The organism is Deinococcus multiflagellatus (genome assembly GCF_020166415.1).
Lineage (GTDB): Bacteria > Deinococcota > Deinococci > Deinococcales > Deinococcaceae > Deinococcus > Deinococcus multiflagellatus.
Genome location: NZ_JAIQXV010000007.1, coordinates 56,805 through 110,514, shown reverse-complemented (window position 1 = coordinate 110,514; position 53,710 = coordinate 56,805). Strand labels below are relative to the sequence as shown.

The 53,710-nt window shown below is 67.8% G+C and carries 56 protein-coding genes, 1 pseudogene and 1 riboswitch (1 of these 58 running past the window's edge); of the genes and pseudogenes, 30 read left to right on the top strand and 27 right to left on the bottom strand.

Annotation, left to right across the window (positions count from 1 at the left end):
• Nucleotides 1-4 precede the first annotated feature (4 nt).
• The 3 genes from K7W41_RS10650 to K7W41_RS10640 all read left to right on the top strand — a co-directional run bounded on the left by K7W41_RS10650 (nt 5) and on the right by K7W41_RS10640 (nt 3,275).
• A complete protein-coding gene (locus K7W41_RS10650; RefSeq protein WP_224607894.1) occupies nt 5-526 on the top strand; it encodes a hypothetical protein in 522 nt (173 codons plus the stop codon).
• Nucleotides 527-772: 246 nt separating this feature from the next.
• Nucleotides 773-2,323, top strand: coding sequence for a hypothetical protein (locus tag K7W41_RS10645; RefSeq protein ID WP_224607891.1), 1,551 nt, complete (start codon nt 773-775; stop codon nt 2,321-2,323).
• A gap of 31 nt (nt 2,324-2,354) precedes the next feature.
• On the top strand, nt 2,355-3,275 hold the full coding sequence (locus tag K7W41_RS10640) for a DNA adenine methylase (RefSeq protein ID WP_224607888.1): 921 nt from the start codon (nt 2,355-2,357) through the stop codon (nt 3,273-3,275).
• A 136-nt stretch (nt 3,276-3,411) separates the two neighbouring features.
• Here the strand turns inward: K7W41_RS10640 and K7W41_RS10635 are convergent, their stop codons facing one another.
• The 6 genes from K7W41_RS10635 to K7W41_RS10610 all read right to left on the bottom strand — a co-directional run bounded on the left by K7W41_RS10635 (nt 3,412) and on the right by K7W41_RS10610 (nt 6,128).
• The gene (locus K7W41_RS10635) at nt 3,412-3,867 is read right to left on the bottom strand and encodes a type II toxin-antitoxin system HicB family antitoxin (protein WP_224607886.1); all 456 of its coding nucleotides are present in this window, start codon (nt 3,865-3,867) and stop codon (nt 3,412-3,414) included.
• A gap of 35 nt (nt 3,868-3,902) precedes the next feature.
• Nucleotides 3,903-4,091, bottom strand: a complete 189-nt coding sequence (locus K7W41_RS23800) for a type II toxin-antitoxin system HicA family toxin (protein ID WP_224607883.1) — start codon at nt 4,089-4,091, stop codon at nt 3,903-3,905.
• A gap of 147 nt (nt 4,092-4,238) precedes the next feature.
• Nucleotides 4,239-5,099, bottom strand: coding sequence for a DUF3560 domain-containing protein (locus K7W41_RS10625; RefSeq protein ID WP_224607880.1), 861 nt, complete (start codon nt 5,097-5,099; stop codon nt 4,239-4,241).
• Complete coding sequence (locus K7W41_RS10620) at nt 5,096-5,473, bottom strand: hypothetical protein (RefSeq protein WP_224607877.1); 378 nt, start codon at nt 5,471-5,473, stop codon at nt 5,096-5,098. The genes K7W41_RS10625 and K7W41_RS10620 overlap by 4 nt, the downstream gene beginning before the upstream one ends.
• On the bottom strand, nt 5,470-5,715 hold the full coding sequence (locus tag K7W41_RS10615) for a hypothetical protein (protein ID WP_224607874.1): 246 nt from the start codon (nt 5,713-5,715) through the stop codon (nt 5,470-5,472). The genes K7W41_RS10620 and K7W41_RS10615 overlap by 4 nt, the downstream gene beginning before the upstream one ends.
• Nucleotides 5,712-6,128, bottom strand: a complete 417-nt coding sequence (locus K7W41_RS10610) for a hypothetical protein (RefSeq protein WP_224607871.1) — start codon at nt 6,126-6,128, stop codon at nt 5,712-5,714. Before K7W41_RS10610 ends, K7W41_RS10615 begins: the two co-directional genes overlap by 4 nt.
• Before the next feature lie 139 nt (nt 6,129-6,267).
• Here K7W41_RS10610 and K7W41_RS10605 point away from each other — a divergent pair, with 139 nt between their 5' ends.
• The 4 genes and pseudogenes from K7W41_RS10605 to K7W41_RS10590 all read left to right on the top strand — a co-directional run bounded on the left by K7W41_RS10605 (nt 6,268) and on the right by K7W41_RS10590 (nt 7,469).
• The gene (locus K7W41_RS10605; RefSeq protein ID WP_224607868.1) at nt 6,268-6,474 is read left to right on the top strand and encodes a helix-turn-helix domain-containing protein; all 207 of its coding nucleotides are present in this window, start codon (nt 6,268-6,270) and stop codon (nt 6,472-6,474) included.
• A 43-nt stretch (nt 6,475-6,517) separates the two neighbouring features.
• Nucleotides 6,518-6,808, top strand: a pseudogene (locus tag K7W41_RS23695) (excalibur calcium-binding domain-containing protein); the annotation flags it as partial.
• A 111-nt stretch (nt 6,809-6,919) separates the two neighbouring features.
• Nucleotides 6,920-7,234, top strand: a complete 315-nt coding sequence (locus K7W41_RS23690) for a stalk domain-containing protein (protein ID WP_224608133.1) — start codon at nt 6,920-6,922, stop codon at nt 7,232-7,234.
• 61 nt (nt 7,235-7,295) lie between these two features.
• Nucleotides 7,296-7,469 (top strand): hypothetical protein, encoded by a 174-nt coding sequence (locus K7W41_RS10590; protein ID WP_224607865.1) that lies wholly within the window; start codon nt 7,296-7,298, stop codon nt 7,467-7,469.
• Between the two features lie 385 nt (nt 7,470-7,854).
• On the opposite strand, the gene K7W41_RS10585 is transcribed toward K7W41_RS10590, so the two are convergent.
• Entirely contained in the window at nt 7,855-9,825 is a 1,971-nt protein-coding gene (locus tag K7W41_RS10585; protein ID WP_224607862.1) for an AfsR/SARP family transcriptional regulator, read from the bottom strand.
• Nucleotides 9,826-10,089: 264 nt separating this feature from the next.
• On the opposite strand from K7W41_RS10585, the gene K7W41_RS10580 reads away from it, so the two are divergent.
• The 3 genes from K7W41_RS10580 (at nt 10,090) to K7W41_RS10570 (ending at nt 14,051) form a co-directional block, all read left to right on the top strand.
• On the top strand, nt 10,090-10,557 hold the full coding sequence (locus K7W41_RS10580; RefSeq protein ID WP_224607859.1) for a hypothetical protein: 468 nt from the start codon (nt 10,090-10,092) through the stop codon (nt 10,555-10,557).
• 141 nt (nt 10,558-10,698) lie between these two features.
• On the top strand, nt 10,699-11,523 hold the full coding sequence (locus K7W41_RS10575) for a DUF916 domain-containing protein (protein WP_224607856.1): 825 nt from the start codon (nt 10,699-10,701) through the stop codon (nt 11,521-11,523).
• On the top strand, nt 11,520-14,051 hold the full coding sequence (locus K7W41_RS10570) for an NEW3 domain-containing protein (protein ID WP_224607853.1): 2,532 nt from the start codon (nt 11,520-11,522) through the stop codon (nt 14,049-14,051). The genes K7W41_RS10575 and K7W41_RS10570 overlap by 4 nt, the downstream gene beginning before the upstream one ends.
• A 347-nt stretch (nt 14,052-14,398) precedes the next feature.
• Here the strand turns inward: K7W41_RS10570 and yidD are convergent, their stop codons facing one another.
• Both yidD and K7W41_RS10560 read right to left on the bottom strand, forming a co-directional pair.
• Nucleotides 14,399-14,698 carry a membrane protein insertion efficiency factor YidD gene (yidD, locus tag K7W41_RS10565; RefSeq protein ID WP_224607850.1) on the bottom strand — a complete coding sequence of 100 codons (300 nt, stop codon included), beginning with the start codon at nt 14,696-14,698 and terminating at the stop codon, nt 14,399-14,401.
• A gap of 105 nt (nt 14,699-14,803) precedes the next feature.
• Nucleotides 14,804-15,058 carry a WGxxGxxG family protein gene (locus K7W41_RS10560; protein WP_224607847.1) on the bottom strand — a complete coding sequence of 85 codons (255 nt, stop codon included), beginning with the start codon at nt 15,056-15,058 and terminating at the stop codon, nt 14,804-14,806.
• A gap of 210 nt (nt 15,059-15,268) precedes the next feature.
• On the opposite strand from K7W41_RS10560, the gene K7W41_RS10555 reads away from it, so the two are divergent.
• Nucleotides 15,269-15,904: a DUF6766 family protein gene (locus K7W41_RS10555; RefSeq protein ID WP_224607845.1), complete on the top strand. Its 636-nt coding sequence runs from the start codon at nt 15,269-15,271 to the stop codon at nt 15,902-15,904.
• A gap of 2 nt (nt 15,905-15,906) precedes the next feature.
• The gene (locus K7W41_RS10550; RefSeq protein ID WP_224607842.1) at nt 15,907-16,794 is read left to right on the top strand and encodes an FRG domain-containing protein; all 888 of its coding nucleotides are present in this window, start codon (nt 15,907-15,909) and stop codon (nt 16,792-16,794) included.
• A 394-nt stretch (nt 16,795-17,188) separates the two neighbouring features.
• On the opposite strand, the gene K7W41_RS10545 is transcribed toward K7W41_RS10550, so the two are convergent.
• The 5 genes from K7W41_RS10545 to K7W41_RS10525 form a co-directional block, all read right to left on the bottom strand.
• A complete protein-coding gene (locus tag K7W41_RS10545; protein ID WP_224607839.1) occupies nt 17,189-17,587 on the bottom strand; it encodes a barstar family protein in 399 nt (132 codons plus the stop codon).
• Nucleotides 17,584-18,036, bottom strand: a complete 453-nt coding sequence (locus K7W41_RS10540; RefSeq protein ID WP_224607836.1) for a ribonuclease domain-containing protein — start codon at nt 18,034-18,036, stop codon at nt 17,584-17,586. The genes K7W41_RS10545 and K7W41_RS10540 overlap by 4 nt, the downstream gene beginning before the upstream one ends.
• On the bottom strand, nt 18,033-19,043 hold the full coding sequence (locus K7W41_RS10535; protein WP_224607833.1) for a heme-dependent oxidative N-demethylase subunit alpha family protein: 1,011 nt from the start codon (nt 19,041-19,043) through the stop codon (nt 18,033-18,035). The genes K7W41_RS10540 and K7W41_RS10535 overlap by 4 nt, the downstream gene beginning before the upstream one ends.
• Before the next feature lie 299 nt (nt 19,044-19,342).
• On the bottom strand, nt 19,343-19,807 hold the full coding sequence (locus K7W41_RS10530) for a hypothetical protein (RefSeq protein ID WP_224607830.1): 465 nt from the start codon (nt 19,805-19,807) through the stop codon (nt 19,343-19,345).
• 433 nt (nt 19,808-20,240) lie between these two features.
• Nucleotides 20,241-21,068, bottom strand: a complete 828-nt coding sequence (locus K7W41_RS10525) for an undecaprenyl-diphosphate phosphatase (RefSeq protein ID WP_224607827.1) — start codon at nt 21,066-21,068, stop codon at nt 20,241-20,243.
• 65 nt (nt 21,069-21,133) lie between these two features.
• On the opposite strand from K7W41_RS10525, the gene K7W41_RS10520 reads away from it, so the two are divergent.
• The 8 genes from K7W41_RS10520 to K7W41_RS10485 all read left to right on the top strand — a co-directional run bounded on the left by K7W41_RS10520 (nt 21,134) and on the right by K7W41_RS10485 (nt 28,742).
• Complete coding sequence (locus K7W41_RS10520) at nt 21,134-21,937, top strand: aminoglycoside phosphotransferase family protein (RefSeq protein WP_224607824.1); 804 nt, start codon at nt 21,134-21,136, stop codon at nt 21,935-21,937.
• A gap of 139 nt (nt 21,938-22,076) precedes the next feature.
• Nucleotides 22,077-22,826, top strand: coding sequence for a 30S ribosomal protein S2 (gene rpsB / locus K7W41_RS10515; RefSeq protein ID WP_224607821.1), 750 nt, complete (start codon nt 22,077-22,079; stop codon nt 22,824-22,826).
• Nucleotides 22,827-22,932: 106 nt separating this feature from the next.
• Nucleotides 22,933-23,727 carry a translation elongation factor Ts gene (gene tsf / locus K7W41_RS10510; protein WP_224607819.1) on the top strand — a complete coding sequence of 265 codons (795 nt, stop codon included), beginning with the start codon at nt 22,933-22,935 and terminating at the stop codon, nt 23,725-23,727.
• Between the two features lie 122 nt (nt 23,728-23,849).
• Nucleotides 23,850-24,557 (top strand): UMP kinase, encoded by a 708-nt coding sequence (gene pyrH, locus K7W41_RS10505; RefSeq protein WP_224607814.1) that lies wholly within the window; start codon nt 23,850-23,852, stop codon nt 24,555-24,557.
• A 151-nt stretch (nt 24,558-24,708) separates the two neighbouring features.
• A complete protein-coding gene (gene frr / locus K7W41_RS10500; RefSeq protein WP_221088358.1) occupies nt 24,709-25,260 on the top strand; it encodes a ribosome recycling factor in 552 nt (183 codons plus the stop codon).
• A 235-nt stretch (nt 25,261-25,495) separates the two neighbouring features.
• Entirely contained in the window at nt 25,496-26,326 is an 831-nt protein-coding gene (locus K7W41_RS10495; protein WP_221088357.1) for a phosphatidate cytidylyltransferase, read from the top strand.
• Between the two features lie 113 nt (nt 26,327-26,439).
• Entirely contained in the window at nt 26,440-27,627 is a 1,188-nt protein-coding gene (dxr, locus tag K7W41_RS10490; RefSeq protein WP_224607811.1) for a 1-deoxy-D-xylulose-5-phosphate reductoisomerase, read from the top strand.
• The gene (locus tag K7W41_RS10485) at nt 27,624-28,742 is read left to right on the top strand and encodes a M50 family metallopeptidase (RefSeq protein WP_224607808.1); all 1,119 of its coding nucleotides are present in this window, start codon (nt 27,624-27,626) and stop codon (nt 28,740-28,742) included. Before dxr ends, K7W41_RS10485 begins: the two co-directional genes overlap by 4 nt.
• Before the next feature lie 45 nt (nt 28,743-28,787).
• Here K7W41_RS10485 and alr read toward each other — a convergent pair whose 3' ends face one another.
• Nucleotides 28,788-29,888: an alanine racemase gene (alr, locus tag K7W41_RS10480; protein ID WP_224607805.1), complete on the bottom strand. Its 1,101-nt coding sequence runs from the start codon at nt 29,886-29,888 to the stop codon at nt 28,788-28,790.
• A 50-nt stretch (nt 29,889-29,938) separates the two neighbouring features.
• On the opposite strand from alr, the gene K7W41_RS10475 reads away from it, so the two are divergent.
• From K7W41_RS10475 to K7W41_RS10465, 3 genes are all read left to right on the top strand, one after another.
• Nucleotides 29,939-31,888 (top strand): hypothetical protein, encoded by a 1,950-nt coding sequence (locus tag K7W41_RS10475; protein ID WP_224607802.1) that lies wholly within the window; start codon nt 29,939-29,941, stop codon nt 31,886-31,888.
• Nucleotides 31,889-31,949: 61 nt separating this feature from the next.
• Nucleotides 31,950-32,369: a hypothetical protein gene (locus K7W41_RS10470; RefSeq protein ID WP_224607799.1), complete on the top strand. Its 420-nt coding sequence runs from the start codon at nt 31,950-31,952 to the stop codon at nt 32,367-32,369.
• A gap of 137 nt (nt 32,370-32,506) precedes the next feature.
• Nucleotides 32,507-32,818 carry a hypothetical protein gene (locus K7W41_RS10465; RefSeq protein ID WP_224607796.1) on the top strand — a complete coding sequence of 104 codons (312 nt, stop codon included), beginning with the start codon at nt 32,507-32,509 and terminating at the stop codon, nt 32,816-32,818.
• Nucleotides 32,819-32,820: 2 nt separating this feature from the next.
• On the opposite strand, the gene K7W41_RS10460 is transcribed toward K7W41_RS10465, so the two are convergent.
• Together K7W41_RS10460 and K7W41_RS10455 are read right to left on the bottom strand one after the other, a co-directional pair.
• The gene (locus K7W41_RS10460) at nt 32,821-33,513 is read right to left on the bottom strand and encodes an ABC transporter ATP-binding protein (RefSeq protein ID WP_224607793.1); all 693 of its coding nucleotides are present in this window, start codon (nt 33,511-33,513) and stop codon (nt 32,821-32,823) included.
• A gap of 16 nt (nt 33,514-33,529) precedes the next feature.
• Complete coding sequence (locus K7W41_RS10455) at nt 33,530-34,693, bottom strand: ABC transporter permease (RefSeq protein WP_224607790.1); 1,164 nt, start codon at nt 34,691-34,693, stop codon at nt 33,530-33,532.
• A 293-nt stretch (nt 34,694-34,986) separates the two neighbouring features.
• Here K7W41_RS10455 and K7W41_RS10450 point away from each other — a divergent pair, with 293 nt between their 5' ends.
• The gene (locus K7W41_RS10450; protein WP_224607787.1) at nt 34,987-36,246 is read left to right on the top strand and encodes a DUF4127 family protein; all 1,260 of its coding nucleotides are present in this window, start codon (nt 34,987-34,989) and stop codon (nt 36,244-36,246) included.
• A 257-nt stretch (nt 36,247-36,503) separates the two neighbouring features.
• On the opposite strand, the gene K7W41_RS10445 is transcribed toward K7W41_RS10450, so the two are convergent.
• The 3 genes from K7W41_RS10445 to proB are packed head-to-tail and all read right to left on the bottom strand — an operon-like array spanning nt 36,504 to nt 39,233.
• Nucleotides 36,504-37,382 carry a DMT family transporter gene (locus tag K7W41_RS10445; RefSeq protein WP_224607784.1) on the bottom strand — a complete coding sequence of 293 codons (879 nt, stop codon included), beginning with the start codon at nt 37,380-37,382 and terminating at the stop codon, nt 36,504-36,506.
• Entirely contained in the window at nt 37,379-38,122 is a 744-nt protein-coding gene (locus K7W41_RS10440; protein ID WP_224607781.1) for a glucodextranase DOMON-like domain-containing protein, read from the bottom strand. Before K7W41_RS10440 ends, K7W41_RS10445 begins: the two co-directional genes overlap by 4 nt.
• A gap of 19 nt (nt 38,123-38,141) precedes the next feature.
• Complete coding sequence (proB, locus tag K7W41_RS10435) at nt 38,142-39,233, bottom strand: glutamate 5-kinase (RefSeq protein ID WP_224607778.1); 1,092 nt, start codon at nt 39,231-39,233, stop codon at nt 38,142-38,144.
• A 102-nt stretch (nt 39,234-39,335) separates the two neighbouring features.
• On the opposite strand from proB, the gene K7W41_RS10430 reads away from it, so the two are divergent.
• Complete coding sequence (locus tag K7W41_RS10430) at nt 39,336-40,049, top strand: hypothetical protein (protein ID WP_224607775.1); 714 nt, start codon at nt 39,336-39,338, stop codon at nt 40,047-40,049.
• A gap of 106 nt (nt 40,050-40,155) precedes the next feature.
• Here the strand turns inward: K7W41_RS10430 and K7W41_RS10425 are convergent, their stop codons facing one another.
• Nucleotides 40,156-40,821, bottom strand: a complete 666-nt coding sequence (locus K7W41_RS10425; protein ID WP_224607772.1) for a TetR/AcrR family transcriptional regulator — start codon at nt 40,819-40,821, stop codon at nt 40,156-40,158.
• A 120-nt stretch (nt 40,822-40,941) separates the two neighbouring features.
• On the opposite strand from K7W41_RS10425, the gene K7W41_RS10420 reads away from it, so the two are divergent.
• Nucleotides 40,942-41,823, top strand: a complete 882-nt coding sequence (locus K7W41_RS10420; RefSeq protein ID WP_224607769.1) for a bifunctional 5,10-methylenetetrahydrofolate dehydrogenase/5,10-methenyltetrahydrofolate cyclohydrolase — start codon at nt 40,942-40,944, stop codon at nt 41,821-41,823.
• 544 nt (nt 41,824-42,367) lie between these two features.
• Here the strand turns inward: K7W41_RS10420 and K7W41_RS10415 are convergent.
• The 3 genes from K7W41_RS10415 to K7W41_RS10405 form a co-directional block, all read right to left on the bottom strand.
• A complete protein-coding gene (locus K7W41_RS10415; protein ID WP_224608130.1) occupies nt 42,368-43,690 on the bottom strand; it encodes a glycosyltransferase family 2 protein in 1,323 nt (440 codons plus the stop codon).
• Between the two features lie 165 nt (nt 43,691-43,855).
• Nucleotides 43,856-44,902 carry an alpha/beta fold hydrolase gene (locus tag K7W41_RS10410; protein ID WP_224607766.1) on the bottom strand — a complete coding sequence of 349 codons (1,047 nt, stop codon included), beginning with the start codon at nt 44,900-44,902 and terminating at the stop codon, nt 43,856-43,858.
• A complete protein-coding gene (locus tag K7W41_RS10405; RefSeq protein WP_224607763.1) occupies nt 44,899-46,245 on the bottom strand; it encodes an O-acetylhomoserine aminocarboxypropyltransferase/cysteine synthase family protein in 1,347 nt (448 codons plus the stop codon). The genes K7W41_RS10410 and K7W41_RS10405 overlap by 4 nt, the downstream gene beginning before the upstream one ends.
• 149 nt (nt 46,246-46,394) lie before the next feature.
• Nucleotides 46,395-46,488: riboswitch (SAM riboswitch) on the bottom strand.
• Nucleotides 46,489-46,800: 312 nt separating this feature from the next.
• Here K7W41_RS10405 and K7W41_RS10400 point away from each other — a divergent pair.
• Nucleotides 46,801-48,852, top strand: coding sequence for a zinc metalloprotease (locus K7W41_RS10400; protein WP_224607760.1), 2,052 nt, complete (start codon nt 46,801-46,803; stop codon nt 48,850-48,852).
• Nucleotides 48,853-49,105: 253 nt separating this feature from the next.
• A complete protein-coding gene (locus tag K7W41_RS10395) occupies nt 49,106-49,696 on the top strand; it encodes a hypothetical protein (RefSeq protein ID WP_224607757.1) in 591 nt (196 codons plus the stop codon).
• Nucleotides 49,697-49,991: 295 nt separating this feature from the next.
• Here K7W41_RS10395 and K7W41_RS10390 read toward each other — a convergent pair whose 3' ends face one another.
• The 3 genes from K7W41_RS10390 to K7W41_RS10380 all read right to left on the bottom strand — a co-directional run bounded on the left by K7W41_RS10390 (nt 49,992) and on the right by K7W41_RS10380 (nt 52,251).
• Complete coding sequence (locus K7W41_RS10390; protein WP_224607754.1) at nt 49,992-50,390, bottom strand: Fur family transcriptional regulator; 399 nt, start codon at nt 50,388-50,390, stop codon at nt 49,992-49,994.
• Between the two features lie 371 nt (nt 50,391-50,761).
• Nucleotides 50,762-51,406 (bottom strand): hypothetical protein, encoded by a 645-nt coding sequence (locus tag K7W41_RS10385; protein ID WP_224607752.1) that lies wholly within the window; start codon nt 51,404-51,406, stop codon nt 50,762-50,764.
• Nucleotides 51,406-52,251: a phage holin family protein gene (locus tag K7W41_RS10380; protein ID WP_224607749.1), complete on the bottom strand. Its 846-nt coding sequence runs from the start codon at nt 52,249-52,251 to the stop codon at nt 51,406-51,408. Before K7W41_RS10380 ends, K7W41_RS10385 begins: the two co-directional genes overlap by 1 nt.
• Nucleotides 52,252-52,304: 53 nt before the next feature.
• On the opposite strand from K7W41_RS10380, the gene K7W41_RS10375 reads away from it, so the two are divergent.
• Nucleotides 52,305-53,000: a class I SAM-dependent methyltransferase gene (locus K7W41_RS10375; RefSeq protein WP_224607747.1), complete on the top strand. Its 696-nt coding sequence runs from the start codon at nt 52,305-52,307 to the stop codon at nt 52,998-53,000.
• 118 nt (nt 53,001-53,118) lie between these two features.
• Nucleotides 53,119-53,710: the 5' portion of a phytoene/squalene synthase family protein gene (locus tag K7W41_RS10370; protein ID WP_224607744.1), read on the top strand. Its footprint extends 242 nt past the window's final position; 592 of the gene's 834 nt are visible here — the first part of the coding sequence; the start codon lies at nt 53,119-53,121; its stop codon lies beyond the right edge, outside the window.

Sequence of the window (53,710 nt, the reverse complement as noted above, 5' to 3'; positions counted from 1 at the left end):
GGACATGACCCAGAAACATGCCACCCGTGCCGACATTGAAGCCATTCTGAAGGCCCGCCGTGACGCGGCGGTCGAGGTGCAGGCCATTCCTGCCCTGCCGCCGCAGAAGGCCAGCGTGAAGGCGCAGAGTGAGCCCGCAGCGCCGCCCCTGACGCAGCCCGCCGCCGTCCCCAGCGTGACTGTGGCGCCCACGCCCACGGTCAGCGATGCGGACCTGGAGACCTTTCTGGGCAAGCACCTGCCCGCACTGATCGCGGCGGGGCAGGAGCTGGCGCGGCCGCCGTTCACCTGGAATGAGGTGATCACGCTGGGTCAGGGCGTGAGTGCCGCGGTTGCTGAAGGCCTGCCACAGGTGGGCGGCCTGGAGGCGCGCGTGCTGGTCGTGGTGATTACCCGGCACGTGTGGCGCACGTATGCCACGCCGCTGCTGCCAGCCGCTGTGAAGCCGTTTACAAGCCTGCTGGAGACCTTGATCGTGACGAGCATTGAAGCGGCGTACAAGCTAGCGGTGAAGCCTCGAAAGTAACGGACAACTTGCGCCGTTTCCCCCTGTCCGCGCTTCGGCAAGGGCGGGGGGGTCCTTATGGCTTTGAACGAATCATGTACTTTGGCGTGACAGAACTTTCATCCTTAAAATCTGCTAGGTACATACCTCAGCAGAACGAATCGCGAATGAGTTTGTCTAGACAATAGGCCGAGACACAGCTGACTTCATGTCCATTGAACCCATTTTCGCTTATGACAGGAAGAAATCTGGCGTAACCTGTGCTAAATGGCCTCGCTCCCCACACCTCTAGACCTTTCCGACATCTTGTTAGATCAGAAAAATCCACGGCTTGATGACACCAGCCAGCGAATGGGGCAGGCGGAAGTAATACGCGACATTATGTCAGACGAAATATTGGGACAACAGGTGTATAAGTTGGCCCAGGACATAGTCCAATATGGCATGGATCCCACTGCTTTATTGGCAGTAACAAAGAGCGCAGACGAAGCAGAAAAATATATTGCATTAGAGGGTAATAGAAGAATTGTCGCGCTCAAAATACTAACAAATCCCGACTTGATTGTTGGAGTGGGCAAAAAATCACTAGAAAAGAGATTTAGAGACCTCAGCAAAAGATTTATCGATGAGCCTATTACAGAGGTGAGATGCATCATCTTTGAAGATGAAGAAGAGGCAGATCACTGGATTAAGATGCGCCACACCGGACAGAATGATGGCGCCGGACTAGTAGAATGGAACGCGTTGTCTCAGGGACGATACACGGCAAGAAAGGGCAGTGCACCTCCAGAGGTTCAAGTACTCGATTTTGTTAGGGATCATGGCACGTTAAGCGCTGAGGCAAAAGAGAATCTATCCAATTTCAAAATTACGAACCTCCAGCGCCTTCTTATTACCAAAGATGTTCGTGATGTTATTGGTTTGATACAGAAAGAAAGAGTGCTTTACACACGATTTCCGGAAGAAGAGATTATTAAACCGCTTCAAAAAATTATAGAAGACTTGTCTGGCAAAATTAAGGTTAGTCAATTGATGAGCAAGCAGCAGCGTCTTGACTACATTGCTGGTCTTGCCCCCGAGTTTATGCCGGACCACTCCAAAGCTAGCGAGGAAGAGGTGCGCCTTGGTGACGTTCAACCCTCACCAACTGCGCCACCTACCGGTCCAGAGCCAACAGAGGGCCAAGCGCAGGCTGGAGGCTCAACTACGAGCAATGCTTCTAAGAGCGGAGAGGCAAACTCAAATTCCACTCCGAACAACACTCCAACGCCCGGAAGTAATGCCACGCAGACAACACCCACTACAAACGCTAACAACACTCCTACCCCCGCGAGCGGCACTCCACCCTCAACCGGGAATTTAACGGCAAAAGAGTTAGCGGGTATAAGAGAACGTAACTCCATTATCCCTGCTCGTTATACGAGGACCATAACGGTTTCAAGAATAAACGAGCTTTTCAAGGAATTAAAGAAACTAAACGTTACTCAGTTTCCCAATGCCGGGGCCGTAATGCTACGTGTTTTCTTAGAGCTGAGTGTCGACGAATACATGAAAAGGCATAATTTGGTAATCACAGTAAGAAATGATAAAAATCTGAATGGTAAAATTCAGAAGTGTCTTGACCATATTATTGGCAATGGTCAGGCTGAACATAAAGAGATGCAGCCCGTGAAGAATTTTACGACAGATACTAGTTCGCTTGGATCAACTGTGACACTTAACGCCTATGTACATAATCCGCTAATGCATCCAGAGGCCACAAGCCTGAAGATAACTTGGCATAATCTTCTGCCGCTCATCGAAAGGATCTGGCCATGAATTTTAACACTCAACATAAGGAGCATCTTCAATGGAGTCATCTTCAATGAATCGCTCTACTCCTTTACGTTATCCAGGTGGAAAATCTAAAATTACAAATTACGTCAAAGTCCTATTAAAGCAGAACTCTCTGCTAGACATTCACTACGCGGAACCATATGCTGGTGGCGCCGGAGTAGCCTTATCGCTCTTGTTTGATGAGTACGCCCAACATATTCATATTAATGACTTAGACCCGGCCATTTACTCCTTCTGGCATTCCGTGATCAATCATCCAGAAGAAATGTGTCGCATGATTGACAGCATAGATGTTTCAATGGATGAATGGCATAAGCAAAAAGCCGTGCAGACCAATCAAGAGAATCACTCAATGTTGGAGATAGGATTTTCCACCTTCTTTCTCAATCGAACAAATCGATCAGGCATTATTCTAGCTGGTGTTATTGGAGGCAAAAACCAGAGCGGCAAGTGGAAGCTGGATGCTCGATTTAACAAAGAGGATTTAAAAGCTAGGATTCGGCGTATTGCTCTATATAGGAAAAGGATCAGTTTGTACAATATGGACGCTCAGCAGCTGATAGAAGGACAGTTCAGGTCGCTGGGCCCGAAATCTTTGATATATCTTGACCCACCCTATTATGTTAAAGGGCAAGACCTCTACAAAAATTATTACTGCCACCAGAATCATGTTGATATTGCTGAAGCAATCAACTCCATTGAAACGCCTTGGATTGTGTCATATGACAATGCCTCCGAAATATCCGAAATTTACAAGGGTAAAAACTCCATTGAGTATTGCCTCAGCTATAGTGCGGCACAGAGATATCAAGGTACAGAAATCATGTTTTTCAGTCCCGGTCTTAAGGTTCCACCCATCAAAGAGCCCACTTCTGTTTCTCCTCAAATGGCCAATAGGTATCAAAGCTTTCTCCCATTTGAGGATATGATTTAGGCTGTAGCTTTGATTGAGTCAGGACTATTGAAGCGGCATATAGGCTGGCGGTGAAGCCCCGGAAGTAACGGACCACTCGCGCCAAGAGACCCCCCGCTCGCGCTTCGGCGCTGGGCGGGGGGCCTTTTTTTGTTGGTCAGGACGCGCGGCCGGTGAGCTGCACCTGCAGATCCGCATTCAGGGCGGCCGCCACGCGGCGCAGCAAGTCAAGGCTGTGCCCCCAGTAGAAGGGGTTTACCAGCCGGTTGACGCCTGCCGGGCTGGAGCCGATGCGGCGGGCCAGTTCCGCTTGCGAGACGCCGGCCCGTTCCAGGGCGCGCTCGATCTCCGCGCTCACGGGGTTCATGGGTGCAGGCTCCAGCAGCAGCAGCTCCGCGTCAGCGGGGACGTCGGCGCGCACGTCGGGCGCCAGGTCGTCGAGTGAGGCCGCCTGAGGTGGGCGGGGGCCATCCTCCAAGGCAACGGCGATGCTTTCACGGGCCAGCTCGATCAGGCGCTCGCGGCTCTTGGCGTTGGCGATGCAGGTCAGGTCCGGCACGAGCGCGTGCCACGCCTGGGGGCCGCTGCTGGTCACGATGGTCAGGTACTTCACGGGGTTCCTCCTTGAGGGGGGTGTCCCCCCCTCGCTTACTGTTCGGCTTCTATGGCGTTCTGGACGGCTTTCTCTTGATACTTCTGGGCGTCGTCTCCAAGTCCGCCGCTGATGGTGATGGGTGTCCGTCCCTTCCTGTATTGCCGGTGGTCCCCCCGTGTCCGTTTGAGCTCGAATCCTGCGCGTTCCAAATCCCTGATCAGCTCCCGAATCTTCCTAGGCATCGTCTTTCATGCCCATATATTACCAGATTTGGTAATGCAGTGCAAGTCTACTGATTAAAATATAGGCTCGGGCGGTACAGCAAAAATTCAGTCTGAGGCGCCCCTCAGAATGTTCTGAGGGGCGCCTTGTTCAGTACCGAAGCACACTCACGGTGTGGGCTCCGGGGTCTCCACCCAGGGCTGCACCTCGTAGGGCGGTGAGAACCACACCCACCCTTTGGTGGGCCCCTCCAGCTGGGCCAGCTTCAGGTTGACCTTGCCCACGCTGAGCACTTCACACTTCCCCCAGCGCTTGTGGCGCACCACGTCACTCTTCCTGTAGCTGGTCACCTCAGCGAAGGGCGCGGGCGCCAGGGCGGCGAGGCGGCCCTGCTCGAAGGCGATGCGCAGCTCCAGGTGTTCCTGCCAGCGCTCGGCCCACTCGCGGCTTGCAGCGCTCAGGCCCTCCCTGGCCAGGGTGCGCTGCTGCTGCCGCAGCTCGGCCTCCAGCTTGGCGATGCGGCGACGCACCACGTCCGGGTTGCTGCGCTGGGCGGCGCGGCGTTCCGTGCCGGCCGCCCGGTCCTTCCAGTACTGGGCTTTGCTGGATTCCTCGACAGCCTTGCGCATGTTCTGGTCGCTGCGCGCAATGGCGCGGCGGTGGCGGCCCTCCGAGTGGTGTCCAATCTTAATGGGCTCGCCGCCGGGTGGCAGGCCCTGGAAGGCCGCCGTCACCCGGGCGTCGGCGCGGCCAGCGGCGGCCGCTGCGCGCTGCGCGAAGCGCAGGGAACGTGAGGCGGGGTCATCGGTCTCGACCTCATGCGTGATGTATTCCACGCGCGCCAGCAGGTGGTCCTCGCGCGCGGGCGTCCACTTCGCCACAAAGGCCTTGCTGCCGCCCCACCACTTGAAGCCCAGGCCCTTGGCCAGCGCGTACTCATTGGCGTCGAGACGCGCCTCCGGGCACCAGCGGAGGGTGTCATCGTCCAAGTTGTACGTGGCCGTCCCGTTCGTGACCAGCGCGGTCACCGGGGCACCGCCGTGGCGCGCAGCAGGATCTGCCCCTCGCGGTCAATCACGACGTCCACCCGGTGGCCCAGCACGGCCTGCAGCTGCACAGCCTCATAGACCAGGGCGGCGTCGACCTCGTGCACGTACAGCTCCAGCGTCTCGCCCGCAGGGGTGATCACCGTGAGCTGGTGGGGTTCGGTCCACGTGGCGGGGGCCTGCAGCGTGACGTTTTCCAGCGTCTCAGCGTCGGCGGGGTGGCTGCCCGGCAGATCGCGCCTGCGCACGATCACCAGTCCTTTGGCGTCGAGCAGGGACAGCACCTCGTCGGCATCTGGGCCCAGGGCGTCCACGGCCAGCTCACGGGCGGCCCGGAGGTTCAGGCTGAGTTTCATACGGCCTCCCGGGCTTCGAGCTCGGCGGCCACAATGGCCAGCGCCTGCGTGCCATCGCTGCACCGTGCCAGTGGGTAGCGCTCGCCGTCCGTGGCCGTGATGGATGAGTCGCCCACATGGATCTCGGCGATCAGGGCGCGGAATGTGCGCGTGCCCTGGCGGGGTTCGTAGGTGACCCCCAGCACCTCCCAGGTGTCACCGGGCAGGCGCCGCAGCTCCCAGAACTGCACGAGGAGGGTCATGCGGCCACCTGCGGGTGGGTGTCGAGCAGAAAGCTAAACACGATCTCAGCTTCAGGCTCGGTCAGGGCGGCGAAGGAGGACACGGGGCGCTCCAGGGCGGCGCTGGCCAGCGCATAGTGCTCGCCCTTGCGCAGGCCGACGCGGCCCATGAGGCGGTGCAGGTGGGCGGCGTAGGTGCGGCGGATGGTGGGGGGCGCCAGGACCTCGCTGGTCATCTTCAGCTCGGTGGCGCCGCGCAAGATGTTCAGGGCGCGTTCAAGCGCGCAGGCCTCGCCGTTCACGGTGGCTTCAATGCCGGCAGGTGTGCGGGTGAGGGTCACGGTGTACGTGATGCGCTCGGTGACCACGCCGCACTCCTGATAGGTGACGGTGGCGTTCCAGGTGCGGCTGTCAGCGCGGGTGCTATGGTTCATGGTGGTCCTCTGTCTGCGGGGGATTTCAGGTTGGGGGCGCTCTTTCTTGGTCGGACGAACGCCCCCTTCTCTGATGCATGAATGATAGCTTGTTGGCTAACTATTGTCAATAGCCGCGCGGCTAACATATGATGCGCATATGACCTGGCCAGAGCTGGAAACAATTCTCAGGGGCCACGCGGCGCAGCAGCCACGTGGGTTTGCTGCTCAGCTGGCACGAAAACTGGAAATCAAGCCCCCTACTGTGGCGCAGGTGCTCGCAGGCGAGAAGCGGATCCCACCAGATTGGCTGGGACCGATGCTTGAGCTGATGGGGTTAGAACTTGTAGTACAGCCCAAGTCTTGAACTTGTGTGATTTTCGTTAGCAGGGGCGTGGCACGCTCAGCCCATGCCATTTTCAGGACGAACACTCTGCACCCGTCTTCTTACTTTCCTGACTGTCGGAGCTACCCTGGCCGCCACCGCTGAGGCGACAACGCGGGTCAGTGGGTACGTCCGCAAGGACGGCACGTATGTCCGCCCATACACGCGCAGCGGGGGAAGTAGCGGCGGATACAGCACCTATACACTGCCGTCCCTCACGTTCGGGAGCTGCGATGAAGCGCGCAGCTCGGGGTTCTCAAACATTCCGCTTGGGAGCGCCGGCTACAGCTCTGGTCTTGACCGGGATGGAGACGGGGTCGCATGCGAATCTGGAGAGGGTGGCTCGTCCGCCACATCGAGTGGCACAGGATCTTTCGGCGGCCCTGCACCCCGCCCCAATACGTCGTCGCCCCGTCCAGCGCAGGCCGTGGCCGGAATCGCTTATTTCGCAGCCCGTGATTTGAAGACCAGTGGGGCCGCCCTCTCCGCCGTAGGCAAGCAATATATCCTGCAGTTGAATCAGCAGACCCTGCAGCTGGAGCTTGGCAGCAAAACCATACGGGTTAATCAGCGGCCAGACACACTCAGTGCGCCCCCCCTGCTGTTCAACGGCAAACTTTATGTCCCCGTGCGGCTCATTGAAAAACTCGGATGCACCATTACCGATATTGGCAGCAATTACTTCGGGGGGGAGTGCAAAAACCATCTCATCGTCGCCTCGGACGATGTGCTGGTCTGGTAAAGTCACGCTTCTTCAACATGTGCGGCAGCAGGACCGAGGATGACATGACAGGCTGCGGGGCATGAACGCACACGATCAGGCCAATGCCCAGCAGATCGCGCTGCTGCGCGCGGCGCTGGGCTTCCTGGCTCCACCCCACGCCACCCCAAACGCACCCCAGTACACTTCGGCGAGCCTAGGCCCAAGCAGGAATTCTCAGGAAGAAAAAAGCTGTGTGGAGCACCAAAAATCGTAAGAAGGCAGAACAAGACAGGAAAGGCCAGGAATGCCCAGAAATCGGCAGAAATGCCGTCCAGACGCATCTTTTAATCAGCGGGTTGTAGGTTCAAGTCCTACACGTCCCACCAGAAAAACCCCGTCACTGACGGGGTTTCTTTGTTTTGCATGCTGTGGCACTGGTCTGCCCCGTGCCGCTTGGGCACCTTCCAGGCACTCTGGAACGAGCGGGCGCAGGGCCAGGCTTCCCGCCAGCACCGCCCCATATGGCTTCCGGACCAGCCGTGATCACCCCTGCGCTTCGGTGCGTCCACGCCTCTCTGTCCCCGGCTTTCCTTACTCTGCGGCGCCGCCCCTCCGGTCTGGTTCAGCCGCTTTCCATCACGGCTGAGCCGGACCCCTTGTCACAACCGCGACGGCGCCGCACTGAACATCTGCCCCGGACGTGGCAGCGCCATCTCCGCTGGTGAGCAGGGCGCCACCGAGAGCACCAGGTCTGAGGCGCGGATGGACAGCAGGCCCGGCAGCGCCGTCTGGGGCAGGACCCAGTGGCTCAGCGGGGGGCAACCGCGAGCTGTGGCCGGCGCGCCAGGGGCTGGGCGCCATTCCAGGCAGGTGTGGGCCGAACTGTGCAGCAGGCGGTAGGCCAGAAGGCCCGGCGGCAGGTGCAGGTGCAGCCAGGGCAGGCGCTCGGGGTCTGGCTGGGCCGACTGCCCCAGGCGCAGGATATGCCAGCCGCCCTGCTCCTGCACCACGTGGTAGCCACACGGGGTCCACACCGAGGTGGCGGGTTCGCCCAGAGGCTCGCCGAGCCCCAGGAGCGGTCGCCAGCGGGGCGCAGGCACCGGGTCTTCAGGCACGTGGGTCCCGGCCCCCACGGCCAAACGCGCCTGCAGGCGCAGGGTGCCCGGCAGGGTACTGGCCAACGCGGCGCGCTGCAGCTCGCTGGAAAACATCAGGGGCCCGTCACGGTCTGGCGCCTGCCACGTGGCCAACTGGGTCAGGTCGAGGTGCAGGTCTCCGGGAGCGGTGCGCAGCACCCCAGCTTCCAGCGCGTCCCACACGAGCGGCATCTGGACAGTCCCCAGCGCCTGCTGGGCTTCGGCCATGCTGAAAGGCGCGGGCAACGCCGCCAGCCGGGCCAGGGGGGCACGGGCGTGGGGCAGCGCGGCGTCCAGGTCCGCCAGCAGCAGGTGGCGCTCACGGCTGGGCAGTTGCGCGCGCGGGCGGATCTGTGCCGTCTGGGCGCGCAGGGCCAGGGCCGCCGCCTGCCAGCCTTCAGACTGCTGCAGCAAGTACAGGGCGCGCCCGGGCTCCTCCGGCGCCTGCAGGCCGCGCAGCACCGAAACCAGGCCCGACAGCGTCAGGCGCGGCACTTCCGCCAAGTGCAGGCGTTCCGGGGGCAGGTGGGCCGTCAGATGTTCCAGGCACCGCTGGGTCTGCGACGGATGCACCGTGAAAATCACCAGCAGCGGCAGGGGCCACTGCGCCAGGTAGGCCAGGTGGGGCAGCAGGGTTTCGGGCAGACGCTCGGCCCCGCTAACCACCAGCGCCACCGGCCGCCCCAGACGCAGCAGGGCCTGGGTCAAGCCCGCCACCGCTTCGTCGGGTGAAGTGGCCGGGTGGGGCAGCGGCGCGCCGGCCGCCTGCTGCACCATCACGCGCGCCGCCGAGAACAACATGGCCGCGCTGGGCAGCGCCGGCACCGAAATCACCACCCAGCGTTTGTCCAGGCTCTCGGTGATCAACTGGTGGCGGCCGCTGCCGGTGGCGCCGGCCAGCACCAGCACCTGCGGCTGGCGCTGGGCCAGCCGCGCGGCCTGCCACACCGCTTCCATGGGTGGCGGCTTGGGCGCAGGCGACGGCAATTCCAGCCCCAGCAGGTCCAGCTGACGCGCCAGCCGCTCCCGGCGCCGGGGCTCGGCGCTCATCCAGGCCGCCTGCAGGGCCAGCTCAATTTCGTCGAGCAGCCGCTGGCGGGTGCGGTCCACCCAGGCGGTCAGCGCGGGGCTGTTCAGGTCGTCCAGGCCCGACAGTGGCAGGCCGCGCAGCAGGCCCAGCCAGGTGTCCAGATCGGCGGCGGGCGTCTGGCGCCACCGGGCCAGATCGGTGGGCAAGCGGGCCGCCAGCAGCGCCGAGCGCGGCGCCCCAAGCGCGAGGCCCGCAGCCCGCAGCTTGGTGAGTTCAACCCGCAAACTCGCCAGCGCCCGGGGCGAATCCCAGAGCAGCGACGCGGCGGTGTCGCGGTGATGTGGCTGGCCTTCCAGGGTCAGGAAGGTCAGCAGCGCCAAACCTTTGGCCGAGAGGTGAATGGTGGTCCCGCCCCGGGACATATAGGTGGGACCCAGCACATGCAGGGTCACAGGAAGCGACATGGCACCTCCTTTACCCGGGCCACTCAGACACTCTTAAGTGCAGGCCAAGTTGCCCCCACGTTAATCAGAAAATTAGCTCAGAGGCAAGGGGGCCCGTCACCTCCCCATGGCCGCTCGGAACGCGCTGGGCGCCGCTTTAACGTTCCTTTTAACTTCACGGAAATGCCGCGTCTTTTACCGTGCGGCCGTTTGGTCCTGGACGCGCAGGAGGGAGCACTGGGGGAATCGGGCGCGGGCTGGGCAACCAGGCAGGGAGGAACAAGGATGAAAAATCTACTTTGGCTCGCCGCTTTCCTGAGTGGGACCTCGCTGGCCGCCACGGCCACCGGCACCGGCTCGGCCTCCACGGCCACCATTGACACCGTGACCATTTCTGGGGTGCCCACCTTCGCCTTTGTGGCGGCGGACTTTCCCGGGCTGACCACCATCGCCTTTAAGCAGGCGCAGACGGTGCTGAACACCAAGACCAACGTGTCCAACACCCTGCAGGCCAAGGTGACGGGCAACATGGCCGGCAGCGGCCTGTACTACGTGAGCATCACCGACGGCGCCTACGACTGCACCACCGCCAACCACATCGGCCTGATGAACACCCTGGCCGGGCGCCAGCTCACGTGGAGCATCACCCAGGGCACCGACTCCAAGACCATGTTCTGGTGCGCCGGTGCGTCCCTGCTGATTCCCACCGACGGGCTGTCCCACGTCATTACGGTGAACGCCACGACGTTCTAACCCCCCCACCCGGCGTGCCAAGCCCGGCGGCCTTCCCCCAGGGGCCTCCCGGCTTGGCTTCGCTGGTGGTGTCCCCCCGGTGCGGGTGCGGGGCCCGCCGCGCGCCCTTCTGCTTTTCCATCTCCCCACGAGGTGCCTCCCATGCGACTGTGGTTTCTGGCCCTGCTGTGCTGCCTGCTGGGGTCGTTTGCCCGCGCCGACCTGAGTGTGACCACGCCCCTGGTGCGCCTGCTGCCGCTGCGGGCCGGGATGCAGCACGAAGGCCGCATTACCTTTCAGAACACCTCCGCGCTGCCGCTCACCGTCCGGGTGGCGCAGGCGGATTTTCACCTGTCGGTGGACCAGGGCGCTCAGCTCTCGGCGCCGGGCAGCACGCCGCAGTCCAACGCGCCCTGGGTCACGGTGGATAACCGCCCCTACACGCTGGCGGCGGGCGAAAGCGTGACGGTACCGTTCCGGGTGCAGGTGCCCGCTGACGCGCCCAACGGCAGCCGCTGGAGCGCCATTCTGGTCGAAGCGAACCTGCCCACGGTGCCGGTCAACACCCCCGACGGCGCCAAGACCAACGTCTCGGTGCAGGTGGTGCGCACCTACGTGACCTCGGTGGTGACGGTGCTGGGCGAGACCGGCGCGGGCGCCGTGCTGCTGGATTTTGCCCGCCCCACCCTGGCCCTGGACACCCGCACCGTGGAGGGCAAGCCGCAGCCGGCCCACACGCTGAACGTGGAGTTCCTGAATGCGGGCGTGCAGGCCACCACGGCGCTGCTGACCGCCCAGGTGTTCAGCGGCGGCAAACCCGTGGCGCAGGCGGAACTGGACCAGATGCTGGCCCTGCCCGGCGAGGGCCGCGTGACCAAATTCAGCCTGCCGCTGCTGCCCCCCGGCGACTACGAGGTGGTGCTGCTGGCCGACGCCGGGGGCGACGATGTGTTCGGCGCCCGCTTTGCCCTGACCGTCCGGCCATGAAACGCGCGGCCCTGCTGACCTGCCTGTGGCTGGGCACCCTAAGCGGGCTGGGGGCCCAGGCCGCCGTGCGCCTGAGCGGCGAGGTCAGCGGTGAAACCGGGCGCGGCGCCCTGACCCTGCGCCTGGAGGTGCGCCATGACAGTGGCCCCGCCGAGGAGGTGCGACCCACGGTCACCCTGCCGCCGGGCTGGCGCCTGCTGCTGCCCCCGCCGGCCGTGACTGTGGCCCCCGGCGAGGTGCGCGCCGTGACCCTGACCATCCTGCCCCCCACCGGCACGCCCGCCGGCCGCTACCCGGTGCGCGTGCAGGCCGGCGAGGCCGAGACCACCATTCAGGTGGAGGTGGCCGCCCTGGCCCGCGCCAGCATCCAGCCGCTGAATATCCCCGGCTTGGCGGTGGGCGACCGCTACGAGGCCACCTTTGTGGTCACCAACACGGGCAACGTGACCCTGCGCAGCCCGGTGGTGGCCAGCAGCGCGCTGGGCTACCGGGTGCGCGCTTCGCCGGCCCAGGTGGAGTTGGCCCCCGGCGCGCAGGTCACGGTGACGGTCACGGTGACGGTGCCCCGGCTGGCGGTGCCCTCGCAGCGGCACCTGTTAGAGCTGGACCTGCCCGGCTACACCCGCGCGGCGGCGCGCGCCGTGACGGAACTGGTGTCGGAAACCCTGGCGCTGTCGGCCACGCACGTGACCCTGCCGCTGACCCTGCGCGCCGAGGCCGAGGGCGCGCCGGGCAGCGCGCGCGTGGTGCTGGGCGCCCAGGGCACCGCCCAGCTGGAAAACGGCGCGGAACTGGAGGTGGACCTGAACACCCGTACGCCGCGCCTCAGCTACCGCCAGCGCCGCTGGAGTGCCGAGGCCGGGTACGTGCCGTTTGGACTGCGCTTCGAGCCGTTGCAGGGCCTTCGCCTGGGCACCACCGACGGCCCCCTGACCGTGGCGGCTGGCCTTTACCGGCAGGCGGCGCCGCTGGGCTGGCTGAGCTGGCCGGCCACGCCCGGAAGCGCGCCGGGGCCGTGGAACGCCGGCCTGGAAGTGCTGTACCTCACCCCGGAGCGGCGCGCATGGGCCGAGGTGCTGCTGGGCGGCAGCGGGTGGCGCGTGGGCAGCACCCTGAACCTGACCCTGGCCCCGGGCTGGCGCCTGCGCGCCGGGGGCGACGCCCGCTCCGACGGCACGTGGCAGGGTGAGGTGGGCCTGAATCAGGCGTCGCCTGGCCAGACCTTCAGCGCCAGCTTGGCGGCCCGGCGGGTGGCCGGCGAGCGGCAGTGGCGCGCCGCCGCCAGCGCCAACTGGCCCAACCTGCGCGGCTTTGACCTGGGCCTTTCAGGGGCGTGGAACGGGGGCGGCAGCGTCACAGCGCCCGGCTACGGCCCGGAGGGGGCCGAAGCCCAGCTCAGCCTGGGGCGCGCGCTGGGCTGGGGCCGCTGGTCGGCGCGCTACGCCTACCAGCAGACCGCCACCGCGCAGCACGCCAACCACGAACTCAGCGTGTCGCTCGCCACCGACGCGGCGCGCACGCTGCAAACCGTGCTGGTGGGCTACGGGCCGGTGTGGCGCTGGACCTACAGTGGCCGCGCCAGCCTCTCCGGGGCGGGGGGCACCTGGACCCCCAGCCTGGACCTCGCGCAGGTGGCGGGCTCGCCGCTGCAACTGGGGGCGGCTGTGGCCTGGAGCCTGCCGCTGCAAGAGGGGCTGGGCCTGACCCTCAGCGGCGGCACCCGCGACGCCCTGGCGGGGCAATGGTTTGTGGGGGCCGAAGGCAAATACGCGTGGGCCGACGGCGCCGAGGTGGCGGGGCAGCTGAATTACACGCGTGGGGCGAGCAGCGGGCTGTCGTGGCGCCTGAGCGTGCGCGTGCCCGCCGAACTGCCCCTGGCCCAGCGGCAGAACGTGGGCCGCCTGGAAGGCACAGTGCAGGATGCCAGCGGGCAGCCTCTGGCTGGCGTGCTGGTGCGCGCCGGGGCCGCGACCACCCGCACCGACGCCGCCGGGCACTACCTGTTCAGCGCCCTGCCGGGTGGCCCCACGGCCCTGACTGTGGGGACCGGGCCCGACCAGGTGGTGCGCCCGGCGGTGCCGCTGGCCGTGACCGTGACCCCCGCACGCACCCTCACCCAGAACCTGCGGGTGCTGCCCGGGATTCAGGTGGTGGGGGCCCTGCGCCTGGAACTGCCGGACCCCGCCCGGCTGAGCGCCGAGTCGCAGGTGGTCAGCGTGCCGCCCTCGGCGCTGGCGGGCGTACCGGTGGGGCTGCAGGCCGAAGACGGCACCATTACCGAGGCCATCAGCAGCGAAACCGGCGGGCTGATCTTTGCCGCGCTCCCCCCGGGCCGCTACGTGGTGGTGCCGCCGCCCGAGGGGCACCCACTGCGCACCCTGGCCACCCTGAGCCTGGAACCCACCACGCTGGACCTTGCGCCCGGCACGCCCGCCACCCTGCAGGTGCGGGTGCAGCCGCGCGTGCGGACCGTGCGGGTGCGCAGCGGCGGCACGGTGGAGCAGTTGCCGCCCCCCACCAACCGCTGATGACCCGCCCTGGCCCCACGGCCCACAACCCACCCAGCGGTGGCCCGCCCGCACGAACCCTCAACGTATTTCGGGGCTCTGCGGCCTAAGCGGGCCAGGGCTTTTGCCGGGAAGAGGTCCAGCGGCCAAGCCACAAGCGCCGTTTTATGTCCTGGCGCGGCACGGTGGAGGGGCCTTGGACGGTTGCCGTTCAACCCATGACCGCACCGGCACACCGCCGCTTGCCTGCCGCTTGTCCTGGCGACTGTTTTTTCTCTTCCACTCTGCTCAGGTTGAACTGTTTTTGTCACTGTTCAACGGGTACCTCTCTCAGCCAATAAGCGGGGCTGTGGCTGCCCTGCCGTCCCCTACCCGCAGCGGAAGGGAATGGGCACTGGGCCGCAGCAGCACACCCCACGCACCGAGCCGCCAGTGACCTGGGCCGCGCCAGCAAGGTGACTGTACGCCTGGGCGCAGGTCTGAAAACGGGCGGCGATGTCGGGGCGGGCGGCCAGGGCGCCGCGCTCGGCCACCAGCCGGCGCACGGCGGCCGAACACGAGTCGCCGCCGTAAAAGGCTGCGTGGGCACAGCGGAAGCCCTTGAGGGGTGAGAGCCAGCGCTGGTAGAGGTCAATGGACGAAAGCACGGCGGTGTTCAGGAAGGGCATGGCAGGGCCTCCAAGAAGGGCGCAGGCAGGGGCGCAGCGGCACAAACGATGAAGCGGGCCACCCCGAAAGGCCGCCCGCCTGATCGCCAACCCCCTCTGTTCCGGTCAGCGCGGGGTGTGGTTGGTGGTGGTCGTGGTGTGCACCGCCGTGTGCTTGGGGCGCGACAGACCAGCCAGACCGGCCAGGCCCAGCAGGCCCAGCCAGCCCCAGTCCATGCCGTCGCGGTCACGGGTTTCGGTGGTCGTGGTGGTCGTCTGGGTGGTGGTGTCGGTGCTCGCCGTATCGTTCGTGTCCTGCGCCAGGGCAGGCATGGGGGCAGCGGCCAGAGCCAGAACCAGCAGGGTCTTTTTCACGTTCATAAAGCCTCCTCCTATGCACTGTGTGCGTAGCTACGAAAAAAGATCGCACGCAAGCTGGCCCGCTGCCGCACAGGAAGTCTTGCGCTCCCCTTGGGCTTTTCTTCAGTGTGCGCGCGGCCGCGCTTGCGTTGGCGGCACCCACGCGTCTCTAAATGCCTGCCCAAGTCAAACCGCAGATTGTGGCCCCGGCTCTTGTCTATAACCTCAAGCATGAGGCACTTCTGGGCGAACAACGCACTGTCCATCGTCCTGGTTCTGCTGTTTGCGGCGTTCTGGGTGGGGCAGGCCCTCACCGGCTGGGCGGTGCACAACGAAGAACTGCAGACCCTGAACCAGCACACCCTCGGTTGGGGGCAGTACCTGACTTCCGCGCACTTCTGGTCGTCCACCGCCGAGAACTGGGAGAGCGAGTTTCTGCAGATGGCGGCCTTTGTGACCCTCACCATCTACCTGCGCCAGCGCGGCTCGGCCGAGTCCAATCCCTTTCCCGACGAGCAAACCGCCGAAGAGCGCCAGAAGGACGCCGACGACGCCGCCACGCCCGGCTTCTGGCGGCGCAACAGCCTCTCGGTGGTGCTGGGGGGGCTGTTCCTGGGCTCGCTGGGGCTGCACCTCGTGAGTTCGTGGCAGGATTACAACCTGCAGGAGCAGGCCCGGGGCCAGGACGCCCTGAGCCTGGGGGCGTTTCTGGGCCAGCCGGAATTCTGGTTCGAGTCCTTCCAGAACTGGCAAAGCGAATTCCTGGCGGTGGTGGCGATTGTGGTGCTCACGATTTTCCTGCGGCAGGTGGGCTCGTCGCAGTCCAAGGCGCTGTCGGACCCCAACGACAAGACCGGGGACGCCTGACCGTGGCCGACATTCGCCCCGAATCGTGGTCGGCGCTGCTGGACGCCCTGCAGCACAACACCTGGAATCCGCAGCTGCGCCGCTTTCGCTCGCCCTACGTGTTCCGGGGGCAGGGCACGCCGGCGCCGCTGACCACCTCGCTGCAGCGGCTCTCGGAGGCCCCGCGCGACATTGAGCGGCATCTGGTGCGCGCTTTTCGCAAGTACGCCCTGGCCACTGTGCCGCCGCAGGATGACCTGTGGACGTGGCTGACCATCGGGCAGCACCACGGCCTGCCCACCCGGCTGCTGGACTGGAGCTATTCGCCGCTGGTGGCCCTGCACTTCGCCACCAGTGACGAGCGCCACGACGACGAGGACGGCGTGGTGTGGCTGCTGGACGCCCCGGCCAGCGCGGCGGGGTTGCCCCCCGACCTGCGCGAGTTGCTGGCGCGCGAGGGCGGCAACGTGTTCACCACCGAGATGCTCAGCACCTTTGGCCGCGTCGCCCCGGAGATGCCCCTCCCCTACGACGCCGAAATTGGCTGGCTGGACCGCCTGGAAGCGCAGCACGGCGAGCCCTTTTTGCTGCTGCTGGAGCCCCCCTCCATTGACCAGCGCATCGTGCAGCAGTCGGCGCTGTTTGCCCTGCTGTCCAGCCCTGACGTGCGGCCCGAAGACTGGCTGCGCCGCCAGCCGGACCTGGCGCGGCGGGTGGTGGTGGCGCGCGAGCTGAAGTGGGAAATCCGCGACCGCCTGGACCAGTTCAACATCAACGAGCGCACCCTGTTTCCTGACCTGAGCGGCTTAAGCCAGTGGCTGCGGCGCTACTACCGCCAGCGCCGCGAGCCCCCGGACCCGGACGCCCCCGAAGCCCGCACGCCTGAAGACGAGCGCGATCAGGCCCGCTGAGACGGATGCCGGATCATCCGTTCCAGCCCCTGCACGTCGCTTCGGTGCGTCCAGGCCTCTCCGTCACCGTTGTTCCTTCTCTGCGACGCCGCTCTGCGAGCCCCTCCGGGCGGGTTCATCCGTGAGGGAGGAACGGATGAACCGGAATCCTTATGAGACGGCGCTCAGAGAGCCGGGGGCGAGGGGTGAGCGGACGCGCACCGCTCCACCGCAGAACGCACCCGGGGACAGATGAGACTCCGGCGCTGGAACAGCGGAGTTGCGCTCTGCCCAGGAGGCCTTGGCATCAGCGTCGGCCCGTAGGCGGGGTCTTCCCGGGCCTGAAGGAAAGCGCGGGCCGCCGTCAGCACCATTCTTCCTGTCGTCTTCCTGGCGCACGCCGCCTCGCGGCGCACTACCACGCTTTGGGGTCACTGTCCGGTTCTTCCAGCAGCAGCCACAGATCCCGCCCCTGCTCGGCGGCGCTCCGCTGGGCGTCCAGCAGCGTGGCTTCCAGTTCCTGGCTGAGGTGGGGATGGCGGCGGCGGAAATCGGCGTAGTCGCACAGCAGCAGGGCCAGCCGGGGCGGCGTGCGGTCGGGGTCGGTCAGCACGTCGTACAGCGCGTCCCAGTTGCGGCCAAAGGCGCCGGGCAGGGCCAGCCCCGCGCCCAGGGCCAGCATCAGGCCGTCTTTGTCGTGGACTTCCCCGAACTTGATCTCGCGCACCCCGATCTGGTGGCCGGCCGCCAGAATGCGGGGCTCGTGGGGGGCAACCTGCAGGCCCTGGGGCGGCTCATTGAACACCTGAATCATGGCGCAATCCTCCGGAAACTGGCGTAGTGGTCGGCGGTGTAATAGCACTCGGCGGTGCGGGTCACGGGCGCCCCGCCACACACGATGCGCCGCGCGCCCCGGTCGGTTTCGCCGGGGGTGGGCACGGTGTATTCGCGGTAATAGCCGCTCGGCTGCCGGGGAAGCAGCCGCTCGCGGTTGCCGAACGCCGCGCCGTCCTTGCGGTACGGAAAAGGACCGCCCTGGGCAATGCGCCCCAGCACCTGCCGGCCTTCGGGGGGCAGGGCCGCCCGCGTAACCCACGGCAGGCCACTGACCGGATCGCGGGCCGCCGCTGTTTCAGCGCGCTGCGTGCTCTGCGGGGGCGGGGCAGCCTGCGTGGTCTGGGCCGGCGCCGGGTCGCAGGCCACCAGCCACCCGGCGAGCATCAGGGGGACCAGCAGCAGGGGAAAGGGGCGGACAGACCTCATAGGCTGCAGTCTAGAAGGCGCCCGTCCAGCCACGTCAGCAGTCCGGGCAGCACCTGGGTTAATCCTTTGTAGACCACCTGTTCAGGGGTCATGCTGCGCAGCGCCGTTGCCAGCGCGCGGGCCTGGGCAGGGGTTTCCACCGCCTCCTGCAGCGGGTACGTGAAGGGCCGGATGGTAAACAGCGCGCCGTGGGCAGCCGGAAAGCCGGCGAGGGTCTGGCGCTCCACACGCAGAAAGGCGGCGTCCGGGTCAAAGGTGGTGTCCGGGGCGCGGTCAGCGTCGGCGGGGGCGGCGGGGTGGTGGTCCAGGCGGCCCGTCATGCTGATGCCCCAGGCAAAGCGCACGAAGGGTCCGCGCGCAATCACCGCGTCCACCAGCTTTGGGGCCGTGGCATTCATAGGGCCGCTGCCCGCCACCGGGGTATGCACCGCCACAAAGTCGCGCCCCAGCTTGTCGCGCGGGTCCCAGTGCTGCGGGCTCAGGACATGGGTGGCCGCCAGCCAGTCGCGCCCGCTGGCGGGGTCGCGGGCGATCAGGGCAAGGTCCTCGGGGGCATTCAGGCCCAGAAAGTCCAGGGCATGCAGGGGCGTCAGATCGTGGACCAGCGCGGCGTCGGGGGCGTCAAAGCGCTGCAGGTCTTCTACCGCGTTCCAGCGCAGGTTCAGCGTGGCCTGCCAGCCCAGGGCCCTGTTGCGCAGGGTCCGGCCGTCCCAGGTCACCCGGCCGCCGCTGTCGGCCGCCAGGGTGCGGGCGATGTGGGTCAGCGCCGCTTCGCGCAGGTCTGGGCCCAGGGCCGCCTCGCCCATGTATTCCCAGGCTGCCCGGCGATGGGCCGCCGCCTTGCTGGCGATAAACGGCGCGTAAGTGTCATCGAAGGCGAAGGTGTGGTGCTCGGGCGCGGGGGGGTCCAGCCAGGGAATGGCCTGCGCCCCCAGGCGATACAGCCCCGCCGAGACAGCGTAAACACCACTCAGGAAGGGGCGGTAAATCAGGGGGTGCTTCACCATGGATCAATATTCAGGGTGAATTGCCCGTCTGGTTGCAGGACCACCCGGACATGGGCCTGCCACAACAACTCGTGCAAGGGCAGTGACAGCGTCGCCCACAGTAATTCCGCTGCGCTGTGGGTGCTCACTGGGAACACCGTGACCGGAGGCACGACGATGGCCGTCTCCATCGTCGTGCCACTCCACCACCTCAATGCTCGCCCGTTTGGCGTAGGCGGTAATGGCCTCTTTCTGCACCGTGGGCCCGAACTGCTGCATCTGGGGCAGGGTGCTGACCCGGAAATAAGCGGCAGCGCGCGTCATGGGTTGGCTGTGGCGTAGTCGGCCGCCAGCTGGTCAATGGTGCTGCCTACGTCATCTGCAAAATCATTAGTCAGGGCTGTTCCAGTACGACCTGTTACCCCAAAAGAGCCCGCATTCCAAATACTGACAACTCCCGGGAAGGTCAATTGGTCATAAATATCAACGGCGAAGCTGTATGCCAACACCCCTAACGAGGTTTTGAAAGCGTCTATTTGCACGTAAACCCTCGTGCGGGACAGATCGCAATTGGTGGTAAAGGGAACACGATAAGCCCTGAGCTTTGTAGAAACCTTCTGAAAGACTGCTTCACTGATCGCGGCAGCTTCCACACCTACGCTTTGGCCCACTTGGACGCTTGCCTTATCAAAACAGGTGTTCAGGTTCTTGAGGTTTGCTGGATCGCGGTTGGCCGCCTGAGCAGTTGACACGACAAGCATTCCCAACAGAATCCGTTTCCGCATGACCCATTGTGCCACTGGATTAGTACCCGCTGGCATAAAAATGCCCGCGCAGGGTGGGCTGAGAGGATTATCTACGCCGTTGTGCTTGGAGAAGGGGCTCTTGCTCAACCTCTCCAACCGCCCGGTCTGATTTGACCTGAAGAGGGACAACTGGGGAAATAGGGGGGTCCGTTTAGACCAGCCCCTCAGACGTCCCAGCTGCGTCAGGTGTACCATTGCGAAGAACGCCCTTGCTGAGCTGAGTGTCTAAAGAGAAGCGGCGCGCGGGATCAGCTAGACCCGTGCGCCGCTGGGCAAGTCGGTTCAGCTTAAGTTGTGATTGGAGGCGGTGGCGCCCGGGGCACTCTCAGAGCAGTGGGAACTTGCCGACGTCAAACCCTCGCCCCTGTCTCTATCAGCACCCTCCCTGCCCCGAACGTCGCCCGGTCCTCACTCAGGCCAGATTGCCGTTGGTCATCACGCCGGTGGCAATCAGCACCAGAATCAGCACGCCCACCACCACGCGGTAAACCGCAAAGCCCTTGAAGGTGTTGGTGGAGACGAACCTCAGCAGCCAGCCAATGGCCAGGTAGGCGGTTACGAAGCTCACGCCAGCGCCCAGCAGCACGTTGGTCAGGCCAATTTCGCGGAAGATCAGTTCGCGCTCCTGAATCAGGTTCAGCAGGGCGGCGCCGCCCAGGGTAGGCACGCCCAGGTAAAAGCTGAACTTGGTGGCCGTGGCGCGGTCCAGGCCCAGCACCATGCCGCCCAGAATGGAACTGGCGCTGCGCGAGAATCCCGGCCACAGGAGCGCGAGGCACTGCAGCGCGCCGATGAGGAACGAGCGCTTCACGCCAATCTTTTCAATGGTGTCCACGTTCGGCGTCACCTTTCGGCTCTCGATCAGCCACATCAGCACGCCGCCCACGATCAGCGCCCAGGCCACCACGCTGGGGCGGAATAGGAACGCCTTGATGGCGTCGCCAAACAGCAGGCCCAGAATCACCGCCGGAATGCAGGCCACCAGCACGCCCAGCCACAGGGTGCGCTGGGTCTGGTCGCTCCCCACATGCCGGAGCTTCAGAAAGTCCCGCCAGTAGTACACCAGCACGCTGAGGATGGCGCCGCCCTGAATCACCACTTCAAAGGCGTCCTTGACCTCCTTGGTCCAGGGCACGCCCATCAGGTTGCCGGTCAGGATCAGGTGCCCGGTGGAACTGATGGGCAGGAATTCGGTGATGCCCTCGACGACTCCATACACAATGGCGTACAACCAGTCCATAGCTGCGAAGTGTACGCCCTGGGCGCCGCGCCGTGGCGTCCGCCGGAAGATGCACACTGGGCACAATGACCCTGCACCCCCACCTGCGCCGCTGGACCCTGGAACCCGACGGCGAGCCCTTTTCCACCCACAGCAGTGACCTGTGGCCGGTGCGCTGGCAGGGCCGCCCGGCCATGTTGAAAGTGGCGCGCGGGGCTGAAGAAGAGCGCGGGCATGGCCTGATGGTGTGGCTGGCCGGCATGGGCGCCGCGCAGGTGTACCGCCACGAGGGAGCGGCCCTGCTGCTGGAGCGCATTGAGGGCGAACATGCCCTGAGCGCGGTGGTCCAGGCCGGCCACGACGATGAGGCCAGTCGGCTGCTGTGCGCTGTGGCCGGGCAGGTCCATGCCCCCCGCGCGGCCCCCTGGCCGGACCTGCTGCCCCTGCCCCAGTGGTTCCGCGCGCTGGCGCTGGCCCAGGACCACGGCGAGCTTTTTGCCCACTGCTGGGCGGTGGCCCAGGCCCTGCTGGCCACGCCCCAGGATGTACGCCCCCTGCACGGCGACCTGCACCACGGCAACGTGCTGCACAGCGCGGCGCGCGGCTGGCTGGTGATTGATCCCAAGGGCCTGCTGGGGGAACGGGGCTTTGATTTCGCCAACCTGCTGTGCAACCCCTCGCTGGACATCGCACGGCAACCCGGGCGGTTGGAGAGACAGGCGGGCGTGATTGCGGCAGCGGCCGGGCTGGACCGCGCCCGCCTGCTGGCCTGGGTGGCGGCCTACGCGGGGCTCTCGGCGGCGTGGCACAGCGAAGATGGGCAGACCGAAGAAGCCCGGCACACGCTGGAGATCGCGCAGCAGGCCCTGGCCCTCTCCTCAGAGACCTGACATTGGTCTATACTCTTCGTTTGGGTGCCCCCGTGACCCTGCCTGTGCGCGCTCGAGCGTCGCGCCTGGGCCTGGCCCCCTTTGGCGGGGCTGGCACGCGGACGGCAAACTTTTTCCCACTCAACGCTCAGGAGTTTTCATGTCGTACATCTCCATGAAGCAGCTGCTGGAAGCGGGCGTGCACTTCGGGCACGAAACCAAGCGCTGGAACCCCAAGTTCAAGCGGTTTATCTTCGCCGAGCGCAACGGCATTTTCATCATTGACCTGCAAAAGACCCTGAAGCAGGTGGACCGCTCCTTCGACTTCATCAAGGACCTCGCCGAGCGCGGCGGCGTCATCCTGTTCGTGGGCACCAAGAAGCAGGCCCAGGAAATCGTGGAACTCGAAGCCCGCCGCACCGGCATGCCCTTTGTCACCAGCCGCTGGCTGGGCGGCATGCTCACCAACTTCAAGACCATGCGCACCCGCATTGATCGCCTGAACGAACTCGACGATATGTTCGAGTCCGGCCGTATCAATGACCGCCTGAAGGCCGAGCGCATCAAGCTGGCCGCCGAGCGCGAGCGCCTGCAGCGCTTCGTGGGCGGCATCCGCAAGATGAGCCGCCTCCCCGACGCGATCTTCGTGGTGGACCCCACCAAGGAAGTCATCGCCGTGCAGGAAGCCAACCGTCTGGGCATCCCCGTCATCGCCCTGGCCGACACCGACTCTGACCCGGATGTCATTGACTACATCGTGCCCGGCAACGACGACGCCATCCGCTCCATTCAGCTGATCACCCACCGCATCGGCGACCTGCTGGTCGAAGCGCGCGGCGGCGGCGAGGATGTGGGCGCGGCCGAGGGCGGCGCCGAGCAGACCGAAGACACCGAGAGCATCGAAGCCTAACCAGAGGCCGGAAGGGGGCTGCGTCCGGCGAAGGTGCTTTGCCCGGACCGCCCCTTTTTCCAGCCGCACCGAAGCCGCTTCACTTTCTTTCCCAGGAGGGATACCCATGCTGGAATCGATCAAGAAACTCCGTGAACTGACGGGCGCAGGCATGATGGACGTGAAAAAGGCCCTGGCCGACGCCGGTAACGACGAAGACAAGGCCATTGCCCTGCTGCGCGAGCGCGGCATCGCCAAGGCCGTGAAGAAGGGTGACCGCGAAGCCAAGGAAGGCATCGTGCGCTTCAAGGTGGACGGCAACCGCGCCGCCATCGTGGAAGTGAACAGCGAAACCGACTTCGTGGCCCGCAACAGCGACTTCCAGGCCGTGGTGGAGCAGTTGGCCCAGGCCGCGCTGGACGCCAAGACCAGCGACCTCGAAGAGTTCAAGAACTTCAGCGTGAACGGCGAAACCGTCGCCACCCTGGTCGCCGCCACCGCCGGCAAGATCGGTGAGAACATTGTGCTGAACCGCGTGGCCTACCTGGAAGGCAGCACCGTGGCCGGCTACGTGCACAGCAACGGCAAGATTGGCGTGCTGGTGGACGTGGAAGGCGGCGACGATGCCAAGGCCAAGGACGTGGCCCTGCATGTGGCCGCCGAGCGCCCCCAGTTCCTGACCCGCGACGAAGTGAACAGCTCCGACATCGAGAAAGAGCGCGAAATCCTGACGAACAAGGCGCTGAACGAGGGCAAGCCCCAGCAGATCGTCGAGAAGATCGTCGAGGGCCAGATCGGCAAGTTCTACTCCGAGAAGGTGCTGCCCGAGCAGGCCTTCGTGAAGGACAACAGCCTGACGGTCGCCAAGTACCTGGGCGACGCCAAGGTCAAGCGCTTCGTGCGCTTCGAGATCGGCGCGTAAATCCTGCGAAGAGGGCCCCTGCAACAGGGGCCTTTTTCCTGCACGCGGCCTTTTTTTCTTCGCTCCTCCGGCAGCCGCGCACCTGGGCTGCCGGCTCTTTCTTGACGCCCAGCGAGGTTCACATGTTCAAGCGCGTCCTACTCAAGCTGTCCGGCGAATTTCTGGCCGGCGAATCCGGCTTTGGGATCAGCCCCGACACCACGGCGGCGCTGGCCCGGCGCATTACGGCGGCGCTGGACGGCACAGGGGTGGAACTGGCCATCGTGATTGGCGGCGGCAATTTCTGGCGCGGCGAGCGCAATGGCAAGGGCATGGACCCCGCCACCGCCGATTACATTGGCATGCTGGGCACGGTGATGAACGCCATGGCCCTGCAAGACGCCATGGAAACCGCCGGGCGCCCCACCCGCGTCATGAGCGCCATTCAGATGGCGGCGGTGGCCGAGCCGTACATTCGCCGCCGCGCCATCCGCCACCTGGAAAAAGAGCGCGTGGTCATTTTCGGCGGCGGCAACGGCGCGCCCTTTTTCACCACCGACACCACCAGCACCCTGCGCGCCCTGGAAATTGGGGCCGAGGTGGTGCTGATGGCGAAAAACAAGGTGGACGGCGTGTACGACAGCGACCCGCGCAAGAACCCGGATGCCAAGTTCATTGCCCAGGCCACGCACCTGGAAGTGGTGGAGCAGCGCCTGGAAGTGATGGACGCCACCGCCCTGACCCTGTGCATGGACCGGGGCCTGCCCATCGTGGTGTTCGACTTGTTCCAGGAAGGCAACCTGCGCCGCCTGCTGCAGGGCGAGCGCGTGGGCACGCTGATTCAAAGTTAGGCAGCGGGGTGCGGGGAGCGGTGCGCGGGACGGCAGGGCGACTGGCTGTCACGGCCCACCCGCAAGCCAGCCACCATGCCTTTCACCGCGCCCTGCCTCCTGCCTCCCCATCCTTTACACTGACCCCACTTCCCCGTAAGGAGACTTCCCCATGGCTGACATGAAATCCATCCAGGCCGACGCCCGCGAGAAGATGGGCAAGGCGATTGAAGCGCTGGAAAACAACCTCTCGGTGCTGCGCACAGGCCGCGCCAACCCCGGCATTCTGAAAAAGGTGCTGGTGGACTACTACGGCTCCACCATGCCGATTGATCAGGTCGCCAGCATCACCACGCCCGACGCCCGCACGCTGGTCATCACGCCCTGGGACCGGGGCGCGCTGAACCCCATCGAAAAGGCGATCCGCGACAGCGACCTGGGCCTGAACCCCAACAACAAGGGCGACACCATCTTTATCTCGCTGCCCATGCTGACCGAGGAGCGCCGCAAGGACCTGGTCAAGAACGCCAAGAACTACGCCGAGGATGCCCGCATCGCCATTCGCAACATCCGCAAGCACGCGCTGGATGAAGTGAAGAAGGTCGAGGGCATGGGCGACGACGACATCAAGCGCGGCGAGGGCGAGGTGCAGAAACTCACCGACGAGTTCGTGGCCAAGGTGGACACCACCTTCCAGAAGAAGGAGCAGGAAATCCTCGGGTGAAGGCGCTGCGCGCCGGTCGTGGAGGGTGGGGTGTGGGGGGTGGGGCCGTGCCTACCACCGACAACCCACAGCCCACAGCCTTTCTGATACGACTTCCGAAAAATTCCGTAATACGTTACGGAATTTTTCCGACCGGAGGGAGAGGGAAAGGGTACGGATTTCCGGGAATTGGAGGAACATCCAGTTCTTTTCTGGATGTTACGGAAATGGACGGAATCCGTATGGGAGGGCCGCCATGGAGTCGCTGAGCAGCCGCATCCTCACCAGCGTGGTGGGGTTTGTCATTCTCAGCGTGGTCGTGTGGATCGGCTGGGGGGCGCTGCTGCCCGCCTTGATCGTGGTGGCGGTCATGGCGCTGCGCGAGTACATCCGCATGCTGGACCGCAACGACATTGACGTGCGGCGCATGAGCCTGGGGGTCTTTGCCGCCGCGCTGCTGGTGGCCAGCCTGCCCATGTGGCCCGGAACGCCCTGGCCCGGGGGCTCGTGGCGCGAGGCGGTGCTGACGGTGGCGATTGGCTACTTTCTGGTGGTGGAGGTGATCCGCCCCGGCGAGCGGCCCCTGGAGCGCATTGTGTACTCCATTTTCGGGCTGCTGTACATCCCGTGGCTGCTGGGCTATTTCCTGCTGCTGCGCTACAGCCCGGATGGGCATGACGGCCTGCTGTACTTTGCCCTGCCGCTGCTGGCGACCTTTGCGGCGGATATCGGCGGGTACTTTGTGGGACACTTTTTCGGGCGGCGCAAACTGGCCCCGGAAGTCAGCCCCGGCAAAACGGTGGAAGGCTCGATTGGGGGCCTGCTGTTCAGCTTCCTGATGGTGCTGGGCCTGACCACCCTCACCCACATCTGGACGCCGTTCGAGGCGCTGCTCTATTCCATTCTGGTGGCCAGCGCCAGCCAGCTAGGCGACCTCGCCGAGAGCCTGCTCAAGCGCGCGCTGAAAACCAAGGACAGCGGCACCAGCCTGCCCGGCCACGGCGGCTTTCTGGACCGGGTGGACAGCCTGCTGTTCGCCGTGCCCGCCACCTATCTGTTTCTGAACATCAGCGTGTTTACGCGGTAGGGCCGTGAGAGTGGAGCAGGACAAGAGCGGGCGGCCTGCGCAGGTCGCCCGCTTGGCGTTTCCGGGGCCTTTGCCCACAGCTTTGGGGCGGGTCTTCCACTAGCATGGCCGCAATGACGCAGCTGGGGCAGGACAACCGCATCACCGTGCTGGGCAGCACCGGCAGTATCGGCACGCAGACACTGGACATCGCGCGGGAACGGGGCTACCGGGTGACCGCCCTGGCCGCCGGGAAGAACCTGGACCTGCTGGCCGAGCAGGTGCGCGAATTTGGCCCAGATGTGGTCAGCGTGGACGAGGGCGTGTATGCCCAGGCCCGCGAGCGCTTTGCCGGGCGGACGGTGGTGGCCGACCCCAGCGCGCTGGCGGTGCTGGAGACCGACGTGGTGGTGAACGCCATGAGCGGTCTGATTGGGCTGGCGCCCACCCGCGCCGCGCTGGAAGCCGGGCAGGCGGTGGCCCTGGCGACCAAGGAAGCGATGGTCACGGCCGCCCATCTGATGTGGGAGGCGGCAGCGAAGGGCGGCGGGCGCGTGGTGCCCATTGATTCGGAGCACACCGGCGTGTTTCAGTGCCTGACCGGCGAACACATGGCCGATGTGGCCGAAGTGATTCTGACCGCGTCTGGCGGCCCCTTCCGCGAGGGCCCGGCCGACCTGAGCGGCGTGGGCCCCGAACAGGCCCTGAGGCACCCCTCCTGGCGCATGGGCCCGAAAGTCACCATTGACAGCGCCACGCTGATGAACAAGGGGCTGGAGGTCATGGAGTGCGCCAGCCTGTACGGCCTGCCGCTGTCGCAGGTGGGCGTGGTGATTCATCCCCAGAGCCTGATTCACGCGGCGGTGCGCTTCCGGGACGGCAGCCTGAAGGCGCAGTTTGGCCCCACCGACATGCGCCTGCCCATTGCGTATGCCATAGACGCTGCCCCCACCGGCATGACCCGCCCCGGCGACGTGCGCGGCGCGCGGCGCGGGCGCGAGGTGGGCCCCCACCTGGGCTGGCCCATGCGCGGCGAGTGGACCTTCAGTGCGCCGGACCAGGAGCGTTTTCCCTGCCTGGCCCTGGCCTACCGCGCGGGTGAAGCGGGGGGCCTCAGTCCCGTGGCCCTGAACGCCGCTGATGAGGTGGCCGTGGACGCCTTCCTGGCCGGGCAGATTGGCTTTCTCGATATTCCGCGTCTGATCGAGCGGGTACTGGATGAAACGCCGGCCGGCACCCTGACCTGGGCGGCCCTGGCCGACACCGACGGCTGGGCGCGGGCGCGGGCCCGGGAACTGTGCGCGGCGGGGGTGCGCGCGTGAATGTTCTGGAAGGCATTGCCGCCGCCCTGACCCCGCTGGGGCTGCTGTGGACGCTGCTGATTATCAGCGCCGCCACCTTTATTCACGAACTGGCCCACTACGCGCTGGCCCGCTGGCAGGGCGTGGCGGTGCAGTCGTTTAGCATTGGCATGGGGCCGGTGCTGCTGCGCCGCCTCTGGCGCGGCACCGAATGGCGGCTCTCGCTGCTGCCCATCGGCGGCTACGTGGAGATTGACGGCATGGCCCCGGAAGACGACGGCCAGGGCGGTCACCGCCAGCCCACCCGGGGCTTTGCGGCGCTGCCCGCCTGGGGCAAGGTGGCGGTGCTGCTGGCTGGGCCTCTGGTGAACCTGCTGCTGGCCGTGGCGTTGATGACGGTGAACTTCAGCGCCCAGGGCGTGCCGCAGCCAGACCGCGCCCGGATTGAAGAGGTGGTGGCCGGCTCGCGGGCCCAGGCGCTGGGCCTGCAGACGGGCGACGTGATCACCGCCATCAACGGCCGCGACATTCCCGACACGGCCGAGGTGGGGGGCCGGACCGTGGCCGGCTGGGAAGGGCTGCGCGAGGTGCTGACCCGGCCGGGCCCGCACACCTTCACCGTGGAGCGCGCCGGGCAGCCGCGCGAGGTGCGCTTTGACTGGACCCCGGTGCAGGGCGGCCAGCGCCAGCTGCTGGGCATCCGCTACGGCCCGGATGTGGCGCCGGTGGGCGTGGGCACGGCGTTCGTGCGCTCCTGGCAGGTCACGGCCGAGGCGGTGCCGCAGGTGCTGCGCTCCTTTGCGGGTCTGTTCCAGCGCTTCTTTACCCTGGACCTCTCGCGCGACGAGAACGTGAGCGGACCCATCGGCACCGCCGAGATTGTCAGCCGGGCCGCCGCCGTCAGCCCCTGGGCGCTGCTTCAGGTGGCCATCCTGCTGAACCTCTCGCTGGCGTTTTTCAATCTGCTGCCCATTCCGGGCCTGGACGGCGGGCGCATTCTCCTGGTGCTGGTGGGCGCCCTGCGCGGCCGGCCCCTCAGCTTTCAGCAGGAGCAGGCGATCAACCTCGCCGGCTTTGCCCTGGTCATGGCGCTGATGGTGTTTGTGGTGGTGCGGGACGTCACGCGGTTTTTTTAAGGGGATGTAGGTTGTGGGGAGTGGGTTGTAGGAAACCCACACAACCTACACCCCACGGCCCACAACCCTCTCTACCCGTTCCCCCACCCCAGTCAGCACCTCGTATTCCACGGTGCCGCCCCAGGCCGCCACATCCGTCACCGTGACGCCCTGGCTGGTCCACAGGGTCACCCAGTCGCCCAGCTGGACGTCCAGGCCTGTGACGTCCACCATCAGCTGGTCCATGCAGATGCGGCCCAGCACCGGGCGGCGCTCGCCGGCCACCAGCACCTGCGCCTGCCCGGTGGCACCCCTGGGATAGCCGTCGCCGTAGCCCAGGCCCACGGTGGCGACCCAGGTGTCCTGCGCAGCGCGCCACAGGGCGCCGTAGCTGACGGTTTCGCCGGCCCGCGCGGTGTGCAGGTGCGTGATGCGGGCCTGCAGGGTCATCACCGGGGTCAGGGGCACCGCATGGCGCAGGTGGGCGGGCGCAAAGCCGTAGGCGGCCAGCCCGGGGCGGGCCAGGCCCATGCCCGGCAGCGCCCCAAAGCTCAGCACCGCGCCCCCATTGGCGGCATGCACCAGCAGCGGCGCTGGCGTCTCGGGCAGGGCCGAGAGCACCCCCTGAAAGCGGCGCAGTTGCTCGTGGGCAAAGCTAGGATCGGGCTCGTCGGCGGTGGCGAAGTGGGTGTAAACCCCTTCCAGCAGACCCCGCTGCGCCAGACGGCGGCCCACCGCTACGGCGTCTTCGGGGCGGGCACCCAGGCGGTTCATACCGGTGTCGACCTTCAGGTGCGCGCGGGCGTGGCTGGGCAGGGCCTCGGCCTCGGCCAGGGAGGCCACGGGCAGGCGCACGCCCAGGTCGGCCAGGGGGGCCACCTCCTGGGGCATGGGCGGGGTCAGCAGCACCACGGGCCGGCCCAGCCTCAGCGCGGCCAGCGCCGCCGCCTCCTGCGGGGTCGCCACCGCCAGACCCCAGAGGTCCGGGTGGGGGGCGGCGAGGCGGGCCACTTCACTGAGTCCGTGTCCGTAGGCATTGGCCTTGACCGGCAGCAGCAGCGGCGCGCCGGCCCGCGCCGAGAGGGCGTGAAGGTTGCTGGCCAGCGCCTCGCCGCCCACCAGGGCGCGGGCGCGGGCAGCCAGGGGGGGCGAAGGGGCAGGGCGCATCTGGACCAAATGCTAGCGCCAGACGCGAACAGTATGCTGGGCAGCAGATCATGCCCAGCCTCTTCTCTGCCCGCGCCCTGTCCGCCGCCCTGGCCCTGGCCGGGGCCCTGCTGCTCAGCCCTGCCGCCGCCGCCCAGACAGGCGGCATCCTGCCGCTGGTGTCGGTGGGGGAAAAATGGCCGCAGGCCCAGGAATCCTACGAAATCCGCGTTTCACCTCAGAACGCCGGTCGGCCCCTGGGGCTGGAGGTGTACTCGCCGGGCTTTAACCTTGCCGACTACGTGGACGGCCGACGGGGCGACGGCTACTTTGGCGACGAGCTGTACAAGAAAAACGAGCCTTTCGAGACCACCTTTACCCTCACCGGCCCCGGCGGCACCGTGACCGAGCGCCGCTACGGCCTGGGGCGCGAGCACACCTGGGAAGGCCTGTTTGCGGGCGGCCTGCCAGCGGGCACCTACACCCTGAAGGTGACCAGCAAGGGCGACGGCAAGAACTCGTTTGCCCTGCGAGTGGCCGCGCCCTTTGTGCTGGAAACCAGCGATTTCAGCGTGAACGCCCGCAGCACCGACGCCGAGCCGCTGCTGGCCGCCCGGCTGAACGTGACCGCCGACTGGGTGGGCAAGACCCTGAACCTGCTGAATTACGACGTGGACGGCCCCCAGGAAGCCGAACTGTGGGCGGTGCAGCCCGGCGGCGCCCGCGTGAACCTCACGCCCAGCGACAACGGCAAGACCGCCACCGACAGTTTCACCATTACCCCGGCGCTGGTGGGCGAGTGGGGCCTGTACATCCGGGTGCTGCCCACCACCAAGCAGTACAGCAACGCCATTCGCTACAGCTTCCGGCTGGGTGAACAGGCGGTGCGCGCCAGCGTGGGCGGGTTTACCCTGCCCGATACGGTGAAAATCGCCAACCAGCTGCTGGTGGAGGTGGTGGACCCCCAGGGCCGCCCCATTCCCGGGGCCTCGTACACCCTGGTGGGCGACTCGGTGGTGCGCCCGGTGCTGCCGGCGGGGTATCTGCCGGTCAGTTCGGTGCTGGTCACCGGCACCGGCAACATGGTCTCCCCCACCGAAGTTCGCTACCAGCCGGGCTTTACCAAGGTGCGCTTTGTGGCCCGCGCGCCGGAAGGGCAGTTGCAGGTGGACGCGGTGGCGCTGTACGGCGGCCAGCGTCTTCCCCTCAGCGGCGTGCCGTTTGAGGTGGCGGGGCGCACGCTGACCACACCGGCCACGGTGCCCCTGGCGCCCGGCGACTACCCGGTGACCCCCACGCCCATTCCCGGCAGCACGGTGACCCCGCCCCTACCCGGCCGCGTGAGCGACGGCGCAGCGGGCCGCGTGACCATCGAGTACCGTGTGCGCACCGACCTCACGCTGGTCACGGCCCCGGACATCCTGAACGTGTGCGACGTAACCCAGCTGACCGCCCTGGCCAAGACGGACTTTCCCTACCGCCTGCCGGGCCGCCTGAACCTGACCCTGCCGACCGGCTGGACCAGCGATTACCCCCTGGAGGTGGCCGGCGAATTCAGCGCCGCGCAGCCACTGCGCCTGAAGGTGCCAGTGCGCGTGTGCCGCACCGACACCGCCGAGGCCACGCTGGACCCGGCCGCCCTGCGCGTAACCGGGCAGGCGCGGGTGCGCAACCCCGGCGGCGCCAACGTGAACCGCACCGTGGAGGGCGGCGCGCGCGCCAGCCTGCAAAAGAGTGTGGAGGCCGCCGCACAGGGCTATCAGGTGACCCTGGTGCTGACCGTGGACAGCACGCTGGAGAACGTGCGCCTGACCGACCCCCTGCCCACAGGCGGCGCGCAGCCAGCGGTGCGCGGGCCGCTGCAGGTGCAGGGCCCCAGCCTCGCCAACACCAATCCCCGCTTTGAGGGCGACGCGATTGTGCTGACCCGCGTAATTCCCGGCACCTACACCCTCACCTACACCCTGTTCACCGACCAGCCCGCTGACCGGGTGGTCACCCCGCCCGACCTGGGCTGGTGAGCCCCCGGTGTCCGCCTAAATGTTCACGCCTTGCCAATGGTTCTCAGGTAGGCTGGGGGTCATGAAGCGGTTGCTGCCAGCCTTCCTGGGCCTGTGGCTCGCCGCCTGTGGTGTGCAGCCCAGCCCGCCGCAGGTGGGCGAGCTGCTGAATGCGCCCACAGCCCTGAACGTGAACGGCCAGATGGTGACGGTGGGCGCGGCCCCGGCGGCGGGCACCGGGGGGTTTGGCGTGCGCGTGCAGCTGAATTCGGCGCGCAGCCCCCTGCCGCCGGTGCGGCTGGACGGCGTCTTTGTGGTGGGCGGCGAGGGGCTGTGGAAAGCGCCCATTCGCGGCGCGGGCACCCAGGCGACGGTGTGGGGCCGCAACGCGGCGGGCCTGCAACCCGGCGAGCCGGTGCAGGTGGTCGTGCGCTTGCTGGACGACCGGGGCCGCGTGCTGTGGCTGCGCGGCGCCCAGACCCGCGTGGGTCAGGCCCCCTGAGGAGGGCGGGGAGGGCCATCTGGTCTGGTGGCGCTCTGGCGCTGTTCCTGTGCTCTGCCGCGCTGGCGCTGACGCCCAGACAGGTCAATGCGGCACTTGAACACCAGTTCAGGGCCCGGTTTGGCGAAGGGGACAGCGTGTGTGTTCATCAGGTGTTGGAACGCACCCCGGCAGCCGTCAGTGTCTACGCTGCCTGCGCGAAGATTCAGGTAAGCGGCGGCGGGCTGACGTTGCAGGCGGGGGAAGTCGCGCCCTACCGGCTGGAGCTGAATGCCGCAGGTCAGTTGCTGCGCCTCCGGGCCCCTCGCGACGGCAGCCTGTATTTAGGTGACCTGCAGCGGCTTTTTTCCCCCAAAGTCCGGGCGCAGCTGACGCCCGCCCGGCGCCAATCATTGCTGCAGGCGCTCAACGACGCGGCGCAGACCTCAGGCGCTCTGCGCCCCCGCTGACTTTACCCCGGGGTCACCGCGCCGTCGCGCACGTTCAGGTGGTGGTCGGCCTGGGCGGCGATATCGCGGTCGTGGGTGATCAGGACCACGGTGCGCCCCTGCCCGGCCGCGCCGCGCAGCAGCTCCAGCACGCGCTCGCCGGTGCGGGTGTCGAGGTTGCCAGTGGGTTCGTCGGCCAGCAGGACGCCGGGATTCCCCACCAGGGCGCGGGCAATCGCCACCCGCTGCGCTTCACCGCCCGACAGCTGTCCGGGCAGGTGGCCCGCGCGGCGCTCCAGGCCCACCAGGGCCAGCAGTTCGCGCGCGCGCTCCCGGCGCTCGCGGGGCGGGCGCCCGGCCAGGGCCAGCGGGAACTCCACGTTCTCCTGCGCGCTCAGAATGCCCACAAGGTTGTGGTTCTGGAACACAAAGCCGTAATGCGCCAGCCGGAAATCGGCGCGGGCGGCTTCGGGCAGGGCGGTGAGGTTGGTGCCGCCCACCTCCACATGCCCGCTGGTGGGGGTATCAAAGCCCGCCAGCAGGTTCAGCAGGGTGCTTTTGCCACTGCCCGAGGGACCCACCACCGCCGTCAGACCGGGGGCAAAGGTGTGGGTGAAGGGGGCCAGGGCCTGCACCTGCCCGTCGCCACTGGGGTACACACGCGACAGGTCCTGCACGCGCAGGGTCAGGGGGTGGGCGGAGGCAGGCACCGTCATCTGGGCTCCGCTCATCTCAGACCCGCCCCAGCGCTTCAGTGATGCTCAGGCGGCTGGCGCTGCGCGCGGGCAGCAGGCCCGAGAGCAACCCCAGCAGGAAGGAAATGCCCAGCGCCAGCAGCGTCAGGCGCGGGGTCAGGGCCGCCGCGTCAATGCCCGCCAGCTGCTGCGTGTACAGATTCACGACCACAATCCCCACCAGCCCCAGCAGCACCCCAAAGACCCCACCAGCCAGCGACAGCAGCAGCGATTCGGTGAGCACCAGCGCGCGCACAAAGGCCGGGCGGGCACCGATGGCGCGCAGGGTGGCAAATTCACGGGTGCGCTCGAAGACGCCCATCATGACAGTGTTCGCCACCGCCAGCCCGCCCACGATCAGGGCAATCAGGGAGATGCCGAAACGCACTGCGTCGCTGATGCGCAGGGCGCGCTCAATGAAGCTGAGGAAATCGGACTGCGTGGCGGCTTCGAGGTCCAATTTCTGGGCAATCTGGGTGGCCACCGCGCGGGCCTCGCGGGGATTTTGCAACTTGACCGCCACCAGCGACACGCGGTTCTGGGCGCCTTCGCTGCGCTGCAGGGTGTCCAGCGGCAGGAAGATGAAGTTGTCCACCAGCCCGGATTCGGGGGCCAGCACGCCCACCACCTTCACGCTGGAGCGGCGGTTGAGGTTCAGGCGACTGCCCAGGTCCAGCCGCAGGTTCTGCGCGGCCTTGGCCCCCACCACCGCCGCGCCCGCCGCGTTGTCACTCGCCTGCAGGGTGCGGCCCCGGGCCACCGCCGCACTGGGAAACACGGCGGCAATGCCCTGCCCGCCGGCCGGCAGGCCGTAGAGCACCGCGCTCTGGGTGGGGTCCAGGCTGCCGCGCACGGCCATGATGACCGGGGTGACGCTCTGAATGCCCAGCTCCGGGGCCAGGCGCTGCAGGTCAGCCACGGTGCTTTGCGGCAGGTTGGGGTGCAGCGACATGCCCTGCGACAGCGGGGTCAGGCTGACCTGAATATCCGGGCCAATGCCGCCCAGTTCCGAGACGAACACCTTGCGGATGCCCTCGCCCAGCGACAGGAAAATCACCATGCTGGCCACGGCCACCGTGATGCCCAGCGCCGTGAGCAGGGTCCGCACCCGGCGCCGGGTCAGGCCCCGCCACGCGAGTCTCCAGAGGTCAGCTGCCTTCATGGTCCCCAGGCTACGCTGCGCCGGGCGGGACATGGCGGCAGGGCCCGGAGAGGCGGCGCCGCCCCGGCCCGCCTGACAGCGGCAATCGTTCCGCCCATGGGAGGAAGGGACCCCCCTCAAGGCCACTTCAACCGCTGTCTGTCACGGTGACTCGCCCCGCTCGCCCCACATGACCTGCAGGGTTTACCTTCAAGCCATGTGGTGACCGCTAGGACGCCCACCGCGCGGCACTCATGAACCCCCGTCACCCCAGCCGCAAGGCACGCTCATGGGGGCCCCGTAGGGTGGCAGCCATGCGCGCCCTGCTGCCCCTGGCCCTGCTGCTGTCCTTCGGGTCGGCCCACGCCCAGACCCTGTTGCCGCTGGATTCCCGCCCCGCCACCCGGGTGCTGCCCGCGCTGGTGGCGGGCCTGCGCGGGGCGAACGTGCAGGTGCCGCCCGCCACGCTGCTGGGCACCGCCACCACCGGGGCCGACCCGGCGGCGCTGGGCGCGTGGCTGCAGGCCCAGCCAAACACCGGCCCCCTGATCGCCGCGCTGGACGCCCTGGCCTACGGCGGACTGGTTCAGTCGCGCACCAGCCCCCTGAGCGCCGAGGAGGCCCTGGCACGGCTGGCGCCCCTGCGCACCTGGCAGGCGCGCACCGGGCAGTCGGTGTACGCCTTTATCACCCTGCCGCGCGAGCCGGACGCCACCAACCGCGCGCGCAATCTGGCGGTGGTGCGCGCGGTGATGGGCTGGGCACGCGAGGGCCTCCTGAAGGAACTGCATGTGACCTGGGACGACGCCCTGCCCGGCAGCCCCGCCCCAGGTGAGGGGGCCGCCCTGGCCCAGGAGGCGCCGGACAACGTGCGCGTCTACCCCGGCGCCGACGAGGTGCTGAGCATGCTGGCCGCCCGCGCCCTGGCCCCGGAAGCGGCCACCGTGCGCCTGGAATACAGCGACCCCAAAGCCGCGCAGGCGGTCATGAAATACGAGGGCATTCCGCTGACCCAGAGCGCGCTGAACCATGCCCAGGGCGCCGGGTTTACGGTGGTGGACAGCCGGGCCGACCTGACCCTGTACGTGTACAACGGTGGCGACCCGCGCCGGGCGGCCCTGCGGGTGAGTGCGCTGCTGCGCCAGGGGCCCGTGGCCGTGGCGGACGTGGCGCAGGTGAACCTGGGCAACACCCGGTTCTGGGGCGACCTGCGCACCCTGCGCCAGCACGCCAACCTGCGCGCCCTGGCCGCCTGGGGCACCCCGGGCAACAACCTGGGCTCGGCCCTGGCCCACGCCAAGCTCAGCCTGCGCGGCGCCGACCCCATTCGCCAGGACGCCCTGCTGGCGCGCGAATTCGCCAACGACGTGATCTACTCCGCCCAGGTGCGCGCCCGGCTGCGGGCCCAGATTCCCGAAGCGCAACTGAACACCCCCGAAGGGCAGGCCGCGCTGAAGCAGGCCGCCGAAGGCTTTTTTCCGCTGCGCGTGGGCAACACCTACACCCTGGACGACGCCGAACTACCCTGGGGCCGCTCCTTTGAATGGGATTTCACCCTGGAAGAGAAAAAGTAGGGAGAGGGGCGCGCGACGTTCAACTGTTAGCAGAGAAACAAAGTGGAGCGGCGGCACCCTTTCGCTTCTGGCCCCGATCTCTAGTTCTGTCTTCCCGGAGGAAAAATCCGTTTCCGCTGCGGGGTGAGCAGCAGTGGCCTGCCCCTCTGAGCACTTCAGGCAGACGGGGGCTGGCCGAGCATCCAACGTCCCTCCCCAAGCGAAGCCGCCCGAAAAAACCAGAGCCCAGGCAGAACCCGCGCTTTGCCCCCTCTTCCCTACTCGGCCTGCGGGTGGGCTTCTTCGGGGCTGAAGCTCAGGAGCAGCGCGGCGCCGATAACCAGGGCGGCGCCCAGCAGGGCCAGGGCGGCCAGCCGCTCGTTAAATAGGGCGGCGGCCAGGGCGGCAGCCACCACCGGTTCCAGGCTGGCAATCACGCTGGCGCGGGTGGCGCTCAGGCGCCGCAGGCCCGCGCTGTAGGCCAGATACGCCAGATAGGTGGAGAGCACGGCGATGGCCCCCAGGCTGCCCCACACCGGCGGCGTCTTGGCCGTAAAGGTCACGAAGGGCAGCAGGGCCAGCGCGCCCACCGGCAGGGCCACCGCCAGCAGCGCCGCCGGGTCGTAGCGGGTAAAAAACGCCTTGCCGTACAGGTAATACAGGCTATAGGTGAATCCTGCGGTCAAGCCCCAGCCCAGCGCCGGCCCGCTCACCGTGATCCCCTGGCCGCCGCCCAGGCTGATCAGGGCAATGCCGCCCAGGGTGCCCGCAATCGCCAGCCCTTCGCGCAGGCCCAGGCGCTCGCGCAGCAGCCCCCAGCCCAGCAGCGCCACGAAGGCGGGCGCGGTGTACAGCAGCACACTGGCGAGGCTGGCGCCCCCGGCCTGCACCGCCAGCTGGTAGGCGCCGTAAAAAACCGCCACCCCCACCACCCCAAAGGCCGCCGTCACCAGCAGGTCGCGCCCACGCGGCCAGCGGGCGCGCGTGAGGGCCGCGTGCGCCGCAAACAGCCCCCCGGCCAGCGCGGCGCGCCAGAAGGCCACCTCCAGCGGCCCCAGGCCGCCCGACTGCGCCTGCTTGCCCAGAATGCCCAGCAGCCCCCACAGCACCGCCGCCGCCAGAATCAGCAGCGGCGCGCCCAGGGCGGGGCGGGTCACGGCCGCCCGGCCAGCCGGCGCCACACGATCACGGTGGCGACCACCGTCAGCAGCAGGCCGCCCACCCCCAGGGCAATCAGGGTCAGGCTCACCCAGTCGCGCGTTTCGCCCACCGGGGCCAGGGTCAGGGCGCTGTACACCTGCGTGTCCCCGGCGGGGGCCAGCACGTCCACCGGGGTGGGGGCGTCGGCGCGCCCGGCCTGCAGCAGCGTGGGGCCGCTCTGGGTCACCGGGCGCAGCACCCCTGTGGCCGAAAATGGCGTGTAGACGCTCTCGGTCACCCAGTAGCCGTAGGTGCCGGCCGGCACCGCCGCGTCAATGATCAGGCTGGTGCCAGACACCTGCACCTGCGGCGTGGGCAGGCGGGTCAGCGCGCCCTGGCTGTCGGCCCGCACCAGCGAGGCCCCGCCCCCCGACACGCGCAGGTGGTAGGCCCACCCGCCCTGGCCGCGCACCCGCAAGCCTGTATCGGCCAGCAGCTGCTGGCCCCCCAGCGAACCTTTGACGAAAATATCGGTCACGCCCGCGCTGGAGCCGGAGGGCGCATTCCACGGATTGCCCATAGCCGTGAAGCTGACGGTAAAGCGCATGCCCTCGCCCTGCGGCTGGGCCGAAAAGGCGCGCAGGTCCAGCATGTCCGGGGTGAAGGCGGGGCGGGTGGGCAGCACATATCCGCCGTCGCCGCGCGCGTCGCCAGCAGGGTCGGACAGGGTTATGGTCGAGGCGAGCAGGGCCAGCACGCCCGGCAGTATAGGCGCGCTACAGCCGCACCAGATCGTCGCGGTGCACCGCTTCGGGGCCGTGGGAGTAGCCCAGCACCGCCTCGATATCGCGCGAGTGCCGCCCCGCAAGCCGGCTCAGGTCCCCCGAGGCGTAGCGGGCCAGCCCCCGGGCCAGATCGGCACCGTCCGGGCCCAGCAGGCGCACGGTGTGGCCGCGCTCAAAGCGGCCCTCCACCGCCGTGATGCCGGCGGGTAGCAGGCTCGCGCCCCGCTCGCGCACGGCCTGCGCGGCGCCGGCATCCAAGTGCAGACTGCCGGCGGCCACCTCGGCCAGAATCCAGCGGCCCCGGGCCTCCAGGCGCGAGCCGTGCGCCTGAAAGCGGGTGCCCAGCGCCTCGCCCGCCACGATGCGCGCCAGGGCGTCGGGGGCGTCGCCGGGCGCAATCACCACCGGGGTGCCGGCGCGGGTGGCAATCTCGGCGGCCTGAATCTTGGTGTGCATGCCGCCGGTGCCCCGGTGCGAACCCGCGCCGCCCGCCAGCGCCCAGACCTCCGGCGTCACCCGCTCCACCACCGGAATCAGGGTGGCGTGCGGGTCCAGGCGGGGATCGGCGGTGTACAGGCCCGGGGCGTCGGTCAGGATCACCAGCAGGTCGGCCTCCACGAGGTTGGCCACAAAGGCCGACAGGGTGTCGTTGTCGCCCACCTTCAGCTGTTCCAGGGCCACGGCGTCGTTCTCGTTGATGATGGGCAGCACCCCGCGCGCCAGACAGCCGGTCAGGGTGGTGCGGGCGTTCAGGTACCGGGTGCGGCTGCGAAAATCGTCGGCGGTCAGCAGCACCTGGGCCACGTTCAGGCCGTACAGATCGGCCAGTTGCGCGTACAGGTGCATCAGGCGGCCCTGGCCCACAGCGGCCAGCAGCTGCTTTTCGGCCAGGGTGCGGGTTCTGGGGGGAAAGTTCAGCGCCTCCCAGCCAGCCAGCACCGCGCCGCTGGTGACCAGCACCGCCTCGTGCCCGGCCAGCCGCACGGCGGCCAGCCCCCGCATCAGGTCCACCAGTCGGGGGCGGTGCAGGCGGTCAGTGCCGGCCGTCAGCACACTCGTGCCCAGTTTCAGAACAACACGCACAGGCGCCAGCATACGCGGCGCGCCCGCACCGCCCGGCCCCGCTGTGCAGATGCCGGATTTCCGGCACGCCCCGCCCACCGGCTGCGGCAGAATGAGAACAGGATGATCAGCGGTTCAAGACACCACGCGGGCCAGCGCGGCCCCTGGCCGGGCCGGCTGCTGGCGGCAGCCCTGCTGGGGGCGCTGCTGGGCGGCCCAGACGCGGGCGCCCAGACCCGGGCCCCAGCCGCCTTGGGCCCAGAGCGGGCGCTGCAGGCCTTCATGCAGACCTTCACGCCGGTGCCTGGGGAACAGTCGCTGCTGGCCCTGGCCCGCCGTGAGGGGCTGGACTGGACCGCCACCCGCAACCTCTTTTCCACCCGCCTGACCGACGAGACTGCGTTTTTTCTGGACTGGCGTGGGCACAGCGTCGCGCCCACGGGCAGCGTATTTACCACCGTGCGCGCCGCCACGTACCTGCGCGGCCCGGAGGCGCTGCTGGTGCTGAGCCGCCAGTGGTGTGTGCAGGGGCAGTGCCAGGAGCGCAGCGCCTTTGCATGGCTGGGGCCCGGCGGCCTGCGCCCCGCCACCGAACAGGCGCTGATCCCCCTGATCCGGGACGCCGCCTTTTTTCCAGGCAGCGTGCCCCCCTGCCTGCGCGGGGTGACGCTGGGGGTGTCCTACCTGCCGGCCCGCCAGGGCGCCGCGCTGTACGCCCTGCCTCTCCTGCCCCCCCAGGCAGCGCGCGCCTGTGCGGCGGCCGGGGTGAACCTGAATGCGGTCACCCGGCCCCTGCGCCTGAACTGGCAGGCCGGGGCCGGGAAGTTTGGCTGGTAAAGGTGCAGATCAAGCGAACTGGCGCGTGGGTTTCCCCTGCGCGCCAGTTCTCTTTGTTGATACCGAGGTTGTAACCGATTCCAGCGGAGGCCGAAATGAGCGGGCGTTAGCTGGCGGTGGCGGCCAGGGGCTCGCTGGGGGTCAGCTGGTGCAAGATGGCGCGCAGGGCCAGCTCAAATTCGCTGTACAGGCCGCTGTCCTGGGGCCCGCGCGGCTGGGCGGTCACGGGATCGCTGCCGGGCAGCGACTCGCTGAGCTGCTGCCAGCCGATGGTCATGGCGTACAGGTGGCGCAGCACGCGCATGGCGGTGTCTGGGTCGTAGGGCATGTGGGCCACCAGCCGGCGCAGCTGCAGGTCCAGGTCGCGGCGGAATTCCAGGGCCAGTTCGGGGCGCACGTTGCGCTCCAGCACGGTGCCCAGCAGCACCAGCAACCGGCGCAGCGGGGTCAGGTGCTCGGCGTGGTGCAGCAGCACGGCCGCGACCTGTTCGGGGCTGCGCGGGCGGCGCTCGGTAAACAGTTCGGCGGTGGCGCCGATCCAGCGGTGCAGGTGCTCGCCCAGCAGCGCCAGAAACAGCTCTTCTTTGGTGTCGAAATACAGGTACAGGGTGCCCTTGGCCAGACCAGCCTCGCGCGCCACCTGGTTCATGCTGAGTTCGGCGTAGCTGGCGGCGGTCCACAGCCGTTCGGCGGCGCGCAGGATATCGTAGCGGCGCTGGTGTTTTTCTTCGGCGCTGCGGGCGCGGGCGGGGCGGGTTGAAGTGCTTGACATCAAACGAAACCATAGTGGCCTGCGGTCAGTACCGCTGTGAACGAGTTCACGCTATCCCCCCCCCGGGGACCCAGCGTCCGGGCGCGGCGGGGTACACTCCTGCCTGAAACGGACCTGCCCATGCCCAGACCTGACCCTGCTGCCCCTGCCCCCCCGCCCCATCTCCTGGCCGGTAAGGCCCTGGCCGACGGGGTCACCGCGGGCGTGCGCGCCGCGCTGCAGGCCTGGAATTTCCGGCCCCATCTGGTGAGCGTGCTGGCGTCCGGCGACCCGGCGTCGCGGGTGTACGTGGACAGCAAGGCCCGCCGGGCCGAGCGCCTCGGCGTGCACCTGAGTGTGCGCGACCTGGGCCCTGAGCCTGCCCAGGCCGCGCTGCACGACACGCTCGATGAGCTGTCGGCCGACCCCCAGGTGCAGGGCATCATGCTGGAATTGCCCCTGGCCCCGGGCCTGGACGCCGACGCCGCCCTGCTGCGCCTGACCGCCCGCAAGGACATTGAGGGCCTGAGCCCGGCCAACCTCGCCCTGATTGCCGCCGGGCGCGAGAGCGAGGCGCTGCTGCCCCCCACGCCGCGCTCGGTGCGCTTTCTGCTGCGCTCGGCCCTGGGCGACGATCTGCGGGGGCGCCGGGTGGCGGTGATTGGCCCGGGGCGCACCGTGGGCCGGCCCCTGACCTTCATGCTGAACAACCGGGGCGTGACGGTGACGCTGTGCAACGAACATACGCGCGATCTGGGCACCGTGCTGGCCCCCCAGGACGCCGTGGTGGTGGCCGTGGGCCGCGCGGGGCTGCTGCGCGCCGAGCACGTACAGCCGCACCATGTGGTGATTGACGCGGGCATCAACGTGCAGCCTGGCGGCGTGGTGGGTGACGCCCAGGCCAATCTGCCCGTGCAGGCCCAGACACCCGTGCCCGGCGGCGTGGGCCCCCTGACCAGCGCCCTGATGTACCAGAATCTGGTGCGCGCCGTAAAGCTGCAGCGCGGCGAGCCGGTGGAATAGGCGGTGGGATGGGAGGCCCTGGCCGGTTTCACAGCTGCCCCAGGGTTCATCCCTCTCCCCAGGCAGGACCTTCTTCCTTCTCTTGGCTGCGCTGACCCAAGGCCCGAAACGCCGCCGTCGACAGGGTGCAGGGCTTAGCCTCAGCAATTGACAGCACCGCAGTCCCGTAAAGGCCGAGGGCCAGATGAGGTTTGGGAAGCCAGCGCAGCCATTGACTTTCGGGAAGACAACGGCACAGGCACTTTCGTGCTGCAGGGCAATGCCGCCGGCCTGCCGACGCTCGCCCGAATGCGGCCCAATTTGACTGGGCGCCCGCCCGGGGTTCATCCGCATCTGGAAGACTGGCGTGGGCTCAATCTTGGTTCGCTTCCCCTCATCCTGCAACACAGGCTGATCCAGCCAGAGTAAAATGGGAGATCTGCTCGCCCCTGGCCTTGCGCGCGGATGCGGCCCACACGTGATTCTTTAAATCACACGTTCCCACCAGAGCGTCACAACAAACAAGCGCGCCCGGTCAAAGGCGCGCCCTTTGTTCTTTCTCAGCTCAGCGGAAGGACAGGTCTGGGTCCTGGGCAGCGTAAGCTGCCTGGGCCGTGTCTTCGGGGGCTTCGGGCTCGCTGTCGTCGTGGCGCACGCTCTTGTACCAGCCCCGGCGCCCGGTGAAGTGGTTGAAGTAGGCCAGCGGCAGGCTGGTGAGCAGCACGAAGGAATACACCGGCAAGCCCAGCAGAATCACCGGCACCATGGTCCAGGGCAGGCGGCGCTCCAGGCAGTAGCGCGCGGCCCAGTTCAGCTGGAACAGCAGTGGCAGCACGCTCAGTACCAGACCAGCGGCCGGGGACAGCGGCAGGCCCTCCCAGCCAAACACGCGGCGCAGGCCCTGGCTGGCAATGCTCAGGATCAGCAGGGCGTTCAGCCACGGGCCCAGGATGAAGTAGCTGAAGTCCAGCCGGGTCAGCAGCGGCCCGGGGCGGCGCCACAGCCGGGGCAGGTAGGCGAGGCATTCCATGGCCCCCTGCGTCCAGCGCACCCGCTGGCGGATAAACCCGGGCACCTCAATCAGGCCCTGCTGGCTGACATGCGCGGTCAGGGCCGCCACGCGGTGCGAGGGGTCATGCAGGCGGATTCCCACGGCGCTGGCAAAGTCTTCCAGCAGCACTTCGGGCCAGGGGTCCACGCCCCGGGCCAGCTGGTCGGCCACGTAGCTCACGCGCATGCACTGGCCGTTGCCGGTCAGCGAGGCGGTGCCGCCCCGGTGCCGGTAGCGCTGGATGTGGCCGGTAATAAACGCTTCAATGTCCTGCTGGAGCAGCAGGGTGCGCCCCAGCGTGCCGCGCAGGCCCGCCGGGGCGCCCGTCTGGCGAAAACGCATCCAGCCCTGAGCGGCCATCACCCGGGGATCGGCAAAGGCGCCGCGCACCTGCCGGGGAAAGTCGGGGCCCACCCGGCCGTCGGCGTCCAGCACCACGATGACCTCATCCTGCGCCTGCGGGAAAAAGCCCCCCTGGACCAGACGGCGCACCGCCCAGTTCATGGCGCGGCCCTTGTTCTGGCGCGCTTCAGGGGGCTGGCGGCGCAGCAGGGTCACCAGGGGGTCGCGCGCCGCCACCCGGGCCACAATGTCGGCCGTGTCGTCGTCGCTGGCGTCGTCAATGACCACCAGCCGGGCGCCGGGGACGGTGGCGCGCAGGTTGGCCAACGTCGCGCCGATCACCTGCGCTTCATTCAGCGCCGGAATCAAGAAGGTCAGGCGCACGCCGTCCTCGCGCTCTGGTGGCCGCAGGCGACGCTGCACCGCGCTCAGCAGTTGCTGGGTCGCGTACAGGGTAAACAGGAGCAGGCCAATGAGGTCAATGGCGATCAGCACGTATCTCAAGGGTCACCTCGGGCGCGGGCGGCCAGGGGCCGCCGCTGCAACCCTGCTACTATGCCCGGTTCACCCTGAGAACGCCAGCGGGAACATGAGAGGGCCCCCCATCGGCAGGGGGGCAGGCGTGAGGGTGGCGTCTGTGGAGCGCTGCCGTGCAACCGGTCAGGCCGAGGGCAGGGCCGCCCCCTGCCCCAGAAACGCCGCCACCTGCCCCGGCAGGCCGCCGGGGTCCATCAGAAAGGCGTCGTGGCCGTGTACGCTCTCCAGCTGCCAGTAGCTGCCGCGTGGCAGTTGCCGGGCGTAGGCCTCGACTTCGGCCGCCGGATACAACTGGTCGCTGGCAATCCCCACCACCAGCACCGGCGCCTGGATGGTGCGCAGTTCGGCGTCCGTGGGCTGAAAGGCGTCCATCGCCCCGGTGAGGGCCAGATACGTGCGCTCGCAGAAACGGGCCTGTAACTTCTCGCCCTGGTGGTGCAGGTACGAGGTGATGGCGGGCACCCCCGGGGCGCGCAGGCCGCTCTGGGTCTGGGCGAAGCTGTCCGGGCTGCGGTAGGAGAGCATGGCCACCATGCGCGCCACCTTCAGGCCCTCGCCGCCGGGCGCGGCGCGGATGGCCGCGCGCGCGGCCGTGTTCAGGCCAATGGCCCAGGGCGAGTGCCGCGCGGGCGCGCCGATGATGACCGCGCGCTCCACCAGATCAGGGCATTCGAGCAGCCACGCGTAGGCCAGCATGCCGCCCATGCTGGCCCCCACCACCCGCACCCGGCGCACGCCCAGGTGTTCCAGCAGGGCCCGTCCGGCCCGCGCCATGTCGCGCAGGGTCAGCGGCGCGTCGGTCCCGCGCAGGGTGGGCAGTTCACCGGGGCCGCTGCTGCCCGCGCAGCCGCCCAGCACGTTGGCGCAGACGATGTAGTCGCGCGTGGGGTCCAGGGGCCGTCCCGGGCCCAGAAAGTCCGGCCACCACTCATGCACGGCGCTGGTGCCGGTCAGGGCGTGCAGCACCAACGTGGCCTCTTCTCGCGCCTCGCCGTAGGTGTGGTAGGCCACGCGCACGTCGCTCACCGGCAGACCGCAGTCCAGCAGCAGCGGGGCGTCCCGGAACAGGCGCGCGGTCTGGCGCCGAGGCGCTGGGGAACATCGCTCGGGGCTGTCCTCCGGGGCCAGGGGCGGGGGGATCAGGGGGGAGGGGCGAGGCAGGGCGGTCACGCCTCCTCTCCGGGGGCGGCCTCCAGGGCGTCGCCCTCGACCAGCGCGGCGGCCAGCGCCTGGGCAAAGTCCTCGCGGATGTCGTCAATGTGCTCAATGCCCACCGACACGCGCACCAGCCCCGGCGTGACCCCGGCAGCGTGCTGCGCGGCCTCGTCCAGCTGGCTGTGGGTGGTGCTGGCCGGGTGAATGACCAGGGTGCGGGTGTCCCCCACATTCGCCACATGCTGGGCCAGGGCCACCGAACGGATAAATGCCTCGCCGGCCGCGCGCCCGCCGCGCAGTTCAAAGGTGAGCACCGCCCCGGCGCCGCGCGGCAGGTAGTGCTGGGCGCGGTCATAGTGGGGGTGGTTGCTCAGGCCGGGGTAGGTCACGCGGGCCACGTCGGGGTGGGCGGCCAGCCAGCCGGCCAGCGCCTGGGCATTCTGGGCGTGGCGCTCGGCGCGCAGGCTCAGGGTTTCCAGGCCCTGCAGGAATTGCCACGCCTGCTGCGGGGCCAGGGTGGGCCCCAGGTCACGCAGGCCCTCGGTGCGGGCGCGGATCACAAAGGCCACGTTGGGCAGCCCCAGCGCGTTGCCCTCGCCAAAGGTTTCCCAGAAGTTCAGGCCGTGGTAGCTGGGGCTTGGCTCGGTGAAAAGGGGATAGCGGCCATTGCCCCAGTCGAAGTTGCCGCCGTCCACGATCACGCCGCCGATGCCGTTGCCGTGCCCACCAATCCACTTGCTGGCCGAGTGAAGCACCACGTTCGCGCCGTGCTTCAGCGGCTGGCAGAAGTAACCGCCGGCGCCAAAGGTGTTGTCCACGACCACCGCCACGCCCTGCGCGTGGGCGGCGGCGGCAATGGCCTCGAAATCGGGCACGTTCAGCGCGGGGTTGCCGATGGTTTCCAGGTACACCGCGCGGGTGCGCTCGTCGATCAGGGCGGCGAACTCTTCCGGGCGCTCCTCACGGCTGGTAAAGCGCACCTCGATGCCCAGCCGTTTCAGGGTCACGCGGAACTGGTTAACGGTGCCGCCGTACAGGTTGGGCGTGGAGACGATGTTGTCCCCCGCCTGGGCCAGATTGGTGATCGCCAGAAACTGCGCGGCGTGCCCGCTGGCCACCGCCAGGGCGCCCACCCCGCCTTCAAGCGCCGCGAGCCGCTCTTCAAAGACCGCGTTGGTGGGGTTCTGGATGCGGCTGTAAATGTTGCCAAAGGCCCGCAGGCCGAACAGGTCGGCGGCGTGCTCCGGGGAAGGAAACACGTAGCTGTTGGTGGGGTAAATAGGCACCTGCTGCGCGCCCGTGGTGGGGTCGGGTTTCTGGCCCGCGTGAACCTGCAACGTTTCGAATCGGTGCGCCATGACAAACGCCTCCTCAGGGAGTGGTGGGGATGGAGGCGCGCCGGGTCAAAAAGGCGCGCGCCCCTGCTCTGGATTGAATGAGAAGGGGCGCTGAGCGTGTGATCGTCCGCGTAGCCTTCCCGCTTGATCCCACCGGGCGGTCATCGTTGACCCGCCTGCGGGCTGGCCTTGGCACCGTGACGTGATGAGGTCCGGTTGCCGCGCCGTCAACGAGCCAGGTCTCTCGGGCGCTCTTAAGGGGGTGCCACTCCACGCGGGAGCTGTCTGACAGGGTAAGGGCACGGGCGGGGGCGGGTCAAGGCAGGGCAGGGCTCTATCAGGGACGGGCGTCCAGACAGGGGGCGCGGTACCCTCCCGCCCCACTCAGGTGCAACTGCGCGGGGAACGCCGAGTGATGGCCGCCGGGCGCGCGCTATCCCCTCCACTGCAGACGCGCTAGCATGTGCAGCGTCGGATAAGTGTATGAGTGGCGCGCAGACCACCCCCTGTGCCGTTTGAGTGTCTGTGTGTCCAACTCGCTGGTTTCCCGCTTCACCTGCTGTTCAGAGGAGTCCCATGCGCAAAGTTTTCCTGGCCACCGCCGTGCTGAGTACCGCCCTGCTCGCCGCGTGTAACCCGGCCCCCGCCCCTACCCCCACCCCCGGCACCCAGACCGACTTCGGCCGCCTGCAGACCCTGAAGCCCGGCCAGGAAGACACCGTACGCACCAAGCTGAAGGTCAACATCGTGTTCGTGGGCTACCGCCAGACCTCGCCCGGCGGCGTGGCCACGGCCCGCCAGATCAGCACCCAGGATTTTAGCCAGACGCTGCCCAAGACCTACGACGCGGTCAACCGCATCCCCAGCTCTTACGGCCGCATTGAGAAGACCGGCAACACCTTTGATTTCGATTACAACTACGTGTTCGCTGATCAGGCCTTTGAAGATGACTTCTTCAAGTACCTGACAAGCAAAGAGGCCGGAGGCGTGGAAAGGCCCCTGACGGTCCAGCAGCGCAGCTACAACTGCCAGACTGACCCCAACGTTGAAGACCCCACCTGCGCGGCCCCGGCGGGCAACATCAACCGCCCCATCACCGGCAACTTCGAGATTGATGCGCTGAAAACCGAAAACTGGCTGGCCGACAACGTGAGCCGCGTGGGCGCCAAGCCCGGCGAATACACCATCTACTTCGTGAACTGGTTTGACCGCCCGGACTTCAAGTTCCACAGCTACACCCGCGCCGACGCCGCCGACACCGACACTGGCGCGAAGTTCGGTGCCCGCGGCAGCCGCCGCCTGATCGCCTGGGGCGGCAGCACCCGTCAGGGGGCCGCGGCGCAGCGCGTGTGGTTCTACGACCTGTCGGCCAACCCCGATCCCTGGACCCGCGCCTTTGACATCACCAACCCCGATACCGACGGTGACGGCGCGCCGGACTACCGCATGCCCCCCATCTGGGAATACGGCACCCGCAAGGCCAGCATTGGCTTCGGGCGCAAGGTCAGCCCGGACCTCGCGCTGGTGGCGCGCTACACCGCGATCAACCTGCTGTTCACCCCCAGCCCCATCTACCGCGCGGCCCTGACGCCCCCGCAACTGCCCGAAGAAATCCTGCTGGACATGCACGTGGAGCAGGGCACTGGCGCGGCCGCACCCAGCACGGTGCTCAAGCCGCAGCTGCTGCAAGACCGCGTCTCGGTGCTGCAGCCGTTTACCAAGTTCAGCAACGCAGTCAAAGAGACGCCCCTGGACGGCAAGCTTGCTGACGTCTACAAGTGCTTCTTCCCGGTGTCGGCCGACGACATCTGCTCGCCCAACTACGCCGACTTCAGCGGCGAGGCGCTCTTCCAGTACGGCGTGCGAGAGCTGCGCGAGGCCTACAAGACCACGCCCGCCAAGCAGTACCGCCTGCCCATCTACCTGTTCAACGACAACGCGAACAGCCAGGCTGGCCTGCTGGGCATCGCCTACGACGACGGTGAAACCGGCACCCAGAGCTTTGTGTACTCGTTCCTGACCCCGGATCTGGTGGGCGCGGGCTACGGCTTTACCGACACCACGGTGCACGAAACCGGCCACCACCTCAGCCTGTCGCACCCGCACGACGGCTACGACAGCGAGCAGAACCTCTCCTACGGGCCCAGCGGCGACTTCTTCTTTGTGAACACCGGCGACCAGAGCGCCACGATCATGTCGTACAACGACCTGTCGCGCACCTTCGGGCAGTTCAACCTCGACAGCCAGTACCGCTACCTGACGGCCGCGTACCTGAACAACACCAACGCCATTCTGGAACTGACCCGCCGCGCCGGGAAGGTCAGCGGCGTGAGCTCGGCCGCCGTGAACGCCGACAGCCTGTTTACCCAGGCCAAGGCCAAGTACGACGCGCTGGATTACCTGGGCGCCGCCCAGCTGGCCCACCAGGGCTACCGCGCAGTCCTGGGTGCGGCCCAGACGGCCGGCGTGAGCGTGCAGGGCTACAAGTGGTACGAGAACCTCAACGGCCTGCAAACCCAGAGCGCCGCCGCCAAGCCGCGCGTGAGCAAGACCTTCCAGGCCCAGCAGGGACTGGTGATCTTCCCCGAAGAAACCGCGATGCAGCGCAAACTGCGCCTGGAGAAGTAAAGTCCAGCGCGGCCCCAGGCCCCAGCCATTCGCGGCTGGGGTCCTTCTTTTTGTGTGTGGCCATCAGCAGCCGGCAGCTGCCCCTGGGCAGGGCAGCGGGTGTACTGGCAGACGGCCGGGGCCCCTCCAGCCGCCGTAACTCCCTGATCCAGCGCTGGCAGACACTCTCACGCGCCTGCGCTTCTCCTCAGCTTCCCGTCAGATGGTAAGCCCGTCCTCGGTGCGCGCCGGAGGGGCTCGGTACAGTGCCCCCATGGCCCTTTCCCGCGCTCTGGCTCTGCTTCTGGCCTCCTCGCTGCTGTCGGCCCCAGTGGCCGCGCAAACGGGCCCCACCTTGCCGCCCCGTCCGGGGACGCCCAGCAGCCCCGCGGGGGTCACGGCCGCCCAGCTGCAGGTCGCGCTCAATGAGCGGCCGGTGCTGCGCCTGATGCTGCTGAACCTCAGCCTGCGCGAGGTGCTGCGCACCGGTACGGTGAAGCTGACACCCAACACCCAGCTGAAGGTGCGGATTCTGCTGGCGCCACTGTCCTCCAACGCGACCCTGCAGCCCGACGCCGCGCAGCAGACGGTCAACAACCTGCTGCAGGCCCTGACCCCGGAGCAGCGGCGCGCCGTCGAGAGCAACATGCAAAGCCGGGAAGACCGCGCGCGCATGCTGGCTTCGCAGACCCGGATTGTGGGCACAGCTGGACCGGTCAGCGGCGTACAGGCCGTGTTGTACCTGCTGATCCCCGGCGGCCGGTCGGTTGTGGACCGCTTGAACCGCCAGGATGACCTCAATCCCTACCGCATTAACGCCGCCAACACCGACATCCTGAACAGCCTGCTGGATCTGCTGAAGTAGAGGCCAGCGCACAAAGCGCACAAAGTCTGTGACTGGTTCCCTCAGCTGCGCGGCTGTAGAGGAACATGCCGCGCAGCGCCCATTGGCCCCACCGCTTGGTCAGGCGGCCTGGCCTGCAAAGTCCCCCTCGGCGTCTGGTGCAGGAGCGGGGGGACGCCGCGTAGCCCAACAGGGGCGAGAGGACAGGAGAGCCCTGCAGCTCGTCACCGGGTCGGTGCCAGGGCGACGCTGCGGCGCCCATGAAATCAAATCGGGGGCGCCGCAGTTGGCACCCCTACTGCTCTGCATCCGGCTCTTAGCGGGCAGGTGCACCGGTCTGTGCACAGGTGGGACAACGGCCATACAGGGTCACTTCATGGGACTCCACCACGAAGCCGCCCGGGTACACCGTGCCCCGGGGCAGGCTCACGGGGCAGGTGTGCAGGGTAAACACCCGCCCGCAGGCGGTGCAGCTGAAATGGTGGTGGTGGCCTTTGCCGCTGGGCTCGTAGCGGGTTTCGCCGTCCAGCGTGACGGGATGAATGCGGCCCTGCTCGGTGAGCAGCTTCAGGGTGCGGTAGACGGTGGCCACACCCAGGGCGGGCAGGTCGCTGCGGGCGCGTGCCAAGACCTCGGCGACGGCCAGCGGGCCCTCGGCGTCGTGCAGAACGCGGGCGATAACGTCACGCTGCCGGGTGCTGCGCGCGGCGGTCATGGGGCTCCCCTTCCGCCAGACGCGCTCTCCAGGTCACCCAACACAGGCCTCCACGGCCGGCCACTGGTCACCTTCCACCCGGCAGGCGCAGCAACGAAGACGGGTGGCCGGGCATGGCCCCTGAAAGACGCAGCTGAAGAGGCGCGTCCCCTGCCGTCCTGGATGGACCGGAAACGAAGAGCCCCTGCATTCTCCCAATGCCGCCCAGTGCCGGGCGCAGCGTGGGCCACCCAGGGCTGCGCCCGGTGGTGAACGAAGCCCAGGCCATCCGCAACCCCCATAAGCGGCAGGCTAGCACCCCCTGCCCCAGACAATCAAAAAGCCAATTAAAAAGCCGCCCACCTTCGGGGCGGCCAGAGAGGCGGGCTGGTTTAGCGCAGGTTGGGGTTGGCCATTTCCTCGGGGGCAATGTCACTGCCCTGGGCCTTGGCCTGCACCTGACTGGGCGGGGTGGGCACCTGCCCGGCGTGCGCCTGCGGGGCCACGGCGGGCGGCGCGCTGCGCTCGGCCGGGGCCTGCTGCGCGTAGCTGAGGGTGGCTGTGCCCGCGGTGGCGGGGGCTTTACTGGGGGCCTTGCTCACTGTGGAAGCCTTGCCCGCTGTCACGGTCCCCTCCGGCTGCCCGGCGCGGGCCATCAGGCTCTCGGCCAGGGTTTCCAGGCGCGGGGCAATCACCTTGTCGGTGAGGGTCTTGACGGCCAGGGTGCCCAGGGTCGCCACCAGCGCGCCCCCCACGCCGCCACCTTTTTGCTTCTGCTGGGCCTTGACCAGCGCCTTCTGGTGCTTCACCGGGCTCTGGGCGTCCACGTAGATCTTGCGGCTGCGGCGGAACTGCCGGCCCACCACCAGCCCCAGCACCGCCCCCACCGCCGAGGCGCCGCCCAGCATCTTCAGCGGCTCCTGCTGCATCTTCACCTGCAGGCTGGCTTCGCGCGTCAGGGCGTCCACGCTGGCCTTCAGGCGCTCGCGGGCTTCCTCGCGTTCGGTGATGTAGACACGCTTGGGCTCAGCGGCCATTACCGCTCACCCCGCTTCATGTCGCCCCGGAAGGTGGGCTCGGTGCTCACCGGGATGCCAGGGGCGTCTTTGAGCACCACAGGCTCTTGCAGGTTGGGGTCGTGGTGGTGGCCGTGCCCGTGGCCGGGCTTGCCCACTTCGCTGCCGTCAATCTTCTTGTTCAGGCCGCTGCTGTAGTGCTGCGGCTCGCCGCCGGGCTTGCTTTCGTACACCGGCACCGTCACCGTGCCGTGCTCCACCCGCACGGTGGCCACGCCGCCCCCCTCGCCCATCACGCGGGTTTCGCCCGCCGCGTACTCGGTGGGGTCGCGGCGCAGCTCTACGCGGGGACCGTTGGGGTTGTAGGCGTCGCGCTCGGCGTTGTCGCGGCTGGCCGGCACGCCCATACGCGCGTCACCCGTGGGGCGCGCAGTATGCAGCCCACTGCCCTGGGGGCCCGTGGGGCGGGGCCCACTGTGCTCAGCGCTGTGCTCGCCGTGGTCGGTATCGTCCATGTGCTCCCTCCGGAAACGGGGCTCGTCGCCCGGCACCTCGGCGCTCAGCTTCTTCAGGCCCATCATGACCAGCGCGCCGGTCACGGCAAAGCTCAGCAGGGCGATCAGCAGCGCGGCGGCCCACGCCCCCAGCCCCAGGCGCATCAGGCCGTAAAACACGGCCAGGATGATAAAGACCAGCCCCATGATGAGCGGCCCAGTCGAGGCCAGCAGCAGCACCGCGCCGATCCCCTTGGCCTTGGCCACCTGAGCGGCCTTGCGCGCCACGGCGCTCAATTCCGCCTTTACGAGGGTCACGCCGGCGTCAAAAACCTCCACCAGCGCGCCACCCAGACTCTTGCGTTCTTCCATGCTTCCCTCCAGCGCAGCCCTGCACACGGACAGGGCCAGACGCCCCCAGCATAATGAACGCAATGCCAGGCCCGCCCCAGCACCAAGAAAATCTGAACCTGACCCTGGCGCAGCGCTCCAACCTGTGGCCGCCCACCGCGCGCGCTTACCACGCCTGGCGCGCCCGGTCCCTGCGCCTGCTGGGCGCCCCGGGCCTGACCCTGGCGCGCGAGGCCGCCCTGCTGCGCGCCCTGTGCCGCCCGGGGCCGGGCCAGCAGTGGCTGGACGCCGGCACCAGCAGCGGCTTTTATGCCGGGGTGCTGGCCCGCGCGGGCGCCGAGGTGCTGGCCGCTGACCTGAGCGCGCCCATGCTGCAAGAGGCGCAGCGGCGACAACGCGGGCTGGGCATCCAGTGGGCGCAGCTGAACCTGGAAGCCAGCGGCCTGCCTGCCCACCGCTTTGACGGCGTGACCGTGGGCGCCACCCTCAACGAGACCCACGACCCCGCCCGGCTGCTGGCCGAACTGGCGCGGCTGCTGCGCCCCGGCGGGCAGCTGTGGCTGATGTACCTGCGCCGCACGGCCGGGCCCCTGCAAGCGGCCCTGGCCCGGCCCGCCCTGGGCGGCCTGAGCTTTCCCGACCCCGCCTGGGTGGCCCGCGCGCTGCCGGGCCTGCGCCTGACCCACGGCCTGAACGTGGGGGCTGTGCGCTTTGAGCGCCACTACAAAGCCGTGGAGGGCAATCCGCAAGAACTCTGTAAGAATGCGTGACGTTTCGCGCCCGCCCGCCCCCTACACTCGGTGCTCAAGGACAGCCAACGTGACTGACGCGACCTTTTCTTCCCTCCGTGCCCCGCCGCTAGAGCGGGCCGTGGCGCACTGCCGGGACATGACGCGCACGCACAGCAAAACCTTTTACCTGGGCTCGCGCTTTTTTCCGGCCCAGCAGCGCCGGGCGGTGTGGGCGGTGTACGCCGCCTGCCGCGACGGCGACGACATTGTGGACGAGGCCAGCGGCGAGGCGGCGCGCGCCGGCCTGGACGCGTGGTGGGCGCGCATGCAGGCGGCCTTTGCCGGGCAGCCGGGGCCCCACCCCATAGACACCGCCCTGGCCTGGGCCGCGCAGACCTACCCCATTCCGCTCTCGGCCTTTGCCGAGCTGCATGAGGGCCTGCGCATGGACCTGGAGGCACGCGAGTACCGCGACATGGCCGACCTGACCCTGTACTGCCGCCGGGTGGCGGGGGTGGTGGGCTTTATGATCGCGCCCATCAGCGGCTATGAGGGCGGCGAGCGCACCCTAGACCACGCCCTGAAGCTGGGTCAGGCCATGCAGCTGACCAACATCCTGCGCGATGTGGGCGAGGACCTCACCCGGGGCCGGGTGTACCTGCCCGCCGGGCTGCTGGCCGAGTACGGCGTGAGCCGCGCCGACCTGGAACGCGGCGAGGTGACCCCCGAATACCGCGCCCTGATGCGTC

Excerpts from the sequence above, each read along its gene's own strand:
- K7W41_RS10650 (WP_224607894.1), top strand. The coding sequence starts at position 5 with ATGACCCAGAAACATGCCACCCGTGCCGACATTGAAGCCATTCTGAAG.
- K7W41_RS10645 (WP_224607891.1), top strand. The coding sequence starts at position 773 with ATGGCCTCGCTCCCCACACCTCTAGACCTTTCCGACATCTTGTTAGAT.
- K7W41_RS10640 (WP_224607888.1), top strand. The coding sequence starts at position 2,355 with ATGGAGTCATCTTCAATGAATCGCTCTACTCCTTTACGTTATCCAGGT.
- K7W41_RS23800 (WP_224607883.1), bottom strand. The coding sequence starts at position 4,091 with ATGCCTAGGAAGATTCGGGAGCTGATCAGGGATTTGGAACGCGCAGGA.
- K7W41_RS10620 (WP_224607877.1), bottom strand. The coding sequence starts at position 5,473 with ATGAAACTCAGCCTGAACCTCCGGGCCGCCCGTGAGCTGGCCGTGGAC.
- K7W41_RS10615 (WP_224607874.1), bottom strand. The coding sequence starts at position 5,715 with ATGACCCTCCTCGTGCAGTTCTGGGAGCTGCGGCGCCTGCCCGGTGAC.
- K7W41_RS10610 (WP_224607871.1), bottom strand. The coding sequence starts at position 6,128 with ATGAACCATAGCACCCGCGCTGACAGCCGCACCTGGAACGCCACCGTC.
- K7W41_RS10605 (WP_224607868.1), top strand. The coding sequence starts at position 6,268 with ATGACCTGGCCAGAGCTGGAAACAATTCTCAGGGGCCACGCGGCGCAG.
- K7W41_RS10590 (WP_224607865.1), top strand. The coding sequence starts at position 7,296 with ATGAACGCACACGATCAGGCCAATGCCCAGCAGATCGCGCTGCTGCGC.
- K7W41_RS10585 (WP_224607862.1), bottom strand. The coding sequence starts at position 9,825 with ATGTCGCTTCCTGTGACCCTGCATGTGCTGGGTCCCACCTATATGTCC.
- K7W41_RS10580 (WP_224607859.1), top strand. The coding sequence starts at position 10,090 with ATGAAAAATCTACTTTGGCTCGCCGCTTTCCTGAGTGGGACCTCGCTG.
- K7W41_RS10575 (WP_224607856.1), top strand. The coding sequence starts at position 10,699 with ATGCGACTGTGGTTTCTGGCCCTGCTGTGCTGCCTGCTGGGGTCGTTT.
- K7W41_RS10570 (WP_224607853.1), top strand. The coding sequence starts at position 11,520 with ATGAAACGCGCGGCCCTGCTGACCTGCCTGTGGCTGGGCACCCTAAGC.
- yidD (WP_224607850.1), bottom strand. The coding sequence starts at position 14,698 with ATGCCCTTCCTGAACACCGCCGTGCTTTCGTCCATTGACCTCTACCAG.
- K7W41_RS10560 (WP_224607847.1), bottom strand. The coding sequence starts at position 15,058 with ATGAACGTGAAAAAGACCCTGCTGGTTCTGGCTCTGGCCGCTGCCCCC.
- K7W41_RS10555 (WP_224607845.1), top strand. The coding sequence starts at position 15,269 with ATGAGGCACTTCTGGGCGAACAACGCACTGTCCATCGTCCTGGTTCTG.
- K7W41_RS10545 (WP_224607839.1), bottom strand. The coding sequence starts at position 17,587 with ATGATTCAGGTGTTCAATGAGCCGCCCCAGGGCCTGCAGGTTGCCCCC.
- K7W41_RS10540 (WP_224607836.1), bottom strand. The coding sequence starts at position 18,036 with ATGAGGTCTGTCCGCCCCTTTCCCCTGCTGCTGGTCCCCCTGATGCTC.
- K7W41_RS10535 (WP_224607833.1), bottom strand. The coding sequence starts at position 19,043 with ATGGTGAAGCACCCCCTGATTTACCGCCCCTTCCTGAGTGGTGTTTAC.
- K7W41_RS10530 (WP_224607830.1), bottom strand. The coding sequence starts at position 19,807 with ATGCGGAAACGGATTCTGTTGGGAATGCTTGTCGTGTCAACTGCTCAG.
- K7W41_RS10525 (WP_224607827.1), bottom strand. The coding sequence starts at position 21,068 with ATGGACTGGTTGTACGCCATTGTGTATGGAGTCGTCGAGGGCATCACC.
- K7W41_RS10520 (WP_224607824.1), top strand. The coding sequence starts at position 21,134 with ATGACCCTGCACCCCCACCTGCGCCGCTGGACCCTGGAACCCGACGGC.
- rpsB (WP_224607821.1), top strand. The coding sequence starts at position 22,077 with ATGTCGTACATCTCCATGAAGCAGCTGCTGGAAGCGGGCGTGCACTTC.
- tsf (WP_224607819.1), top strand. The coding sequence starts at position 22,933 with ATGCTGGAATCGATCAAGAAACTCCGTGAACTGACGGGCGCAGGCATG.
- pyrH (WP_224607814.1), top strand. The coding sequence starts at position 23,850 with ATGTTCAAGCGCGTCCTACTCAAGCTGTCCGGCGAATTTCTGGCCGGC.
- frr (WP_221088358.1), top strand. The coding sequence starts at position 24,709 with ATGGCTGACATGAAATCCATCCAGGCCGACGCCCGCGAGAAGATGGGC.
- K7W41_RS10495 (WP_221088357.1), top strand. The coding sequence starts at position 25,496 with ATGGAGTCGCTGAGCAGCCGCATCCTCACCAGCGTGGTGGGGTTTGTC.
- dxr (WP_224607811.1), top strand. The coding sequence starts at position 26,440 with ATGACGCAGCTGGGGCAGGACAACCGCATCACCGTGCTGGGCAGCACC.
- alr (WP_224607805.1), bottom strand. The coding sequence starts at position 29,888 with ATGCGCCCTGCCCCTTCGCCCCCCCTGGCTGCCCGCGCCCGCGCCCTG.
- K7W41_RS10475 (WP_224607802.1), top strand. The coding sequence starts at position 29,939 with ATGCCCAGCCTCTTCTCTGCCCGCGCCCTGTCCGCCGCCCTGGCCCTG.
- K7W41_RS10470 (WP_224607799.1), top strand. The coding sequence starts at position 31,950 with ATGAAGCGGTTGCTGCCAGCCTTCCTGGGCCTGTGGCTCGCCGCCTGT.
- K7W41_RS10460 (WP_224607793.1), bottom strand. The coding sequence starts at position 33,513 with ATGACGGTGCCTGCCTCCGCCCACCCCCTGACCCTGCGCGTGCAGGAC.
- K7W41_RS10455 (WP_224607790.1), bottom strand. The coding sequence starts at position 34,693 with ATGAAGGCAGCTGACCTCTGGAGACTCGCGTGGCGGGGCCTGACCCGG.
- K7W41_RS10450 (WP_224607787.1), top strand. The coding sequence starts at position 34,987 with ATGCGCGCCCTGCTGCCCCTGGCCCTGCTGCTGTCCTTCGGGTCGGCC.
- K7W41_RS10430 (WP_224607775.1), top strand. The coding sequence starts at position 39,336 with ATGATCAGCGGTTCAAGACACCACGCGGGCCAGCGCGGCCCCTGGCCG.
- K7W41_RS10425 (WP_224607772.1), bottom strand. The coding sequence starts at position 40,821 with ATGTCAAGCACTTCAACCCGCCCCGCCCGCGCCCGCAGCGCCGAAGAA.
- K7W41_RS10420 (WP_224607769.1), top strand. The coding sequence starts at position 40,942 with ATGCCCAGACCTGACCCTGCTGCCCCTGCCCCCCCGCCCCATCTCCTG.
- K7W41_RS10405 (WP_224607763.1), bottom strand. The coding sequence starts at position 46,245 with ATGGCGCACCGATTCGAAACGTTGCAGGTTCACGCGGGCCAGAAACCC.
- K7W41_RS10400 (WP_224607760.1), top strand. The coding sequence starts at position 46,801 with ATGCGCAAAGTTTTCCTGGCCACCGCCGTGCTGAGTACCGCCCTGCTC.
- K7W41_RS10395 (WP_224607757.1), top strand. The coding sequence starts at position 49,106 with ATGGCCCTTTCCCGCGCTCTGGCTCTGCTTCTGGCCTCCTCGCTGCTG.
- K7W41_RS10390 (WP_224607754.1), bottom strand. The coding sequence starts at position 50,390 with ATGACCGCCGCGCGCAGCACCCGGCAGCGTGACGTTATCGCCCGCGTT.
- K7W41_RS10385 (WP_224607752.1), bottom strand. The coding sequence starts at position 51,406 with ATGGCCGCTGAGCCCAAGCGTGTCTACATCACCGAACGCGAGGAAGCC.
- K7W41_RS10380 (WP_224607749.1), bottom strand. The coding sequence starts at position 52,251 with ATGGAAGAACGCAAGAGTCTGGGTGGCGCGCTGGTGGAGGTTTTTGAC.
- K7W41_RS10375 (WP_224607747.1), top strand. The coding sequence starts at position 52,305 with ATGAACGCAATGCCAGGCCCGCCCCAGCACCAAGAAAATCTGAACCTG.